At 71.6% G+C, this 56,913-nt stretch carries 50 protein-coding genes and 1 pseudogene (1 of these 51 only partly in view); 27 read left to right on the top strand and 24 right to left on the bottom strand.

Features of this window, described 5'->3' with window-relative positions; all coding sequences use genetic code 11:
• A protein-coding gene (locus ABC766_RS17210; protein WP_043350075.1) for a penicillin-binding protein 1A crosses the window boundary here: on the top strand, positions 1-892 show its 3' portion. It extends 1,541 nt beyond the left edge of the window; 892 of the gene's 2,433 nt are visible here — the last part of the coding sequence; the start codon falls outside the window, past its left edge; the stop codon is at positions 890-892.
• A gap of 475 nt (positions 893-1,367) precedes the next feature.
• Here ABC766_RS17210 and purQ read toward each other — a convergent pair whose 3' ends face one another.
• The 5 genes from purQ to ABC766_RS17185 all read right to left on the bottom strand — a co-directional run bounded on the left by purQ (position 1,368) and on the right by ABC766_RS17185 (position 4,835).
• On the bottom strand, positions 1,368-2,048 hold the full coding sequence (gene purQ / locus ABC766_RS17205) for a phosphoribosylformylglycinamidine synthase subunit PurQ (protein WP_043350073.1): 681 nt from the start codon (positions 2,046-2,048) through the stop codon (positions 1,368-1,370).
• The gene (gene purS / locus ABC766_RS17200; RefSeq protein WP_043350071.1) at positions 2,048-2,287 is read right to left on the bottom strand and encodes a phosphoribosylformylglycinamidine synthase subunit PurS; all 240 of its coding nucleotides are present in this window, start codon (positions 2,285-2,287) and stop codon (positions 2,048-2,050) included. Before purS ends, purQ begins: the two co-directional genes overlap by 1 nt.
• 178 nt (positions 2,288-2,465) lie before the next feature.
• Complete coding sequence (locus ABC766_RS17195; RefSeq protein ID WP_043350069.1) at positions 2,466-2,699, bottom strand: hypothetical protein; 234 nt, start codon at positions 2,697-2,699, stop codon at positions 2,466-2,468.
• A 104-nt stretch (positions 2,700-2,803) separates the two neighbouring features.
• The gene (locus ABC766_RS17190; protein ID WP_043350065.1) at positions 2,804-3,403 is read right to left on the bottom strand and encodes an ActR/PrrA/RegA family redox response regulator transcription factor; all 600 of its coding nucleotides are present in this window, start codon (positions 3,401-3,403) and stop codon (positions 2,804-2,806) included.
• A 46-nt stretch (positions 3,404-3,449) separates the two neighbouring features.
• Complete coding sequence (locus ABC766_RS17185; RefSeq protein ID WP_043350081.1) at positions 3,450-4,835, bottom strand: ActS/PrrB/RegB family redox-sensitive histidine kinase; 1,386 nt, start codon at positions 4,833-4,835, stop codon at positions 3,450-3,452.
• Positions 4,836-5,092: 257 nt separating this feature from the next.
• Here ABC766_RS17185 and ABC766_RS17180 point away from each other — a divergent pair, with 257 nt between their 5' ends.
• The 11 genes from ABC766_RS17180 (at position 5,093) to ABC766_RS17130 (ending at position 17,605) form a co-directional block, all read left to right on the top strand.
• Positions 5,093-6,370, top strand: coding sequence for a polyhydroxyalkanoate depolymerase (locus ABC766_RS17180; RefSeq protein ID WP_043350062.1), 1,278 nt, complete (start codon positions 5,093-5,095; stop codon positions 6,368-6,370).
• Positions 6,371-6,806: 436 nt separating this feature from the next.
• Positions 6,807-8,393, top strand: a complete 1,587-nt coding sequence (locus tag ABC766_RS17175; RefSeq protein ID WP_345819111.1) for an ABC transporter substrate-binding protein — start codon at positions 6,807-6,809, stop codon at positions 8,391-8,393.
• Positions 8,394-8,587: 194 nt separating this feature from the next.
• Positions 8,588-9,529 (top strand): ABC transporter permease, encoded by a 942-nt coding sequence (locus ABC766_RS17170; RefSeq protein ID WP_043350057.1) that lies wholly within the window; start codon positions 8,588-8,590, stop codon positions 9,527-9,529.
• Entirely contained in the window at positions 9,526-10,500 is a 975-nt protein-coding gene (locus ABC766_RS17165; protein ID WP_043350054.1) for an ABC transporter permease, read from the top strand. Before ABC766_RS17170 ends, ABC766_RS17165 begins: the two co-directional genes overlap by 4 nt.
• A complete protein-coding gene (locus ABC766_RS17160) occupies positions 10,500-11,513 on the top strand; it encodes an ABC transporter ATP-binding protein (RefSeq protein WP_043350053.1) in 1,014 nt (337 codons plus the stop codon). The genes ABC766_RS17165 and ABC766_RS17160 overlap by 1 nt, the downstream gene beginning before the upstream one ends.
• Complete coding sequence (locus ABC766_RS17155) at positions 11,510-12,526, top strand: oligopeptide/dipeptide ABC transporter ATP-binding protein (protein ID WP_345819110.1); 1,017 nt, start codon at positions 11,510-11,512, stop codon at positions 12,524-12,526. The genes ABC766_RS17160 and ABC766_RS17155 overlap by 4 nt, the downstream gene beginning before the upstream one ends.
• A 133-nt stretch (positions 12,527-12,659) precedes the next feature.
• Positions 12,660-13,799, top strand: coding sequence for an amidohydrolase/deacetylase family metallohydrolase (locus ABC766_RS17150; protein ID WP_111474328.1), 1,140 nt, complete (start codon positions 12,660-12,662; stop codon positions 13,797-13,799).
• Positions 13,800-13,956: 157 nt separating this feature from the next.
• Entirely contained in the window at positions 13,957-14,727 is a 771-nt protein-coding gene (locus tag ABC766_RS17145) for an ABC transporter ATP-binding protein (protein ID WP_279900294.1), read from the top strand.
• Complete coding sequence (locus tag ABC766_RS17140) at positions 14,720-15,643, top strand: ABC transporter permease (protein ID WP_051976149.1); 924 nt, start codon at positions 14,720-14,722, stop codon at positions 15,641-15,643. Before ABC766_RS17145 ends, ABC766_RS17140 begins: the two co-directional genes overlap by 8 nt.
• A gap of 172 nt (positions 15,644-15,815) precedes the next feature.
• Complete coding sequence (locus ABC766_RS17135) at positions 15,816-16,904, top strand: YeiH family protein (protein WP_043384759.1); 1,089 nt, start codon at positions 15,816-15,818, stop codon at positions 16,902-16,904.
• Positions 16,905-17,155: 251 nt separating this feature from the next.
• Positions 17,156-17,605 (top strand): MucR family transcriptional regulator, encoded by a 450-nt coding sequence (locus ABC766_RS17130; protein WP_043384757.1) that lies wholly within the window; start codon positions 17,156-17,158, stop codon positions 17,603-17,605.
• Here ABC766_RS17130 and ABC766_RS17125 read toward each other — a convergent pair.
• The 6 genes from ABC766_RS17125 to ABC766_RS17100 form a co-directional block, all read right to left on the bottom strand.
• On the bottom strand, positions 17,578-17,928 hold the full coding sequence (locus tag ABC766_RS17125) for a hypothetical protein (RefSeq protein ID WP_043351624.1): 351 nt from the start codon (positions 17,926-17,928) through the stop codon (positions 17,578-17,580). The genes ABC766_RS17130 and ABC766_RS17125 overlap by 28 nt on opposite strands.
• A gap of 189 nt (positions 17,929-18,117) precedes the next feature.
• Positions 18,118-19,722, bottom strand: a complete 1,605-nt coding sequence (locus tag ABC766_RS17120; RefSeq protein ID WP_043759649.1) for an ABC transporter ATP-binding protein — start codon at positions 19,720-19,722, stop codon at positions 18,118-18,120.
• A 3-nt stretch (positions 19,723-19,725) separates the two neighbouring features.
• A complete protein-coding gene (locus ABC766_RS17115; RefSeq protein ID WP_342142859.1) occupies positions 19,726-21,147 on the bottom strand; it encodes a M20 family metallopeptidase in 1,422 nt (473 codons plus the stop codon).
• A 60-nt stretch (positions 21,148-21,207) separates the two neighbouring features.
• Positions 21,208-22,143, bottom strand: a complete 936-nt coding sequence (locus ABC766_RS17110; protein ID WP_043351629.1) for an ABC transporter permease — start codon at positions 22,141-22,143, stop codon at positions 21,208-21,210.
• Between the two features lie 14 nt (positions 22,144-22,157).
• Positions 22,158-23,075, bottom strand: a complete 918-nt coding sequence (locus tag ABC766_RS17105; protein ID WP_274926540.1) for an ABC transporter permease — start codon at positions 23,073-23,075, stop codon at positions 22,158-22,160.
• A 192-nt stretch (positions 23,076-23,267) separates the two neighbouring features.
• Positions 23,268-24,800, bottom strand: coding sequence for an ABC transporter substrate-binding protein (locus ABC766_RS17100; protein ID WP_342142863.1), 1,533 nt, complete (start codon positions 24,798-24,800; stop codon positions 23,268-23,270).
• Positions 24,801-24,970: 170 nt separating this feature from the next.
• Between ABC766_RS17100 and ABC766_RS17095 the strand changes: the two genes are divergently transcribed.
• Positions 24,971-25,873, top strand: a complete 903-nt coding sequence (locus ABC766_RS17095; RefSeq protein ID WP_043351634.1) for a LysR family transcriptional regulator — start codon at positions 24,971-24,973, stop codon at positions 25,871-25,873.
• A 27-nt stretch (positions 25,874-25,900) separates the two neighbouring features.
• On the opposite strand, the gene ABC766_RS17090 is transcribed toward ABC766_RS17095, so the two are convergent.
• A complete protein-coding gene (locus tag ABC766_RS17090) occupies positions 25,901-26,668 on the bottom strand; it encodes a CDP-diacylglycerol diphosphatase (RefSeq protein ID WP_075382026.1) in 768 nt (255 codons plus the stop codon).
• Between the two features lie 166 nt (positions 26,669-26,834).
• Here ABC766_RS17090 and ABC766_RS17085 point away from each other — a divergent pair, with 166 nt between their 5' ends.
• On the top strand, positions 26,835-27,890 hold the full coding sequence (locus ABC766_RS17085) for a DUF2891 domain-containing protein (protein WP_345822784.1): 1,056 nt from the start codon (positions 26,835-26,837) through the stop codon (positions 27,888-27,890).
• A 141-nt stretch (positions 27,891-28,031) separates the two neighbouring features.
• Here ABC766_RS17085 and ABC766_RS17080 read toward each other — a convergent pair whose 3' ends face one another.
• The gene (locus ABC766_RS17080; protein WP_043387073.1) at positions 28,032-28,337 is read right to left on the bottom strand and encodes a hypothetical protein; all 306 of its coding nucleotides are present in this window, start codon (positions 28,335-28,337) and stop codon (positions 28,032-28,034) included.
• Positions 28,338-28,438: 101 nt separating this feature from the next.
• The gene (locus ABC766_RS17075; protein WP_345819108.1) at positions 28,439-31,291 is read right to left on the bottom strand and encodes a PAS domain-containing protein; all 2,853 of its coding nucleotides are present in this window, start codon (positions 31,289-31,291) and stop codon (positions 28,439-28,441) included.
• A 330-nt stretch (positions 31,292-31,621) separates the two neighbouring features.
• On the opposite strand from ABC766_RS17075, the gene ABC766_RS17070 reads away from it, so the two are divergent.
• Together ABC766_RS17070 and ABC766_RS17065 are read left to right on the top strand one after the other, a co-directional pair.
• Positions 31,622-34,915 (top strand): DEAD/DEAH box helicase, encoded by a 3,294-nt coding sequence (locus ABC766_RS17070; RefSeq protein ID WP_170867494.1) that lies wholly within the window; start codon positions 31,622-31,624, stop codon positions 34,913-34,915.
• A gap of 87 nt (positions 34,916-35,002) precedes the next feature.
• The gene (locus ABC766_RS17065) at positions 35,003-35,437 is read left to right on the top strand and encodes a GlcG/HbpS family heme-binding protein (protein WP_043355601.1); all 435 of its coding nucleotides are present in this window, start codon (positions 35,003-35,005) and stop codon (positions 35,435-35,437) included.
• 13 nt (positions 35,438-35,450) lie between these two features.
• On the opposite strand, the gene ABC766_RS17060 is transcribed toward ABC766_RS17065, so the two are convergent.
• On the bottom strand, positions 35,451-36,005 hold the full coding sequence (locus ABC766_RS17060) for a PAS domain-containing protein (protein WP_053611299.1): 555 nt from the start codon (positions 36,003-36,005) through the stop codon (positions 35,451-35,453).
• A 433-nt stretch (positions 36,006-36,438) separates the two neighbouring features.
• Here ABC766_RS17060 and ABC766_RS17055 point away from each other — a divergent pair, with 433 nt between their 5' ends.
• The 3 genes from ABC766_RS17055 to ABC766_RS17045 all read left to right on the top strand — a co-directional run bounded on the left by ABC766_RS17055 (position 36,439) and on the right by ABC766_RS17045 (position 38,614).
• Positions 36,439-37,725: a Zn-dependent hydrolase gene (locus ABC766_RS17055; protein ID WP_179697454.1), complete on the top strand. Its 1,287-nt coding sequence runs from the start codon at positions 36,439-36,441 to the stop codon at positions 37,723-37,725.
• 47 nt (positions 37,726-37,772) lie between these two features.
• Positions 37,773-38,072: a hypothetical protein gene (locus tag ABC766_RS17050; protein WP_043348759.1), complete on the top strand. Its 300-nt coding sequence runs from the start codon at positions 37,773-37,775 to the stop codon at positions 38,070-38,072.
• A gap of 86 nt (positions 38,073-38,158) precedes the next feature.
• Positions 38,159-38,614 carry an SRPBCC domain-containing protein gene (locus ABC766_RS17045; protein WP_043348757.1) on the top strand — a complete coding sequence of 152 codons (456 nt, stop codon included), beginning with the start codon at positions 38,159-38,161 and terminating at the stop codon, positions 38,612-38,614.
• Positions 38,615-38,623: 9 nt separating this feature from the next.
• On the opposite strand, the gene ABC766_RS17040 is transcribed toward ABC766_RS17045, so the two are convergent.
• On the bottom strand, positions 38,624-38,875 hold the full coding sequence (locus ABC766_RS17040) for a hypothetical protein (RefSeq protein WP_043348754.1): 252 nt from the start codon (positions 38,873-38,875) through the stop codon (positions 38,624-38,626).
• Positions 38,876-39,031: 156 nt separating this feature from the next.
• On the opposite strand from ABC766_RS17040, the gene ABC766_RS17035 reads away from it, so the two are divergent.
• The 3 genes from ABC766_RS17035 (at position 39,032) to ABC766_RS17025 (ending at position 41,172) form a co-directional block, all read left to right on the top strand.
• Positions 39,032-39,832, top strand: a complete 801-nt coding sequence (locus ABC766_RS17035; RefSeq protein ID WP_179697455.1) for a hypothetical protein — start codon at positions 39,032-39,034, stop codon at positions 39,830-39,832.
• Between the two features lie 271 nt (positions 39,833-40,103).
• Complete coding sequence (locus ABC766_RS17030) at positions 40,104-40,310, top strand: hypothetical protein (RefSeq protein WP_043348747.1); 207 nt, start codon at positions 40,104-40,106, stop codon at positions 40,308-40,310.
• Positions 40,311-40,632: 322 nt separating this feature from the next.
• Positions 40,633-41,172, top strand: coding sequence for a hypothetical protein (locus ABC766_RS17025; protein ID WP_345819107.1), 540 nt, complete (start codon positions 40,633-40,635; stop codon positions 41,170-41,172).
• Positions 41,173-41,440: 268 nt separating this feature from the next.
• Here the strand turns inward: ABC766_RS17025 and ABC766_RS17020 are convergent, their stop codons facing one another.
• Positions 41,441-42,397, bottom strand: a complete 957-nt coding sequence (locus tag ABC766_RS17020; RefSeq protein WP_043348741.1) for a LysR family transcriptional regulator — start codon at positions 42,395-42,397, stop codon at positions 41,441-41,443.
• Between the two features lie 101 nt (positions 42,398-42,498).
• Between ABC766_RS17020 and ABC766_RS17015 the strand changes: the two genes are divergently transcribed.
• Genes ABC766_RS17015 through ABC766_RS17005 form a run of 3 tightly spaced genes read left to right on the top strand, consistent with a single transcriptional unit; the run spans position 42,499 to position 44,334 of the window.
• The gene (locus ABC766_RS17015; protein ID WP_043759663.1) at positions 42,499-43,119 is read left to right on the top strand and encodes a YceI family protein; all 621 of its coding nucleotides are present in this window, start codon (positions 42,499-42,501) and stop codon (positions 43,117-43,119) included.
• A 16-nt stretch (positions 43,120-43,135) separates the two neighbouring features.
• Positions 43,136-43,741 (top strand): cytochrome b, encoded by a 606-nt coding sequence (locus tag ABC766_RS17010; RefSeq protein ID WP_345819106.1) that lies wholly within the window; start codon positions 43,136-43,138, stop codon positions 43,739-43,741.
• On the top strand, positions 43,738-44,334 hold the full coding sequence (locus ABC766_RS17005) for a YceI family protein (protein ID WP_345819105.1): 597 nt from the start codon (positions 43,738-43,740) through the stop codon (positions 44,332-44,334). Before ABC766_RS17010 ends, ABC766_RS17005 begins: the two co-directional genes overlap by 4 nt.
• 167 nt (positions 44,335-44,501) lie before the next feature.
• On the opposite strand, the gene ABC766_RS17000 is transcribed toward ABC766_RS17005, so the two are convergent.
• From ABC766_RS17000 to ABC766_RS16990, 3 genes are all read right to left on the bottom strand, one after another.
• On the bottom strand, positions 44,502-45,080 hold the full coding sequence (locus ABC766_RS17000; RefSeq protein ID WP_043348725.1) for a GNAT family N-acetyltransferase: 579 nt from the start codon (positions 45,078-45,080) through the stop codon (positions 44,502-44,504).
• The gene (locus tag ABC766_RS16995; RefSeq protein WP_345819104.1) at positions 45,080-47,425 is read right to left on the bottom strand and encodes an Orn/Lys/Arg decarboxylase N-terminal domain-containing protein; all 2,346 of its coding nucleotides are present in this window, start codon (positions 47,423-47,425) and stop codon (positions 45,080-45,082) included. The genes ABC766_RS17000 and ABC766_RS16995 overlap by 1 nt, the downstream gene beginning before the upstream one ends.
• 218 nt (positions 47,426-47,643) lie before the next feature.
• Entirely contained in the window at positions 47,644-48,624 is a 981-nt protein-coding gene (locus tag ABC766_RS16990) for a hydroxyacid dehydrogenase (protein ID WP_342141937.1), read from the bottom strand.
• A 512-nt stretch (positions 48,625-49,136) separates the two neighbouring features.
• On the opposite strand from ABC766_RS16990, the pseudogene ABC766_RS16985 reads away from it, so the two are divergent.
• Both ABC766_RS16985 and ABC766_RS16980 read left to right on the top strand, forming a co-directional pair.
• Positions 49,137-51,266, top strand: a pseudogene (locus ABC766_RS16985) (TonB-dependent receptor).
• Positions 51,267-51,419: 153 nt separating this feature from the next.
• Positions 51,420-52,175 (top strand): hypothetical protein, encoded by a 756-nt coding sequence (locus ABC766_RS16980; RefSeq protein WP_179697460.1) that lies wholly within the window; start codon positions 51,420-51,422, stop codon positions 52,173-52,175.
• Positions 52,176-52,184: 9 nt separating this feature from the next.
• Here the strand turns inward: ABC766_RS16980 and metB are convergent, their stop codons facing one another.
• The 4 genes from metB to ABC766_RS16960 form a co-directional block, all read right to left on the bottom strand.
• Positions 52,185-53,345 carry a cystathionine gamma-synthase gene (gene metB, locus ABC766_RS16975; RefSeq protein WP_342141940.1) on the bottom strand — a complete coding sequence of 387 codons (1,161 nt, stop codon included), beginning with the start codon at positions 53,343-53,345 and terminating at the stop codon, positions 52,185-52,187.
• Between the two features lie 213 nt (positions 53,346-53,558).
• Entirely contained in the window at positions 53,559-53,738 is a 180-nt protein-coding gene (locus ABC766_RS16970) for a hypothetical protein (RefSeq protein WP_342141941.1), read from the bottom strand.
• Positions 53,739-53,829: 91 nt separating this feature from the next.
• Positions 53,830-54,825, bottom strand: a complete 996-nt coding sequence (locus ABC766_RS16965; RefSeq protein WP_342141942.1) for a BLUF domain-containing protein — start codon at positions 54,823-54,825, stop codon at positions 53,830-53,832.
• Positions 54,826-54,852: 27 nt separating this feature from the next.
• Positions 54,853-56,577, bottom strand: a complete 1,725-nt coding sequence (locus tag ABC766_RS16960; RefSeq protein ID WP_345819103.1) for a putative bifunctional diguanylate cyclase/phosphodiesterase — start codon at positions 56,575-56,577, stop codon at positions 54,853-54,855.
• Positions 56,578-56,913: the final 336 nt, after the last annotated feature.

Raw genomic sequence — 56,913 nt, 5'->3', positions numbered from 1 at the left:
CGGCAAGTCCGGCGGCCCCCACACCCTGCGCTACGGCATCGAGCACTCGAAGAACCTGATGACGGTGCGGCTCGCCAAGGATGTCGGCATGCCGCTCATCGCCGAGTACGCCCGCCGCTTCGGCGTCTACGACGACATGCTGCCGGTTCTGCCGATGTCGCTGGGCGCGGGCGAGACCACGGTGATGCGCATGGTCACCGCCTACTCGATGCTGGCCAATGGCGGCCGGCGCATCCGGCCGACCCTGATCGACCGGATCCAGGACCGCATCGGCGAGACCATCTACCGCCACGACAACCGCAAATGCATCGGCTGCGACGCCGAGAAGTGGTCCGGCCAGGACGAGCCGAAGCTGGTGGACGATTCCGAGCAGGTGCTCGACCCGCTGACCGCCTACCAGATGGTCTCGATCATGGAGGGCGTGGTCCAGCGCGGGACCGCGACGATCCTGAAGCAGATCGGCAAGCCGCTCGCCGGCAAGACCGGCACGACCAACGACGCCAAGGACGCGTGGTTCGTAGGCTTCTCGCCGGATCTGGCGGTCGGCATCTATATCGGCTTCGACAAGCCGCGCTCGCTCGGCGACCGCGCCACCGGCGGCGGGCTGGCGGCACCGATCGCCCTGGAGTTCCTCAAGACCGCCCTCAAGGACAAGCCGCCGACGCCGTTCCGCGTCCCCCCGGGGATCAAGCTGATCCGCATCAATCTCGCCAGCGGCACCCGTGCGGGGTCCGGCGAGGGCGCCGGGACCATCCTGGAGGCGTTTAAGCCCGGTACCGCACCGGCGGATTCCTACGTGGCGCCGTCGTCCTCGGGCGGTGGCCAGGCCGCCGCCCCCGCGGCGGTCCCGGCCGATCCCGACCGGGCCGCGCAGGCCGGCGGATTGTACTGAAGCGACCGGTCCCGGCTCGCGTTCCGCTCAAGTCGGGTCTGCCCGAGTCGAGTCTGCCCAGGTCGGGTCCGCCCGGCCTGGGCTTTCTGTTGCGGATCCCCAGCGGGCGCAGCGCCGACGCCGGAGCGGCGTTCTGAAGCCGCGTCACGGCCTCGACGAGGGTCACGGATCCGGCCTCATCCTGTCCCCCTCCCGCGTGGGATCAGGGTGCCTGCCCTGGACGATTCAGGGTTCGTGCCGTCGTTCCGGGGCGCGGCAGCGGCCCTGCGCGGGCCGGAAGACGTGGCTCGCGCGATCCGCGCACTGGCATCCGCGCAGAAAAAAGCCGCCCCGGATGGAGCGGCTCGAAGAGTCATCAGGGAGGCATCAAAACAGAGCGGACGAACATGTCCAACTCGACATCCAGATCACTGGATGCCTCTTTATGCCCCGGAAACCTTAATCGGCAATTAATACAAATCTTCGGCCGCTGATCTCAGGCCGCCAGACTGTCGAACAGGCCGCGCCCGTCGGTTCCGCCGATCAGGTCTTCGACGAAGTTCTCCGGGTGCGGCATCATCCCGAGCACGTTCCCGGTCTCCGACAGGACGCCCGCGATGGCGTTGAGGGAGCCGTTACGGTTGGCCTCCACGGTGATGGCGCCGGTGGCGTCGCAGTACCGGAAGGCGACCCGGCCCTCGCCTTCGATCCGCGCCAGCGTCTCGGGATCGGCGAAGTAATTGCCTTCCCCGTGGGCGACGCAGACGTCGATGACCTGACCCGGGGCGTAGGCGCTGGTGAAGCGGGTGTCGGTGCGCTCGACCCGGAGCGTCTGGCGGTGGCAGATGAAACGCCGGTCGACGTTGCGCATCAGCACGCCGGGCAGAAGGCCGGATTCGCACAGGATCTGGAAGCCGTTGCAGATGCCGAGCACGAGTCCGCCGCGCGCCGCGTGGGCCCGCACCGCATCCATGGCGGCGGCCCGGCCGGCGATGGCGCCGCAGCGCAGGTAGTCGCCGTACGAGAAGCCGCCGGGTAGCACGGCGAGGTCGGTGCCGGCGGGCAGTTCGTGGTCCGCGTGCCAGACGAGGCTCACCTGCGCGCCGGATCGCCGCAGGGCCCGGACGACGTCCGATTCGCGGTTGGAACCCGGGAAGACGACGACCGCGGCGTGCATCAGAGGATCTCGATCGCGTAATTCTCGACGACGGTGTTGGCCAGGAGCTTCTCGCAGGCCGTGCGCAACGTCGCCTCCGCGGCGGCGCTGTCGACCGCAGAGACCTCGATGTCGAAGACCTTGCCCTGCCGGACGCCGTCGACGCCCTCGATGCCGAGGGATCTGAGTGCGGCCTCGATCGCCTTACCCTGCGGGTCCAGCACACCGGTCTTCAGGGTGACGATGATACGGGCTTTCATGGATCTTCGGGTCTCACGCGTGTCCGGGACGGGAGTGTGACCTGCGACATCGTCACACAGACCGCCGCGGACCGCTTCTAGCAGGAAGGCCGCCGAACTGTCGAACACCCCGCACGCATGGGGATAATTCCGGTATTCGGTGCAACTTGACGAATATTTCTAGAGCAGGCGCACTCGCTCAGCGATGCGTGGCCGGGCTCCGCAGCGGCTCGATGCTGGTGGCCCGGCGCCAGAGCTGAAGCATGACCCAGGCCGCGAACAGGCTGAACACGCCCATCAGGACGTGTCCCACCCGCTCGCCGAGATCGAAGATGCCCGCGATGGCCCAGCCCGCCGCGATGGCCACGGCGAACACCTCGGTGCCGACGAGGACCATCATGCTGATGATGGTGATGGCGTTGCGCCCGTTCACGAGATCCGCCCTCGAATCGATTTCGCGTCCCGGACGCGCCGTCCGGGACGCGCGCAGCTAGCCCGGAGCGGCCGCGTGATGCAACCGACGGGACGGATCCCGCGTCAGCGCGGCGCGCGCTTGGCCAGGATCCGCTGCAGGGTCCGCCGGTGCATGTTGAGGCGCCGGGCGGTCTCGCTCACGTTGCGGCTGCACAGCTCGTAGACGCGCTGGATGTGCTCCCAGCGGACCCGGTCCGCCGACATCGGGTTCTCCGGCGGGTCGGCCCGCTCGCCCGGCTGCGCCATCAGCGTGCCGTGGATCTCGTCGGCATCGGCGGGCTTGGCGAGGTAGTCGAAGGCGCCGAGCTTCACCGCGGTCACCGCCGTGGCGATGTTGCCGTAGCCGGTCAGGATCACGCCCCGGGCCTCGGGACGGCGCTCCTTGAGGCGGGCGATCACGTCCAGGCCGTTGCCGTCGCCCAGGCGCATGTCGATCACCGCGAAGGCGGGCGCGCGCGCCTCGACGGCCGAGACGCCGTCCGCGACGCTGTCGGCCACCTGCACGTGGTAGCCGCGGCTCTCCATGGCGCGGGCGAGGCGGGTCTGGAAGGGCTTGTCGTCGTCAACGATCAACAGGCTGCGGTCGGAGAAGGCGGCCAGCGGATCGGCATCGTCGATCACGGCGGGGTTGGTCGCCGCCACAGTCCCGGGCTGCGTGAGCATCCGACACTCCTTTTGGGTTTTCGTCGTCGGGTTCTTGGTCTGTGCCTCATATAGGTACGGCATCGCGCGGTGGCAGGGGGGCGCGGATACTGAGTTCCGGAGAATGTCGCGGCGCCGCCCCCCGCTCGAAGATGTGGCGGGCCCAGGAGACCCGCACGATCGCCCCATGGGCGTCCGGCGCGGCGACGTTCATCAGGGCGAGCTGCGCCCCCGAGCGCTCGATCAGGGTCTTGGCGATGAACAGGCCCAGGCCGAGCCCGGCCCCCACGGTCTCGCCGGATTGCGGCCGGTCGTGGCTGCGGGTCGTGACGTAGGGCTCGCCGGCCCGCAGCAGCACCTCGCTGGAGAAGCCCGGCCCGTCGTCGCGGATCTCGATCCAGACCCGGTCGGGCGTCCAGCGCCCCTCGACGGAGACGCGGGCCTCGGCGAAGTCCACGGCGTTGTCGAGGATGTTGGCGAGGCCGAACATGACGCCCGGGTTGCGGCGGCAGGCCGGCTCCGGGCCGTCGCCGGCGCTGGTGACGTCGAGGGCGGCGCCCAGCGCCCGCTGGGGCGCCACCAGCTCCTCCACGAGGTGGCTGAACGTGACCGTCTCCAGGAAGCCGACCCCGTCCCCGTCGAGGGAGGTCAGCTTGCCGAGGATGCCGCGGCAGCGGTCGACCTGCTCGCGCAGCAGGTTGAGATCCTCCGCCACCGCCGGCGAGGCGGTGGGGCCGAGCTGGCGGATCAGCTCCTTGGTCACCACCATGATGGTGCCCAGCGGCGTGCCCAATTCATGGGCAGCGGCGGCCGCCAGCCCGTCGAGCTGCGACAGGTGCTGCTCGCGGGCGAGCACGAGTTCGGTGGCGGCGAGCGCCTGGGCGAGGAGCCGCGTCTCCTCCGCCACCCGCCACGCGTAGACGCCCGTGAAGGCGGTGCCGAGCAGGATCGCGGTCCAGACGCCGGAGACGTACAGGAACGGCAGCTCGATCCGCCCGTCGGCGAACCAGGGCAGGGGCCGGTGCACCAGGGCGAGCAGGGTCGCGAGCCCCACCGCCAGGAGCCCCAGCGCCAGCGTCCGCTCGGGCGGGAGGGCGGTCGCGGAGATCAGCACGGGGGCGAGGAACAGCAGCGAGAACGGATTCTGGAGGCCGCCGGTGAGGAACAGCAGAGCCGCGAGCTGCACGATGTCGAAGGCGAGCAGCAGCGCGGCCGAATCGTCGCTGAGACGGTAGCTCGCCGGGAAGCGGATCCGCAGGGCGAGGTTCAGCCAGGACGAGGTGGCGATCACCAGGAAGCACCAGCCGAAGGGGAGCGGCAGGCCGAGGCCGAACTGCGCCCCGACCACCGCCGCGCTCTGGCCCGTGACGGCGAGCCAGCGGAGGCGGACGAAGGTGTCGAGCCGCAGGTGTCGGGCGTCGCGGCCGAGGCCGCTGAGATCGGTATCGGGCATGCTGTGTTTCGATGCGTCGCCGGACGGACCCGACCGGCCCGGCTTCTCGCGGATCCCCACCGCATGACGCGGTGGCGGGGATCCCGGCAAGCCGACCCGGACAAGTCGTCGCTGGTGAACGTGGTCACAGGCAAGTCGCCGCGGCTCCGGGATGTTCCACCGGCGTTCAGGGTGGAGCATTATCCTACCGATTCGGGTTGCAGGGGACGGGCCGTGCGGCGCAATGCCGGCGGCCGGACCGAGACCGCGAGGTGACGATGCTGCTGGCCTATTCGATGTACGAGGGCGCCCGCGCCCTGATGGCGCCCGCCCGCGTTGCCGCCGATCTGACGCGCTACGGGCTGCAGCTGCCGGGCAACCCCCTGGCCTACGGCCCCTATGCCCGCGCGGTGAGCGCCGGCTGCGAGATGTTCGAGCGCGTCACCCGCCAGTACGGCAAGCCCGCCTTCGGCTTCACCGAGACGGTCGTCGACGGCGCGCCGGTCCCGGTCACCGAGCGGGTGGTCTGGGAGCGGCCGTTCTGCCGCCTGATCGCCTTCGACCGCGCCTTCCCGACGCCCCCCGCCGAGGCGCAGCCCAAGCTGCTGATCGTCGCGCCGATGTCGGGCCACTACGCCACGCTCCTGCGCGGCACCGTCGAGGCGATGCTGCCGAACCACCGGGTGTTCGTCACCGACTGGACCGATGCCCGGATGGTGCCGCTGTTCGCGGGCCAGTTCGACCTCGACGATTACATCGACTACCTGCAGGAGATGTTCGCCGTCCTCGGGCCGGACCTGCACGTCATGGCGGTGTGCCAGCCGGCGGTGCCGGTCTTCGCCGCGGTGGCGCTGATGGAGGCGGCCGACGAGCCGGCGGTGCCGACCTCCATGACCCTGATGGGTGGCCCGATCGACACCCGCCGCTCGCCCACCGCGGTGAACTGCCTCGCGCAGGAGCGCGGCCAGGCGTGGTTCGAGCAGAACACGATCAGCCTCGTGCCGCCGATCTACCCGGGGGCGTGGCGCCGGGTCTATCCGGGCTTCCTGCAGCTGTCGGGCTTCATGGCGATGAACCTCGACCGGCACGTCACCGCCCATTCGGACATGTTCGACCACCTGGTGAAGGGCGACGGCGATTCGGCCGAGAAGCACCGCGAATTCTACGACGAGTACCTCGCCGTGATGGACCTGACGGCCGAGTACTACCTCCAGACCGTGCAGACCGTGTTCGTCGACCACGCCCTGCCCACGGGCCGGATGCGCCACCGGGACACGCCGGTCGATCTCGGAGCCATCCGCCGCTGCGCGATCCTCGCGGTCGAGGGCGAGAACGACGACATCTCCGGCGTCGGCCAGACCAAGGCGGCCCTGGACCTCACGCCGAACCTGCCCGACGCCCGCAAGGCCTACCATCTCCAGGCCGGCGTCGGCCATTACGGCGTGTTCAACGGCTCCCGCTACCGGGCGGTGATCGCCCCCCGCATCGCCGCCTTCATCCGCGCCATGCAGGCGGTGCCCGGCACGCGGGGCAGCCACCTGCGGCAGGTGGGCTGAGGCGTTACGTCCAGCCTCCGCCCGTCGCGCCCGGGACAGGCGCGACGGGCCCCGTCCCCTGCGGACGACGATGCTCACACGGCTCCGACCGCTGCGCGCCGCGCAGTGAGGCCGCACCGGCTCCGGCGAAGTCTCGCCCTGCGCCCGCGCGCGAAAAAATCCCCCGCCGATCCTGAATACATAACGCAGTGATGGCCGGACTGGCGCGGGGCTTGCGTGATGCACCCCGTGACCTGGATCCGCGCAAGCACCGCCCGCGCAAGCACCGCCTGCGCCCAGCCCGACTCCGTCCCCAGACCGGTGGTCGCGCGGGCGCTTGCCCGAGCTCCATTGTCACGCCGGGCCATTGCGCCCCTGCTTAAGAATTGTTCAAACTCGCCCGCAAGGTGTGGGCCGGCGCTTCGGGCCTGAGACCCGCACCGCCAGGGAGAAGACGATGGACCGCAGGACGTTCCTGAAGGGCTCGGCCGCGCTCGGGCTGGCGGCACCGCAGATCGCGCGGCCGGCCCTGGCGCAGGGCGCGAAGGTGCTGCGCTTCGTGCCGCAGGCGAACCTCGCCAATTTCGACCCGATCTGGGGGACCCAGTACGTGGTGCGCAACGCCGGCACCCTCGTCTGGGACATGCTCTACGGCGTCGACGCGCAGCTGAAGCCGCAGCGCCAGATGGTCGAGTCCGAGGAGGTCTCGGGCGACAAGCTGACCTGGACCTTCCGGCTGCGCCCCGGCCTCAAGTGGCATGACGGCGAGCCGGTTCTCGCCAAGGACGTGGTGGCGAGCCTCACCCGCTGGATGGCCCGGGACCCGATCGGCCTGATGATCCGCGGGATCCAGGACGACCTCGCGGCGACCGACGACAAGACCTTCCAGTGGCGCCTGAAGAAGCCCTTCCCGAAGCTGCTCTACGCGCTCGGCAAGACCAACGCGCCGATGGCCCTGATGATGCCGGAGCGGATCGCCAAGACCGACCCGTTCACGCAGATCTCCGAATATGTCGGCTCGGGCCCGATGAAGTTCGTCCGCAACGAGTGGGTGCCGGGCGCCCGGGCGGTGTTCGAGACCTTCACCGACTACAAGCCCCGCGACGAGCCGAATTCCTGGCTCGCGGGCGGCAAGCGCATGCTGGTCGACCGGGTCGAGTGGGTGATCATGCCGGACGCCGCCACCGCCTCGGCGGCCCTGCAGAACGGCGAGGTCGACTGGTGGGAGAACCCGATCTCCGACCTCGTCCCGCTGCTGCGCAAGAACAGCAACCTCAACGTCGATATCGCCGACCCGCTGGGCAATGTCGGGTCGTTCCGGATGAACCACCTGCACCCGCCCTTCGACAATCCGAAGATCCGGCAGGCGGTCATGACCGCGATGAGCCAGGAGGATTACATGCGGGCGATCGTCGGCGACGACGACGGCCTGTGGAAGAAGCTGCCGGGTTTCTTCACGCCGGGGACGCCCCTCTACAGCGAGGCGGGCGGCGGCAACGTCGGCAAGGGCGACATCAAGCTCGGCCAGAAGCTGCTCAAGGAAGCCGGCTACAAGGGCGAGCCGGTGGTCTGCATCGTGGCGCAGGACCAGGGAATCACCAAGGCGCAGGGCGACATCACCGCCGACCTCTTGAAGCAGATGGGCTTCAACGTCGACTTCGTCGCCACCGACTGGGGCACCACCGGCACCCGCCGGGCCTCCAAGGCACCGCCGTCCCAGGGCGGCTGGAACATGTTCCACACGTGGCACGCGGGCGCCGACTGCATCAACCCGGCGGGCTACCCGGCGGTGCGGGCGAGCGGCGACAAGGCGTGGTTCGGCTGGCCGAACATCCCGCCGGTGGAGACGGCCATCGCCGAATGGTTCGACGCCGCCGACCCGGCCGCCGAGAAAGCCGCCATCGACAAGGTCAACGCCGCCGCCTGCGAGGGCGTGGTCTACGTCCCGACCGGGTTCTTCCTCGGCTACCAGGCGTGGCGGAAGACCGTCTCGGGCATCGTGAAGGGGCCGATCCCGTTCACCTGGGGCGTGTCGAAGGCGTGATGGATTACGCTCTGACCCCCGCCAGCAGCGCGACATGCCCCCTCTCCCGTGCGGGAGCGGGTCGGGGTGAGGGGTGCGACCTCTCCGGCACCTTCTCGACCCTCACCCTGTCCCTCTCCCGCACGGGAGAGGGGACCCGCGCCTCGGCCGGAGACGGTTCGGCGCCCTGCAGGCCGGCACGATAGCGAGGACCCATGCTCGGCTATATCGGCAGGCGCATCCTCGCCACCATCCCGGTCATGGCGGTGGTCGGGCTGTTCGTCTTCAGCCTCCTCTACTTCGCCCCCGGCGATCCGGCGGCGATCATCGCGGGCGACCAGGCGACGCCCGACGACGTCGCCCGCATCCGCGCCACGCTCGGCCTCGACCGGCCCTTCCTGGTGCGGTTCTGGGAATGGTCCTGGCAGATCCTCCACGGGGATCTCGGCACCTCGATCTTCACCAACCTGCCGGTCACCACCATGATCGGCCAGCGGGTGCAGCCCACCGTCTCGCTGATGCTGGTCACCCTGGTCTTCGCCATCGTGGTGGCGGTGCCGCTCGGCGTCGTCGCCGCCTGGAAGGCCGGCAGCCTGATCGACCGCCTCGTGATGGGCCTCGCCGTGACGGGCTTCTCGGTCCCGGTCTTCGTGGTCGGCTACGTGCTCGCCTACGTCTTCGCCCTCGAACTCGGCTGGCTGCCCGTCCAGGGCTACACGCCGATCGAGCAGGGCCTGTGGCCCTGGCTGTCCAACCTGATCCTGCCGGCGGTGACGCTCGGCCTCGTCTACATCGCGCTGATCGCCCGGGTGACCCGGGCGACCATGCTCGACGTGCTCCAGCAGGATTACGTCCGCACCGCCCGGGCCAAGGGGCTGGGGCAGGGGCCGGTCCTGTTCGTCCACGCCCTCAAGAACGCCGCGGTGCCGATCGTAACCGTCATCGGCATCGGCATCGCCCTGCTGATCGGCGGCGCGGTGGTGACCGAGACGGTCTTCGCGATTCCCGGACTCGGGCGCCTCACCGTCGATGCGATCCTGCGGCGCGACTACCCGGTCATCCAGGGCGTCGTCCTGCTGTTCAGCTTCGTCTACGTGCTGGTGAACCTCGCCATCGACCTCTTCTACACCGTGCTCGACCCGAGGATCCGCTATTGACCGCGACCGTCGCGCCCTTCCCCAGCAGCGCCCCGCAGGCGGGGACCCCGTCCGAGGCGACCGCCCCCAAGGCGCCCCCGCCGCCGGGCCTCGCCATCGCGGCGCCGCTGCCCGACGTGTTCCCGGCCCGCAAGCGCCGGGGCCCGGTCTGGACCTATATCCGCCGCAACCCGACCATCGTGGTCGGGGGCGTGCTGCTCCTCGTCGTCTTCCTGATGGCTTTGCTGGCGCCGTATCTCGGCACCGTCGACCCGACCGCCCTGGCGCCCGCCAAGCGCACCCGGGCTCCGTCCGCGCAATACTGGTTCGGCACCGACATGCTCGGCCGCGACGTCTACTCGCGGGTGGTCTACGGCGCCCGGGTCTCGCTGCTGGTCGGCTTCTCGGTGGCGTTCCTCGCCTCGATCGCCGGGCTCGCGGTCGGCCTTGTCTCCGGCATGGTGCGCTGGCTCGACGGGATCGTCATGCGGATCGTCGACGGCATGATGTCGATCCCGCCGATCCTGCTCGCGGTGGCGCTGATGGCGCTCACCCGCGGCTCGGTCCAGAACGTCATCGTGGCGATCACCATCGCGGAGATCCCGCGCGTCGCCCGCCTCGTGCGCGGCGTGGTCCTGTCCCTGCGCGAGCAGCCCTATGTCGAGGCGGCGGTGACCACGGGCACGCGGATGCCGGCGATCATCTGGCGCCACATCCTGCCCAACACGCTGGCGCCCATGACCGTGCAGGCGACCTACATCTGCGCCTCCGCGATGATCACCGAGGCGATCCTGTCGTTCATCGGCGCGGGCGTGCCGCCCTCGACGCCGTCCTGGGGCAACATCATGGCCGAGGGCCGGGCCCTCTGGCAGGTAAAGTTCTACATCATCCTGTTCCCGGCGATCTTCCTCTCGATGACGGTGCTGGCCGTGAACCTCGTCGGCGACGGCCTGCGCGACGCCCTCGATCCCCGCATGGCGAAAGACGTCTGATGAGGACCGGCAGCATGAGCGGCGCACCCCTCCTGTCGATCGAGAACCTGCAGGTCCATTTCCGCACCCCCGACGGGGTGAACCGGGCGGTGGACGGGGTCTCGTTCGCGATCCAGTCGGGGGAGACCCTGGCGATCGTCGGCGAATCCGGCTGCGGCAAGTCCGTGACGTCCATGTCGATCCTGCGGCTCCTGCCCGAGCCGCCGGCCCGCATCGCCGGCGCCATCAAGTTCGAGGGGACCAACCTCCTCGACCTGCCCAACAGCGCCATGCGCAAGATCCGCGGCAACGACATCAGCGTGATCTTCCAGGAGCCGATGACCTCGCTGAACCCGGTCCTGACGGTCGGCCGCCAGATCGGCGAGACCCTGCGCCTGCACCAGGGCCTCGGCCGCCGGGAGGCCGAGGAGCGGGCAATCGAGATGCTGACGCTGGTCGGTATCCCCGAGCCCCGGCGCCGGGTGCGGGAATACCCGCACCAGCTCTCCGGCGGCATGCGCCAGCGGGTGATGATCGCCATCGCGCTCGCCTGCTCGCCCAAGCTCCTGATCGCCGACGAGCCGACCACGGCGCTCGACGTGACCATCCAGGCCCAGATCCTCGACCTGATGCGCGACCTGAAGGCCCGGGTCGGGGCCGCGATCATGCTGATCACGCACGATCTCGGGGTGGTGGCCGAGGTCGCCGACCGGGTGGTGGTGATGTATGCCGGCCGCAAGGTCGAGGAGGCGCCGGTCCGCGACCTGTTCCGGGCGCCGCGCCATCCCTACACGCGGGGCCTGATGGGGGCGGTGCCGAAGCTCGGCGCCGTCGAGCACGGGGCCGACGCGCGGCTCGCCGAGATCCCCGGCATGGTCCCGAGCCTGAAGGGCCGGATCGAGGGCTGCGTCTTCGCCGGGCGCTGCCCGGACGTGACCGACCTGTGCCGCGCCTACGCGCCGGCCCTGGAGCCGAAGGCGCCCGGCCACCTCGCCGCCTGCCACTACGCGCCGAAGGACGCCCTCGCGGCATGAGCGCCACGCCCGCACCCGCCGCCCGCACCCTGCTGGAGGTCAACGACCTCAAGAAGCACTTTTCCCTCGGCGGCGGCCTGTTCGGCCGGTCGACCCGCGTGCTGAAGGCCGTGGACGGCCTGTCCTTCACGGTCGCCCGGGGCGAGACCCTGTCGCTCGTCGGCGAATCCGGTTGCGGCAAGTCCACCGTCGCCAAGGCGCTGATGCGTCTCTACGCGCCCACCGCCGGACAGGTGGTGCTCGACGGGCGGCGCATCGACGACCTCTCGGCCGGAGCGCTCCGGCCCCTGCGGCGCCACATCCAGATGGTGTTCCAGGACCCGTTCTCGTCCCTCAACCCGCGGATGCGGGTGCGGGCGATCCTGGCCGAGCCGATCCGCAATTTCGGCCTCGCCCGCAATGCCGCCGACCTCGAGGCGAAGCTCGCCAGCCTGATGGAGCGGGTCGGCCTGCCCCGCGAGGCGCTGGGCCGGTTCCCACACGAGTTCTCGGGGGGCCAGCGCCAGCGCATCGGCATCGCCCGGGCGCTCGCCGCCGAGCCGGACCTGATCATCTGCGACGAGGCGGTCTCGGCGCTCGACGTCTCCGTGAAGGCGCAGATCGTCAACCTGCTGCGGGATCTTCAGCGCGAGCTCGACCTCGCCATGCTGTTCATCTCCCACGACCTCGCCATCGTCGAGCACATGACCCACCGGGTGGCGGTGATGTATCTCGGCAAGATCGTCGAGATCGGGCCCCGCCGCGATCTGTTCCTGGCCCCGAAGCACCCCTACACGCAGGCCCTGCTCTCGGCGGTGCCGATCCCCGAGCCCGGGGCCGGGCGCACCCGCATCGTGCTCAAGGGCGACGTGCCGAGCCCGATCAACCCGCCCTCCGGCTGCCGCTTCCACACCCGCTGCCCGCACGCCTTCGACCGCTGCCGGACCGAGGTGCCCGGCCTCGACCCCGTGGGCGCCGGCCATTTCGCCGCCTGCCACCTCAACGACGCGGCCGCGCCGGCCCAGGCGGCCTGACGGAGCCGTCTTTGCGAGCGCAGCGAAGCAACCCGGTGCGGCGCGCGATCCCCGAGCGTGGCGGATCCCTGGGTCGCTTCGCTGCGCGCGCGATGACGGATCGGATCCCTGCAGACGGCTTTTGGAGACAACCGTGCAGCACGACCTCATCCTGAAGGGCGCGCGGGTCATCGACCCGTCGCAGAACCACGACGGGATCTGCGACGTCGCCTTCGCGGACGGACGGGTCTCGGGCTTCGGCCGCGACCTGCCGGCCGGCCCGGGCACGCAGGTCCGCGACATGGAAGGCGCCATCGTCACGCCGGGCCTGATCGACCTGCACACCCATGTCTATTGGGGCGGCACGTCGCTGGGCATCGACGCCGACGAATTCTGCCGCACCTCCGGGGTGACCACCTCGGTGGATACCGGCAGCGCGGGACCCGGCAACTTCGCGGGCTTCCGCAGCCACGTGATCGAGCGGTCGCAGGCGCGGATCCTCGCCTACCTGCACGTCTCCTTCGCGGGCATCTTCGGGTTCTCGAAGACCATCATGGTCGGCGAGAGCGAGGATCCGCGGCTGATGGCGCCCCGGGAGGCCGTGGAGGTCGCCGAGGCCAACCGGGACGTGATCGTGGGCATCAAGGTCCGGGTCGGGCGCCACGCCTCCGGCGACCAGGGCACCGCGCCGCTGGACATCGCCCTGCAGGTCGCCGAGGAGACCGGCCTGCCGCTGATGGCCCATATCGACGAGCCGCCGCCGAGCTACGAGGCCGTGCTCGCCATGCTCCGCCCCGGCGACGTGCTGACCCACGCCTTCCGGCCCTTCCCGAACTCGCCCGTGACCGCGCAGGGGGCCGTGAAGCCGGCGCTGCGCGAGGCCCGGGCGCGGGGGGTGCTGTTCGACATCGGCCACGGCAAGGGCTCCTTCGCCTTCCGGACGGCGCGGGCCATGCTGGCGGGGGGCTTCCTGCCGGACACGATCTCGTCGGACGTGCACCAGCTCTGCATCGAGGGGCCGGCCTTCGACCAGGTCACCACCATGTCGAAGATGCTCTGCCTCGGCATGAGCCTCACCGACGTCATCGCCGCCTCCACGGTGAACGCCGCCGTGGCGCTGAAGCGCATGGAATACGGGACCTTGAAGGTCGGGGCGCTGGGCGACGCCACCGTGCTGGCGGTGCGGGACGGGGCCTTCGACTACGTCGACACGCGGGGGGAGACCATGACCGGCGCCCAGCGGATCACCGCCGAGGGCGTGGTGCTGAAGGGCCGGTGGTGGCATCCGGCCTGACCGCGCCGGGGCCGGACCTGCAGGTCCTCGGTCCGATCGCATACAGAATATCGACCTTTACAGCCTCTTCGGCGGCCCGATACACTTTCCCGTGAGGGGCGGGCCATCGCCGGCCCTCTGCGACACGCGGTCGAAGCTGCGGCGCCAGGGAGGATGGATGGACACGGGTCAGCCTCTGCTGGAGGTCGACGGCGTCACACTCCGCTACAAGACGCCCGAGCACCTCGTCACCGCCACCTACCGGGTGAGCTTCCGGGTCTGGCCCGGGGACCGGTTCGTCCTGCTCGGGCCCTCCGGCTGCGGGAAGTCGACCCTGCTCAAGGCGGTGGGCGGCTACATGGCCCCCACCGAGGGCGAGATCCGCCTGAAGGGCCGCCCGGTCACCGAGCCCGGCCCCGACCGGATGATGGTGTTCCAGGAATTCGACCAGCTCCTGCCCTGGAAGACCGTGCGGCAGAACGTGGTCTTCGCGCTGGAAGCCTCGGGCCGGCTCAAGGGCCGGGACGCCCTGGACCGGGCCAACCTCTACATCGACAAGGTCAACCTCACGAAGTTCGCCGACAGCTATCCCCACACCCTGTCGGGCGGGATGAAGCAGCGCGTCGCCATCGCCCGCGGCATGGCCATGGAGCCCGACATCCTGCTGATGGACGAGCCCTTCGCGGCGCTCGACGCGCTCACCCGGCGGCGCATGCAGGACGAGCTGCTGATGCTGTGGGAGGGCACGCGCTTCACCGTGCTGTTCGTCACCCACTCGATCCCGGAGGCGATCAAGGTCGGCTCCCGCATCCTGCTGCTCTCGCCCCATCCCGGCGAGGTGAAGGCCGAACTCAACAGCGCCGAATCCCCGGAGGCGGCGCTGCAGCTGGAGAGCCGGATCCAGCACATGCTGTTCTCGGAAGAGATCGAGGAGGCCGAGAATGTCTAGCGCGCAAGCCCTGACCGGCGCCCCGCTGACCGGCGTCGCGCCGCGCCTGACGCCCGTGGAATCCGGCCGCCCCGAGATCGTGCGCGAGACCGGCCACGCCCATGGCGCCACGGTGGTGGAGAAGCCCCTGTCGCTCGCCGAGCGGCTCTACAACCAAGCCTGGCTGCGCAAGATCGTGATCCTCGTCCTCCTGGCCGGGATCTGGGAGGCCTACGGGCGCTACCTCGACAACGACCTGCTGTTCCCGACCTTCTCGGCCACCGTGGAGGCCTTCTTTCGGGGTATCGCGGACGGCACGCTGCCGGCCCGCGCCTGGTCGTCGCTCAAGGTGCTGCTCATGGGTTACGCCGCCGGCATCGCCCTGGCGACCGTGCTCACGGGCCTCGCCATCGCGTCGCGGATCGGGACCGATCTGCTCGAGACCCTGACGTCGATGTTCAACCCGCTGCCGGCCATCGCACTGCTGCCCCTGGCGCTGATCTGGTTCGGCCTGGGCAACGGCAGCCTGATCTTCGTGCTGGTCCACTCGGTGACCTGGGCGATCGCGCTGAACACCCATTCCGGCTTCCTGTCGGTGAGCCGGACGCTGAAGATGGTCGGGCGCAATTACGGGCTGTCGGGACCGCGGCTGATCGGCAAGATCCTGATCCCGGCGGCCTTTCCCGCGATCCTCACCGGGCTGAAGGTCGGCTGGGCCTTCGCGTGGCGCACCCTGATCGCCGCCGAGCTGGTCTTCGGCGTGTCGTCCGGGGCGGGCGGGCTCGGCTGGTTCATCTTCGAGAACAAGAACATGCTCGACATCCCGAACGTGTTCGCCGGTCTGCTCACCGTCATCCTGATCGGCCTCGTGGTCGAGAACCTGATCTTCCAGACGATCGAGCGGCGCACCGTCCAGCGCTGGGGCATGCAGGCCTGAGGCGCCGCGGCGCCCGACGACCGGGAGCGTCCCGGCGCGCGGTCGGGTCCACCGTGTCCTTAGATGCGTCTTCTCGAACGATGCCTGAATAGAGAAGTAACTTCTCTTTTGCGTGGGTGCGACGAACGTTTTCTTCCTATAAGCTCCGTCGACGACCGCGGAGTCCGATCCTGTGAGCCTCGAATCCTCTTCCCAGGCAGCCCCGACGCCGGCGCTTCCCGAGCGGGGCGGCCGGTCGGATACGGCCGCCTCGGTCCTGCCCGGCATCGGCCTGTGCGCGGCGATCACCGCGGTGGCGATGGCCGCGCAGGCGCTGGAGGAGCGGGTCGCCGGCCATCCCTATATCGAGGCCCTGGTCCTGGCGATCCTGGTCGGCATCGCGGTGCGCACCGCCTGGACGCCCCCGGCCCGGTTCCGAACCGGCATCGCCTTCTCGGCCAAGCAGCTCCTCGAAGTCGCCGTCGTGCTGCTCGGCGCCTCCCTGAGCCTCGGGGCGATCCTCGCCTCCGGCCCGGCGCTGCTGGCCGGCATCGTCGGGACCGTGGTCCTCGGCATCGCCGCCAGCGTGGCGATCTGCCGGGTGCTGGGCCTGCCGGCCCGGATGGCGATCCTCGTCGCCTGCGGCAACGCCATCTGCGGCAACTCGGCCATCGCCGCGGTGGCGCCGGTGATCGGAGCGGAGCCGAAGGACATCGCCGCCGCCATCGCCTTCACGGCGGTGCTCGGGGTGCTGATGGTGCTCGGCCTGCCGCTGTTCGTGCCGCTCGCCGGCATGACCGACAACCAGTACGGCGTGCTGGCGGGGCTCACCGTCTACGCGGTGCCGCAGGTGCTGGCCGCGACCGTGCCGGTGAGCCTGCTGTCGACCCAGGTCGGAACCCTGGTGAAGCTCGTCCGCGTGCTGATGCTCGGCCCGGTCGTGGTGGCGTTCTCGCTGATCGCGCCCCGGCTGCCGCAGGCGGCGGGGGCGCCGGGCGCGCCGGCCCGTCCCGGCCTCACCAAGCTCGTGCCCTGGTTCATTGTCGGCTTCCTGGCCCTGGCCACCCTGCGCTCCCTGGGCCTCGTCCCGGATGCCGCGGTGAAGCCGCTGACCCAGCTCGCCGGCGTGCTCACGGTCCTGTCCATGGCCGCCCTGGGGCTCGGGGTCGACGTGCGGGTTCTCGCCCGGGTCGGCGGCCGGGTCACCCTCGCGGTCATCGCCTCCCTCGCCGTCCTGATCGTCCTCAGCCTCACGCTGATCCGCGTCCTCGGGATCGGCTGACGCCGCGCCGTCCTGCGCTCCGGCCGGATGTGGCGCGGTATTTCCCGGCCTGTGCGCGTCCGGCGGCTGTAACCGGGGCGGGATCGGCATCTTTGTGCAGGTGACGGATCCTTTTCGCGGGCGATCGCGCCCGTTCGGATCGAAAAGCCCTTTCGGTGATCGACTGTCTTTCAAGACCGTCTTGACACATCCGCGATTTTTGCTTTGGAACCACGTCCATCGTCGTCGAAAGCTTCGGATGGACTCGCGCAGTGCCTGAACAGAATCCCGAGAGCCGCCTCCGGTTGGTCACGTTGGTCGGCGAGATCGTCGCCGCCTACGTCTCGAACAATTCCGTTCCGCCGACGGCGCTGCCGGAGCTGATGGCGAGCGTGCATGGAGCGCTGGCGGCCCTCGACGGGCAACCGGCTGCCCCGGCGGAACCGGCCGTGGAGCGGCCGACGCCGGCACAGATCCGGAAGTCGGTCCAAGAGGACGGCATCGTCAGCTTCATCGACGGCCGGACCTACAAGACCCTGAAGCGCCATCTCACCGCCCACGGCCTCACGCCGGAGCGGTATCGCGAGCGCTACGGCCTGCCGGAGGATTACCCGATGACCGCGCCCGGCTACGCCGCGCAGCGCTCCGCGCTCGCCAAGGCGATCGGCCTCGGCGTGCCCGGCGGGCGCAGCGATCAGCGCAGGACCGGCACCGGCGGCTGATCGGCGGCGCGGCGGGAGCCCGGTGGCGGCGCGCTCTCGGCCTTGCGGCTCTGGAACGGAAGCACCTGCGCGGGGCCCGGGACGGACCTGCCGAGCGCGGCGCGGTCCGGACGCCCGAACGTGTCGGCCCAGCTCAGCTTGATCACATGGCAATCCGGAGCCGCGGACGTGGTCTCCTCCGCGGGGGGCGGTGCCTTGCGGTTGCCGGCGCTGATCCAGCGCACGATCCGGTGCTCGCGCCCGCGGCGCAGCGCCGGCGGTCCATCCGGCGCGCTGCGCCGGCGGATCGCTTGCCTGTCGTCGGTCCTGTCTGAGATCGACACGCTGAATCACCCCGTCCGCAGTCGGGGCGGGAGCGAGGACGGATAGCGGGTGCAGCCGTGGATCCGTCGGGGTGCTCCACCCGCGACAACGGCGCTATCCTACTGAACTTGCAGGGGCCGGACAGGGCGGTCCCGTCCAAAAAACTTGTCTCTGCGTCCCAGATTGGCCCGGTTCCGGCCCCGGCGGGCTCAGGAGGCGTGCGCGCCCGGCACCGCCGCGAGGAGGCTGCGGGTGTAGGCGTGCTCCGGCGCGGCGAACAGCTCCGCGGTGCCCCGCATCTCCACGATGGCGCCGCGGTGCATCACGGCGATCCGGTCGCAGATCGTGGCGGCCACCCGCAGGTCGTGGGTGATGAACAGCATCGCCAGGGACAGGCGCTGCTTCAGATCCTCCAGCAGGTCCAGCACCTGCCGCTGGACGGAGACGTCGAGCGCCGAGACCGCCTCGTCGGCCACCAGCACGTCCGGCTCCATGGCGAGCGCCCGGGCGATGCCGATGCGCTGGCGCTGCCCGCCCGAGAAGGCGTTCGGGTAGCGGGCGGCGGCCTTCGGATCGAGGCCGACGAGGTCGAGGAGGTTTCGGGCCCGCTCCCGGGCCTCGGCGGCCGGGACCCCGTGGGCGATCGGCCCCGCCGTGATGATCTGCTCCACGGTGCGCCGCGGGTTCAGCGACGCGAACGGGTCTTGGAAGATCATCTGGATGCGGCTGCGCTTGTCGCGCAGGGCCGTCTTGCCGAGGGCCGTGTAGTCGAGGTCCCCCAGCCGGACCGTGCCGCCGTCGGGCTCGATCAGCCGGATCGCGAGCCGCGCCGTGGTCGACTTGCCCGACCCGGATTCGCCCACGATCCCCAGGGTCTCGCCGCGGCGAACGTCGAACGAGACCTCCTTCACGGCGGCCACGACCCGCGGCTTGCCGAACAGGCCGGAGCGCCCGGAATAGGTCTTGGACAGCCCGGTCACCGAGAGGGCGACCGGGGCCGCCGCGAGGGGCGCGCGCGGCGGCGGCGTGAGGCTCGGGACGGCGGCGAGCAGCGCCTTGGTGTAGGGCGCCTGCGGATTGCGCAGCACCGCCTCGGCCGTGCCGGATTCCACGAGCCGGCCGCGCTGGAGCACCGCCACGTGGTCGGCGATCTCCGCGACCACGCCGAAATCATGGGTGATGAACAGGACGCTCATCCCGCGCTTCCGCTGCAGGTCGCGGATCAGCCGGAGGATCTGGGCCTGGGTGGTGACGTCGAGGGCCGTGGTCGGCTCGTCGGCCACCAGCACCGAGGGCTCCAGCGCCAGCGCCATGGCGATCATCGCCCGCTGCCGCTGGCCGCCGGAGAGCTGGTGCGGATAGGCCCGCACCGCCTCTTCCGGGTTCGGCAGGCCGACCTCGGTGGCGAGCGCCACCGCCCGGGCCCAGCGCTCGCTCCGGCTGAGCAGGTTGTGCGCCTCGAACATCTCGGCGATCTGGTCGCCGACCCGCATCACCGGGTTCAGCGCCGTCATCGGCTCCTGGAACACCATGGCGATGCGCCGGCCCCGCAGCGACCGCCACGCGGGCTCATCGAGGGTCAGGAGATCCCGGCCCTCGAACAGGATCGTGCCGGCCGTCGGCTTCAGCGCCCGGGGCAGGAGGCCGGTCAGCGCGTAGGCGCTCATCGACTTGCCCGAGCCCGATTCCCCGACCACGCACAGGATCTTCCCGGCCTCGAGGTCGAGGTTCAGGCCCTCGACCGCGTGCGGGCGGTCGGCGCCCTTGGGGAGCGCGATCGTCAGATCGCGGATGCGGACGACCGGCGCGCTCATGGTTCAGGCCCTCGCTTTGCGGCGGCGGAGGATGTCGGGTCCGGCCTCACCGAGATCCCAGAACAGGCCGGCCATGATCGCCAGGCCCTCGCGGGTGCCGGAGGCGAGCATGTGCTCGTCGGGCCCGTGCTGGCGGCAGGCCGGGTAGGAATGCGGCACCCAGAGGGTCGGCAGGCCCAAAATCTCCGAGAAGGCGTCGTTCGGCAGAGAGCCGCCGAGATTGGGCAGCAGCGCCGGTTTTTTGCCCGAGCTCGCCTCGATCGACTGGAGCGCCCACTCGACCCAGGGATCCTCGACCGGGAGCCGCGTCGCCTGGAACACCTCCGCGGCGCGGGCCGGCCGGACCTCGATCATCGGGAAGCCGTGCGCGTCGAGATGGGCGCGGACGTTCGGGATCAGGTTCTGCCAATCGGTGCCGACCACGAAGCGCAGCTGCAGGGTCGCCTTGGCGTGGGGCGGGACGGCGTTGAGCGGGCCGTCCGGATCGCCGGTCTTGAAGGCCAGCACCTCCAGAGTGTTCCAGGCGAAGACCCGCTCGGCCGGACTCAGGCCCGGTTCGCCCCAGTCGGCATCGATCGTGGGCGCGGTCGGGTCCTCGCCGACGCGGATGTCGGCGAGCGCCGCGCGCACGCCCTCGGGAATCGGCGGCGGCCGCAGGGCGTCCACCCGGATGCTGCCCCGCGCGTCGACCATCGAGGCGATCGCCGAGGCCAGCACCGTGCCGGGATTGCGCAGCAGGCCGCCCCAGTTGCCGGAATGGTGCGGGCCCTCGCGCAGGTTGAGGCTCAGCTCGAAATTGTAGGCGCCGCGGGAGCCCAGGAAGAGGGTCGGGCGCTCGCCGTTGAGGCGGGGTCCGTCCGAGGCGATCAGCACGTCCGAGCGGAGGGAATCGGCCTGTTCCCGGCAGAACGGCCGCAGGCCCGGGGAGCCCGATTCCTCGCCCATCTCGATCAGGAGCTTCACGTTGAAGCCGAGATGGCCCTCGCGGGCCGCGATCACCTGCTCCAGGGCGGCGAGGTTGAGGACGTGCTGGCCCTTGTTGTCGGCGGTGCCGCGCCCGTACCAGCGGTCACCCTCGACCACGATCTCCCAGGGGCCGAGGCCCGCGCGCCACTGCTCGGGATAGCCCCGCACCGTGTCGCCGTGGCCGTAGATCAGCACGGTCGGCAGCTCCGCGCCCTCGCGCCGCTCGGCGATCAGGAACGGTCCGTGCACCCCGTCCGGGTTCGGAAAGATCTTCGGCGTCTCGAAGCCGAGCCGGGCGACGAGCGGCACGATGAAGGCGTCGAGATAGGCGCGGAGCGCCGCCTCCTGGCCGGGGGCCTGGCTCTCGGTGGGCATCGCCACCGCCTCCCGCAGGAGGGCGAGGAACGCGCCCGAATCGAAAGCCTCCGTGGCGCGCGCGATGGCGGCGTCTCGCGTCATGGTGTGTTTCCCGTGAAACATTTTGGTAACCTGTCGACGGGCCCTGGCCCGGCGAAGCCGTCAGTTGCGCGCCTCGGGGGCGGTGATGTCGCGCAGGCCGTCCCCCAGGAGGTTGATCGCCAGCACGAGGAGGAGGAGCGCCACGCCCGGGATGGTGATCACCCAGGGCTGGAAGAACATGTACTGCTTGCCCTCGGCGATCATCAGGCCCCAGGAGGGCAGGGGCGGCTGGACGCCGAGGCCGAGGAACGACAGGGCGGCCTCCAGCAGGATCGCGTGGGCCATCTCCAGGGTCGCCACGACGATCAGGGCGTTCATGATGTTGGGCAGGATCTCCTGGCGGAGGATCCGCAGATCGGTCAGCCCCGCGGCGCGGGCGGCCGAGACGAAATCCTGGTTGCGGATCTGCTGGGTCGCGGCCCGCGTCACGACGGCGAAGCGGTCCCAGAGCAGGAAGCCCAGCACCAGCACCACCACCTTCAGGGAGCCGCCGACCAGGGCCGCCATGGCGAGCGCCACCAGCACCACCGGCATGGCGAGCCGCGTGGTCACCACGTAGCTGACCACCGAATCGACCCAGCCGCCGAAATAGCCGGCGCACAGGCCGAGCACCGTGCCGATCAGCCCCGAGATCAGCGCCGCCGAGATCCCGATCAGGAGGGAGATCTGGCCGCCGTAGAGCAGGCGGCTCAGGTAGTCGCGGCCGAGCTTGTCGGTGCCGAGCACGTGGTCCCAGGTGCCCTTGGCCTGCCAGACCGGCGGGATCAGGCGGCGGGACACGTCCTGCGCGTAGGGGTCGTGCGGCGCGATGAGCGGGGCGGCGAGCGCCGCCAGCACGATCAGCCCGAGGATTCCGGCCCCGATCAGGAAGCCGGTGTGGCGCAGGCCCCGCCGCAGGATCAGGCGGGTGGGGGAGGGCACCGCCGCCAGCGCGACCGGCGCGTCCGGGGGCAAAGCGGGGGCGGCGAGCGCCGCCGTGTCGGGGGGGAGGCTCATGGCGATCTCCGTCCTCAGGCCTGGCGCAGGCGCGGATCGAGGAAGGCGTTCAGGAGGTCGGCGGCCAGCGTCAGGCCGATGTAGATCATGGCCAGAACCAGCACGATCGCCTGGACGACCGGGAAGTCGTTGCGGGCGATGGATTCCCAGGCGAGCTGGCCGAGGCCCTGGAGCGAGAACACCGCCTCGATCACGATCGAGCCGCCGAGCATGAAGCCGAACTGCACCGCCGACAGGGCGATCACCGGGATCACGGCGTTGCGCAGCGCGTGCCGCACCAGGATTTTTCTGGGCGGCAACCCCTTGGCGCGGGCGGTGCGGACGTAGTCGGAGGCCAGCACCTCCAGCATGCCGTTGCGGGTGAGGCGCATCACGGCGGGCATCGCGTAGTAGCCGAGCGCCACCGCGGGCAGGACGAAGTTCTTCCACGTGGCGTTGCCCGAGACCGGCAGCCAGCGGAGGTTGACGGAGAAGATCAGGATCAGCGTCAGGCCGAACCAGAAGCTCGGCATCGCCTGGCCGAGCACCGAGACGGCGAGCGCCGTCCGGTCGATCCAGGTGTCCCGCTTCACGGCGGCGACGACGCCCAGCGGGATCGCCACGAACAGGGCCACGCCGAGTGCGATGATGCCGAGATAGAGGGTGATCGGCAGGCGGGCGGCCAGCAGGTCGATCACGCTCTCGCGGAAATAGAAGGAGTTGCCGAAGTCGAGGTGCAAAGCCCGCCAGCCCCAGGTGAGGAACTGGGTGAGCAACGGCTGGTCAAGGCCGTAATCCTGGCGGATCTGGGCGATCTGCGGCCCGGTGGCCTCCGGGCCGGCGATGGCGGTCGCGAGGTCGCCCGAGAGGTGGAGGAGCAGGAAGCTCGCCACCGAGACCGTGAAGGCCACCGCCAGGGCGACCAGCACGCGCCGGAACGTGAAGGCCAGCATGGGCTCAGGCTCCCTTTCGGCGATACGGACCGGATCGGCTCCCGCCGTCGGAACCGGGGCGGATCGCGGGTCCCCTCTCCCGTGCGGGAGAGGGACAGGGTGAGGGGTGCGACCTCTCCGGGAAGACCTGATCCCTCACCCCAACCCTCTCCCGCACGGGAGAGGGAGCCGGTCGCGCCACGACCACCATCCTCACTTCCACGACGCCGCGTAGAAGCGCGGCACCTCGTCGGGCTGGGCGGTGAAGTTCAGGTCCGACGTGAAGGCGTAGTTGGTCGAGTAGGAGAACATCGGCAGGGCATAGGCCTCTCCGGCGATCCGCTGCAGCGCCTTGGCGTAGGCGGCCTTGCGGGTCTCCGGATCGGTGGAGCCGTCGCCCTTCTGGAGATCGGCGATCACCTGCGGATCCTTGGTCAGATCCTCCTCGCCGCCGCGGAAATACACCCCGTCGAAGGCCGAGACGTCGTTGACCGAGAACGACCCCCAGGTCTGGTAGCCGATCGAGGTCTTGCCGGCCCGCAGCGCGTCGCGGAAGGCGGCGTAGCGCAGGTAGTTCAGCCGTGCCTTGATGCCGACGGCGCCGAGATAGCCGATCACCGCCTCGGCGTAGTCGCGCTCGCGATAGGCGCCGAGGTCGATCTCGAACCCGTTCGGGTAGCCGGCGTCCTTGAGCAGCGCCTTGGCCTTGGCGGGGTCGTAGGCGTAGCGCGGCACGCCCTGGTCGGTGCAGCCGAACTGGTCGACGAAGCACAGCGCGTTCATCACCCGCGAGGCGCCGCGCACGAGGTTGTCGACCATCGCCTTGCGGTCGATGGCGTAGGAGATCGCCTGCCGGACGCGCACGTCCTTGAGCGGCGAGTTCTCCTTGGCGCGGCCCAGCGTGTCGAATTGCAGGAAGCCGACCCGCATCGTCTCGGAGTTGAGCACCGTGATGTTCGGCGCGGCGCGCAGCTGCTCGGCCTGGTCGCTCGGCACCCGCCAGATCCAGTCGACGCCGCCGGTCATCAGCTCGGCCATCCGGCTCTCGCCGTCCGGGATGACGCGGAACTGCAGCTTGCCGATCTTCGGCTTACCCAGCGGACTGCCGGCCCAGTACCTGTCGAACCGCTCCATGGAGACGCCGCGGCCGCTGTCGACCTTGGTGATCCGGTACGGACCGCTGCCGATCGGCGCCTTGGCGAAGCCGTCGAGCCCGACCTTCTTGAAGTAATTGGCCGGGAAGATCGGGGTCGGGCCGGCGAGGTATTCCAGCGCCGCCGGGAACGGCGCCTTGAGGTGGATGCGGACCGTATGCGGGCCCGTGACCTCCACCGACTTCATCCAGTCGACGTTCTGGCGGGTGACCGTGCGCGCCTCGGGCGTCAGCACGTAGTTGAACGTGAAGGCCACGTCCTCCGGCCCGAGCGGGTCGCCGTTGTGGAAGACCACGCCCTCGCGGATCGTGAGATCCAGGGTCGTGTCGTCCGCCCAGGTCCAGGCGGTCGCCAGCATCGGCTTGTAGGTGCCGTCCTTCTGGTCGCGGTACAGCAGGGTGTCCCAGCAGTTCCGGGCCAGGATCACGCCCTCGCGGGCGCTGTTGTGATACGGGCTGACGTTCTCCGGCTCGCTGTCCGAGGCGTAGACCAGGGTGTCGTCGGCCTTCCCGGCCAGTGCCGGATGCGCGGCGATCAGGGTCGCGAACGAGGCGGCGAGGGTCGCGGCCCGGGTGAGAATCCGTAGCGGCATGCGGTCTCCGACGGCGCGGCGGACAGGTCCGGCGGATCGATCCGCGGCTGCCGCGTTTTTCACCCTGCCATGGTGTTGTGCATCTGGGATCGCAACAAGTAGAATTTGGCGAGTGCTGCGTTGCCGTATTGGCAATGTGCATGGCAGCATACAGCGTATCGAGCACGATAATGCAGACGACGGGCCTGCGCTACTTCCTGGCCGTGGCCCGCACCGGCTCGATTGCTGCGGCCTCGGCCCAGCTCAACGTGGCGGCCTCGGCGATCAGCCGGCAGATCGCCAACCTGGAGGCCGAGCTCGACTGCGTGCTGTTCGAGCGGCGCCCGCGCGGCATGGTGCCGAGCCCGGCCGGGGAGCTGCTGGCGCAGCACGCCCATCAGGTGCTGATCCGCTCCGAGCAGGTGGTCACCGAGATCCGGGAGCTGGAAGGGCTCGCCCGCGGGCTGATCCGGGTCGCCTGCTCCGAGGGCTTCTCCCTCGACATCGTGCCGAACGCGATCGCGGCCTTCCACGCGGCCCATCCCGGCATCCGCTTCGAGGTCACGGTCCAGCCCCCGGCCCAGGTCACCCAGACGGTGGCAGTGGGGGATGCCGATCTCGGGATCACCTTCGCGCTGACACCCACCGCGCAGGTCGAGGTGCTCTACGACGGGCAGGTCGACATGCTGGCGCTGGCCGCGCCCGACCATCCCCTCGCGCGGGCGCCCGCCCTGCGCCTCGCCGACCTGCTGGACTATCCCGTCGCCCTGCCGACCCGGGACACGACCCTGCGGCAGGTCTTCGACGCCGCCTGCGCGCACGAGGGCATCGCGGTGGAGCCGGTGCTGACCTCCAACAATCTCTCGGCGCTGCTGCCCTTCGTGCGGCGCTCCCGCGGCATCGCCCTGATGTCGGCGCTGTCGGTGCAGACGCCCCTGCGGCTCAACGAGCTTGTCAGCCTGCCGATCCAGTCCCGGACGAGCCTCGCCCGGGGCGTGAAGATCCAGGCGATGCGCGACCGGCGGCTGCCGAAGGCGGTGCGGGCATTCCTGCGCCAGCTGCTCGACGCGCTGCCGCCGCCGCGATCGCCGTGACCCTCGGCGCGCTCGGCCGGCGACCGCTCAGGCGCCGCTCCGGTCAGCCGCGAGCCGACAGCTGTGGTCCATGACGTCCTCGGCGCTGGCACTCGGCGCCCGGTAGGCCAGCAGGATGTAGCCCGGCTCGGGATCGCCCGGGGGCGTGGCGAGCGCCGCGAAGCTCGTCCGGTGCAGGTCCGGCCGGGCGCCCGGCAGGGTGTGCAGGGCCGCGAACGGGTTGAACTGCGCGGCCTCCGCCTCCGGCACGCGCAGGGCGTAGTAGCGGTCGCCGGCCAGTGGCACCGGGAAGCGGCTCCAGGTGTGGCGCACCTGCCGGCCGTGCGCCCGGACCGCCTTGAGCACGCTCGGCTTCAGGCAGTCGAGATGGATGTGCAGCTGGTCCTGGCTGCGGCCCCGGGCCGAGTTGACCGCGAGCCCGACCTCCGCGGGGGACAGCTTCCCTTTCAGCACGTCCGACACGAGCGGCCGCGCCGCCAGGGCCGCCCGCCAGTAGGCGGCGCCCCGCGGCCCGCGCAGGACCGGTGCCTCCAGGCCTGCCACGGTGTCGGTGGGCATGACGACGCTGTGGGTCGGCTCGCCGGGGGCGCGCAGCACTGCCGAGCCCGGACGATCCGCGTCGCCCAGGTCGACCGAGAGGCACGGGAAGGTCCGGTTGGCGAGCCGCTTGGCGAGCACGCAGGTCTTCAGTGCCGCCCACAGGACGTCGCGGCTCGGATCGGGGGCGGCCGCGGCCGGGACCGCGGCCATCGCGGAGAGCGCCACGAGGAGGGCGGCGAACGGCGCGCGGCGCATGAGGGCTCCCCGATCGAGCCGGCGCGGCGCGTCGGCTTGGCCGTCCCGCAATAGCCGATCCGGGGCCCTGCCGGCAAAGGATCCGGAGACGCTGACGCCGCACCGGAAAACCCGCTATGCCGGCCGCTCCGCCGCCCCGGAGGCCCGCGATGACGCCATGCCCGCGATGACGACCGCGCTCACCCCCGACATCGCCGCGCGCTTCGCCGCGGTCGCCCTGGGCCACGTCGCCCGCGAATATCCGAACAAGCCCGGGCACGTCCTGGCCGGTCCGGCGGATGCCCGCACCCCCGCGGCCCTGCACCCGGCCTTCCACGGCAGCTACGACTGGCATTCCTGCGTCCACGGCACCTGGCTGCTGGCGCGCGTGCTGCGCCTGTACCCGGATGGCCCCCAGGCCCCGGCGATCCGCGCCCGGCTCGACGCGCAGCTGACCCCCGAGACGGTGGCGGGGGAATGCGCCTACTTCGCCGCCCCGACCGCCCGGGGCTTCGAGCGGCCCTACGGCTGGGGCTGGCTCCTGAAGCTCGCCGACGAACTCTCCGCTCTCCCCGAGCGCCGCTGGTCCGAGGCCCTGGCGCCGCTGGCCGGGATGATCGCGCAGCGGTTCCGGGACTTCCTGCCGGTCGCCGTCTATCCGGTACGGGTCGGGACCCATTTCAACACCGCCTTCGCGCTGCGCCTGGCGGCCGATTACGCGGAGGGCGCGGGGGATGCCGGGCTGACCGCCCTGCTGCGCGACACCGCCGAGCGCTGGTACGGGGCGGACACGGACTGCCCGGCCTGGGGCGAGCCCGGCGGCGACGACTTCCTGTCCTCCGCGCTGATCGAGGCCGAATGCATGCGCCGGCTGCTGCCCCCCGCGCGTTTCGCGCCCTGGTTCGACCGGTTCCTGCCCGATCTCCCGGCGTCCCGGCCCGCGACCCTGTTCCGCCCGGCCAGCGTGACCGACCGCTCGGACGGCAAGATCGCGCATCTCGACGGGCTGAACCTCAGCCGCGCATGGTGCTTCCGCGCGCTGGCCGCGGCCCTCGGTGCGGACGATCCCCGCCGGCCGCTCCTGGGCGCGGCCGCGGAGGATCACCTCGCGGCGGGGCTCCCGCACGTCACCGGCGACTACATGGGCGAGCACTGGCTCGCGACCTTCGCGGTTCTGGCCCTGGAGGCGGGGCCGGACGGCGACCCGGGCGGCGGTCCGGATGATATTCTAAGAGAAACTTGAGAACTCTTCGCCCCGGGCCGGGTTGGGGAAGGGGACCGACAATAAAAAAGGACCGCCCTCAAGAGAACGGTCCGAAAGTCTAGGGAGGAAACGCCCGAGCGGGGCGGCCGGACAACGCGGTCGGCACCGTCTGGCCCGGCATCAACTCGACACAGGTGGTCTTGTTCCTGGATCCGGAACGCCGCGTCGCAACGGCAATGCGCCCGTCACCGGAGCGATTCCGACCGGCCGGCGCAGGTCTCCGGGTCCAAACTCGGCGCGGTAGGTCCGCTCCAGCGTCATCAGGTTCCGAAGGGGCGCTTCGGCGAGGTCGAGGAGCCGCGCATCGCGCCAGCGCAGCTTGCGGCCGAGGTGGCGACGGAACCAGCGCCCGCGCTCCTCCTCGACGAGCAGGATCAGCTTGCCGGTCCAGGTCCGGCGGAACCAGAAGCGTCCGGTCAGCGGCATGGCGGTATCGCGCCCCGATTGTCGAGGCGAATACAATACATCCAGTCCGGTGTGGCCCAAAATGCTTAGGTTAGAACGCGGACGAATTCGGGCGAAGGCGGTTAAGGATCGCGCGCCCCGTCAGCGCCGCCCGGCTGCGGCGCCGGGGCGGCCGGCTGCCCGCCGCGCTTCGCCGTCTCGTAGAGGACCTGGGCGAGCTGCTCGGCGGAGTAGGGCTTGCGCACGAGGGTGAAGCCGTGGGCGTCGTCCGTGGCCAGGATGTGGCTGTAGCCCGAGGTCAGCACCACCGGCAGGTCGGGACGGTCGGCCTGGAGCTGCCGGGCGAGGGCGAAGCCGCCCATCCCCGGCATGACCACGTCGGAGAAGACCACGTCGAAGCGGTCGGGCGTCCGCCCGAGTTCGCCCAGCGCCTCCTCGGCGGATTTCGTCCAGACCGGGGCATGGCCCAGATCCTCCAGGATCTGGGTGCAGAACCGGCCGACCCCGAGATTGTCCTCCACGACGAGGATGCACAGGCCCCGCCGCGGTTCCGCCGCCCGGCGGCGGTCGCGGTCGGCCTCGGCGACCTCTGCGGGCGCCTCGACCTGGGGCAGGTAGAGCGAGAAGGTCGTGCCGCGCCCGAGCGCGCTCGCCACGTCGATGTCGCCGCCCGACTGCTTGGCGAAGCCGATGACTTGGCTGAGGCCGAGCCCGGTGCCCTTGCCGATCTCCTTGGTGGTGAAGAACGGCTCGAAGATCCGCCCCAGATCGGCGTCCGGGATGCCGTCGCCGGTATCGGAAACCCGCACGGCCACGAACGGCCCCGGCGCGCCGGCATGCCCGCGGATCGGCGGCATCGGGCACTCGCCCTCCAGGCGCAGGGTCAGGCTGCCTTCCCCACGCATGGCGTCGCGGGCGTTGACCGCCATGTTGATCAGCGCGGTCTCGAACTGGCTCTCGTCGGCGCGCACGAAGCGGGGCGTCTCCGGCAGCTCGATGATGACGCGGATGCGCGCGCCGGTGACCGAGTCGAGCATGTCGGCGATGCTGCGCAGGCGCGCGCCGATGTCGAAGACCTGGGGCTTCAGCGCCTGGCGCCGGGCGAAGGCGAGGAGCTGGCCGGTGAGCTTGGCCGCGCGGTCCACGGTGTCGGAGACCGCGTCGACGTAGCGGCGGCGGCGCTCCTCGGCGAGGTCGGGCCGGCGCAGGAATTCCATGGAGGACCGGATGATGGTCAGGAGGTTGTTGAAGTCGTGGGCCACCCCGCCGGTGAGCTGGCCGATGGCCTCCAGCTTCTGCGATTGCCGCAGGGCCTCCTCGGCCTGCCGCTGCTCGGTGATGTCGCGCCCGAAGCCGTAGAACAGCCCGTCCTCCGGCACGACGGTCCAGAGCACCCGGCGCCGGTCGCCGGCGCGGGTCAGACAGGAGAGTTCGACATCCTCGACCCGGCTCTCGTCGCAGAGCGGCCGCAGCGCCGCCTGCGCGGCCGCCCGCTCCGGGGCGGCCACGAAGTCGAGGGCGGCCCGGCCCAGGGTCTCGGCCTCCGACCAGCCGAGCGCCCGGCTCCAGGACGGGTTCGCCGACTGGACCCGCCCGTCCCGGTCCGCGACGAGCTTCAGCACCGGCGACAGCGTCCAGACCCGGTCGCGGTCGCGGGTCTGGGCGGCGACCTGCGCTTCGAGGCGCTCCGCCCGGGACTGGAGCAGCGCCTCGATCCGCTTCCGCTCCGAGACGTCGTGGGCGAAGACGTAGAACCCGTCGACCCCTCCGTCCGCTCCCCGGCGCGGCAGGTAGCGGGTGTCGGCGACGCGGGTCTCGCCGTTCGGGAGCGTCCAGGTCCATTCCCGGCGGATCTCCTGCCCGGCCAGCACCCGCTCGAAGGCGGCCTGCCGCATCGCGAAGGCCTCGGGGCCGATGAGCATCCGCACGGTCTGCCCGACGACCTCGGAGGACCTGCAGCCGGTCCAGGACTCGTAGGCGGCGTTGGCGAACCGATAGGTGAGGCTGCGGTCGATGAAGGCGATCAGGACCGGCATCGCGTCCGCGACTAGCCGGAGTTCCGCCTCCCGGGCGCGGAGTGCGATCTCGCTCCGGCGGCGCTCGGTGATGTCGTTGAACAGGATCGCGACGCGGTTCCGGCCCGGCCCGTCGACCCGGTAGGCGTGCACGTCGTACCAGCGGCCGAGGGCCTTGGCGGCCTGCTCGACGCGGACCGGCTCGCCGGTCAGGGCGACGCGGCCGTAGAGGTCGAACCAGCATTGCTCGTGATCGGGGGCGATGTCCCGCATCCACCGCCCCACCACGTCCGTCAGGCCGGTCTGCCGCTCGAAGGCGGGATTGGCCTCCAGGAAGCGGTAATCGACCGCCCGGCCGTCTTCGAACGTCAGCTCGACCAGGCAGAAGCCGGCATCGATGAAGGTGAACAGCGAGCGGTAGCGCTCCTCGTTCCGGCGCAGGGCGGCCTCGGCATTCCGGGTATCCAGCTGCGTCATCACCGTCCGGGCGAGCGCCTTGAGGATGAAGATCTGCTGGTCGGTCAGGGTGCGCGGGACGCGGTCGAGGACGCAGAGCGTACCGATGGCCCAGCCGTCCGGCGTTACCAGGGGCACGCCGGCGTAGAAGCGCAGGTGCGGCTCGCCGGCCACGAGCGGATTGGCGGCGCGGTCCGGCAGCGCGGCCAGATCGGGCAGCACGAGGACGCCGTCCTCGCGCATGGCCTCGGTGCAGAAGCCGAAATCGAGCGGCATCGCCCGCGCGGGGTGGCCGAACGCGGCCTTGATCCACTGCCGGTCGGCATCGACGAAATTGATGTGGGCCATCGGCGTGCCGCAGGCCTGGGCGGCCATCTCGGCGATCTCGTCGAACGCGCGCTCCGGCGGCGTGTCGAGGATGGCGTAGGCGCGCAAGGCGGCGAGCCGCTGGGGATGCTCGGGCTCGAAACCCGACGGGCGGGATATTGTCTCGGTCTGCGACACGGGACTGTCATAGCGTAAGCGCCCGCGCCTCCCTAATGAAACTCTGCCTCACGGGCCCGGCGGCGCGACCAGCCCAAGCATTCCGCGACAGTCCATTAGTCGACATTCGCATCGGATCGTCGGCGACAACATGGTTTCACAGGCGCCGGCCAAGTCTTGTCCGGGCCGGCGATCCCGTCCGGGCGCCCGCTGCGGTGTCTTCGTGATCTGTGCCGGCGCGGACCGCACCGGAGGCCGCGCGGTCACGGCTGTGGATCGGATCGCCGCGGCCGGGAGCCCGCGGGGGCGGTGCGGCGTTGCCGGCTCAAGAGGGACGGGTTCGGATCAGGCATGGCCAAGCGCAGGACGAAGGCGGGCGCCCATCAGGGCTTGGAGGACGCGCCGCTGATGCCCACCGGCGCCCTGGCGGTGGCGCTCCTGGCCTATGCCGAGGGCCCGGGTCCGGTGGTGCATGTCGCCCGGGATGCCCGCCGCCTCGAGGACCTCGCCGCGACCCTCCGGGCGCTGGATCCCGACGCGCAGGTCGCGATCTATCCCGAATGGGACTGCCTGCCCTTCGACCACGCCTCGCCGTCGCGGGCCATGATGGGCGCCCGGGCCGCGGTGCTGCGCTGGCTGACCGACCGGGAGGCGCTGCCGGATTTCGTGCTGACCACCGCCCCCGCCCTCGTGCAGCGCGTGCCGCCGCCGGAGACCTGGGCCTCGGCCCGGGTGACCCTGCGGGTCGGCGACCCCCTCGACGTCGCCGCCGCGACCGCCGACCTGAAGCGCCTCGGCTACATCCTCGACGAACGGGTCGACGAGCCCGGCGAGATCGCCGTCCGCGGCCGCACCGTCGAGGTGTTCCCCGCCGCCGCGCCGCGGCCCTGCCGGATCGAGCACGCGGAGGGGCGCGTCACGGCGATCCGCTCCTACGACCCGATCTCGCAGCGCTCGGTGGCCGAGGCGGACGAACTCGTGATCGATCCCGCCACCGAGATCATCCTGGAGCCCGGATCCGGCCAGAGCTTCGAGCCCTTCACCGGCCAGGAGCATCGCCTGGACCGCTATTACCCCCGCCTCGTCACCCTCTTGGACTACGTGCCCGGCGCGCGCCTCGCGGTCGAGGACGGCACGCAGGCCCGGGTCGACGCCTTCTTCGAGCAGATGGACGAGGCGCGGGGCCGGCTGACCGCCCGCGACGCGCAGGGGCAGCCCGGCGCCGCCCTCTATCTGACGCCGGAGGCGTGGCGCGCCATCGTGGCGGCGCACGGCCGGCTTGCCGTCACCGAGGCGGCCGGGGAGCCCCGGGCCATGCCGACCTTCGCCGGCGAGCGCCGGCCGGGAACGGCCTTCGCCAAGGTCCTGCGCGAGCGGCTGAAGGCCGGCGACGTCGTCGTGCTCGCCGGTTCGGTCCGGCCGCTCCGGCGCCTCGTGCGCCAGGCGGGCAAGATCGCCGAGCGCCCGATCCGGCTGATCGACGCCTGGGCCGACGTCGCCGAGGCGGCACCCGGCGACGTCCTCGCCCTGGAGGCGCCGCTGGCGGCCGGCTTCCGGGTGCCCGAGCAGGGCGCGACCGTGATCGCCGCCGCCGACCTGTTCGGCCCGGAGGCCGCCGTCACGGGGGGCGCCCGGGCGATCCTGCCCATGGGCGAGGTCGACCTGCGCCCCGGCGACGTGGCCGTCGACCGGGATCACGGCCTGTGCGTGTTCGAGGGGCTGGAGGCGGTGACGACCCGGGGCGAGGAGCCCTCCGAGGCCCTGCGCCTGCGCTTTTCCGGCGACGCGATCCTGATGGTGCCGGTGACCCAGGCCGACCGGATCTGGCGCTACGGTCCGGAGCCCGACGCCGTCACCCTCGACAAGCTCGACGGCGGCACGTGGCCCCGGCGCCGCCTGGAGGCCGAGGCCACCATGGCGCGGACCGCCCGCCTGATGCTGGAGGCCGCCCGCGCCCGCCGGGAGACGGAGGCGCCGGTCCTGTCGCCCCCGGCCCGGGACATGGAGCGGTTCGCCGCGGGCTTCGGCTTCGCGCCGACGCCCGATCAGGCGGCTGCGGTCGATGCGCTGATGGCCGACCTCGCCTCCGGCCGGCCGATGGACCGGCTGGTCTGCGGCGATGTCGGCTTCGGCAAGACCGAGGTGGCGCTCCGGGCGCTCGCGGCCGCGATCTTCTCCGGCCGGCAGGCGGCGCTGATCGCCCCGACCACCGTGCTGGCCCGCCAGCATGCCGAGACCCTGCGCCGCCGCTTCGGGCGGTTCGGCGTGGAGGTGGCGCAGCTCTCGCGCCTCGTGGCGCCGGCCGAGGCCAAGCGCGTCAAGGCGGGGCTCGCCGACGGCACGATCCGGCTCGTGGTCGGCACCCACGCGCTCGCCGGCAGCGGGGTGTCCTTCGCGGATCTCGGCCTGACCGTGATCGACGAGGAGCAGCGCTTCGGCGCGAAGATGAAGGCCGACCTGCGCCGCCTCGCGGATGGCGGCCACGTCCTGACGCTCACCGCGACCCCGATCCCGCGCACGCTCCAGGCGGCGCTCGTCGGCCTCCAGAGCCTCAGCGTGCTGGCCACGCCGCCGGCGTTGCGCCAGCCGGTCCGGACCGTGGTGGCGCCCTTCGACGCCGAGGCGGTCCGCGAGGCGCTCATCCGCGAGCACCGCCGGGGCGGCCAGAGCTTCGTGGTCTGCCCGCGGATCGAGGATATCGGCCCCATGGCCGAGCGGCTGCGCGCCCTCGTGCCGGGCCTCGACATCCTGGTGGCGCACGGGGATCTCAAGCCCTCCGCCATGGACGAGGTCATGGTCCGCTTCGCGGATGGCGACGGCGACGTCCTGCTCGCCACCGCCATCGTGGAGAGCGGTCTCGACGTGCCCCGGGCCAACACCATGCTGGTCTGGGAGGCCGCCCGGTTCGGGCTGGCGCAGCTCCACCAGCTCCGGGGCCGCGTCGGCCGCGGCCAGCGGCGCGGAACCGTCCATCTGCTGAGCGACCCGGCAGCGCCGCCCCCGGCGGCGGCGCTCCAGCGCCTGCGGGCCCTGGAGGCCCTGGACCGCCTCGGCGCCGGCTTCGCGGTCAGCGCCCGGGACCTCGATCTGCGCGGCGCCGGCGACCTCGTCGGCGAGGATCAGGCGGGTCACGCCAAGCTCGTCGGGCTCGGCCTCTACCAGCACCTGCTGCAGCTGGCGCTCACCGCCGCCAAGGGCGAGCGCGCCGAGGATTGGAGCCCCGAGATCGAACTCGGTCTGCCGAGCCGCATTCCCGAAGATTACGTCCCCGAGCCCGAGATCCGCCTCAGCCTCTACACGCGCCTCCTGCGCTTGCAGGATCCCGAGGCGATCGAAGCGTTGGCCGGCGAGGTCGAGGACCGGTTCGGCGCGGCCCCCGCGCCGGTGCTCGCCCTGTTCGACCTCGCGCGGCTGCGCGCATCCTGCTGCGCGCTGGGCGTCGCCCGGCTCCGGGGCGGCCCGCAGGGCGTCGCGGCCGATCTGCGGCCGGACCGGCCGCTGCCCGCGATGGCCGCCGAGGCGGACGTCATCCTGCGCGAGGGACGGGTGGTGTGGAAGCGGCCCTGCCCGGATTCCGCCGGGTGCGCGGCGTTGGCGGCCGACCTCCTGGAGCGCATCCGCGCCGCCCGGGAGCGCGCCGGCTGAGTGCGCCGCCGATCTGCGGTCGATCTTGCGCCGGGCGCTTCAAACCGTCACAGCCTGTCGCGCAGACAACGCGAACGGGAGTGTCCCATGCACGTGACGATCGAGCAGGCCGAGACGGCGATCGCGGCCGCGCGGGCGAAGGCCGTCGAGCTCGGCACCCAGATGTGCATCGCCGTGGTGGATTCCGGCGGCAACCTCAAGGCGTTCCACCGCATGGACGATGCCTGGGTCGGGTCTATCGACATCGCCCAGAAGAAGGCCAAGACGTCGGTGTTCTTCGGCATGATGACCGGCCAGATCGGCCAGCTGTCCCAGCCGGGTGGTCCGCTTTACGGGATCGAGCACTCCAACGACGGGCTGATCACCTTCCCGGGCGGGATCCCGATCGTCGACGCCGACGGCGTGATGTCGGGCGCCATCGGGGTCAGCGGCTCGACGGTGGAGAACGACCACACCGTCGCGGAAGCCGGCGCCAAGGCCATTGGCCAGACCGAATTGCCGGCCCATCCCTGGCGCACCTGAGCCTGCGGATTCCTCAGGGCTCGCGCCGCGCCAGCGCACGGCCGATCCCGAGGAGCAGCATCTCCGAGACCGTCTTCAGATAAGGGTCCCCGTGGCGCTCCAGCGCCGCGTGGACCGCGATGCCGTGGTCGGCCGCGACGTTCAGGTCGGCCCCCTGCGCGGCGCCGCTGCCCTCCGCGGCCCGCACCGACGGCGGATGGAGATCCGTCACGTCGATATAGGCGCCGCGCCCCCGCAGCGCGCCGTCCGCGTCGGGCGTCAGGCAGCCGCGGTTGAGGATCCAGCGGGTCTCGCCCGCCCCGGTCAGGATGCGGAACTCCAGCGAAACCGGGCCCCCGGTCCGACGGACATGGTGGATCCGGCCGAACACCCAGTCCCGGTCCGCCGGGTGGATGCGGCCGAGGGCGGCGTCCAGCGGCAGCGGCGTCCCGGCGAGCCGCGGGTCCCCCGCCAGAAGGGACGCCGCGCCCGTATCGAGCACCGACCGGCCGGCCCGGACGTCCGTATCCCAGAGTCCGATCAGTCCGGCGGCCTGCAGGGCAGAGGCTGCCGTAGAAGCCAGCATCATGGAATCCTCTCCGAACTGGCTAGTATCGATGATTGTACGATGATGGACAGATTGATCCGCGCCACATGCGCGCGGCAAGCCGGATGTCCAGTATCGTCCCGGTCGACAGCTTCACACGCGGCGTCGCGGCCGCCGAGTTTCGGGTCGCATTGCGGCCGAGGAAGACATCGATGCGGCGCAGGGCGAATCTCGGCGTTCCTCGACAGGTCTCGGTCGTCCCATCACGGCACAAAGACCGGATCCACATCGCTGCGGCAGAGAAAGTTCGATCACAAATGATGGGTAGACCGCGCGATCGGAGAGAATTCCGCACTCCGCCCCGGGCTCCGGGACGGCCGCTGCCCGGCCGCCGGAACGCGCGTCGCCCGACCCTGGTGCGGGTTGCCGGTGCGCCGTAACCTGCACCGTCCGGTCGGCATTCGGCAGAGGCACCATGGAGCGCACGGTGGACCGCATCAACCTCCCGCTCTCGCAGGTCCGGCTCTGGGACAGCCTGATGGACCTCGCCCGGATCGGCGCGCTCCCCAACGGCGGCAACGACCGGCAGGCCCTGACCGACCGTGACGCCGAGGGACGCGCCCTGTTCCAACGCTGGGGCGAGGCGGCGGGGCTGACGCTCACCGTGGACCGGGTCGGCACCATGATCTTCCGCCGCCCCGGGCGCGATCCGAGCCGCAAGCCCGTGGCCATCGGCAGCCATCTCGACACCCAGCCCACCGGGGGCAAGTTCGACGGACCCCTCGGCGTGCTGGCCGGGCTCGAGATCATGCGCGCCCTGCACGAGGCCGGGATCGAGACCGAGGCGCCGCTCCTGCTGATCAACTGGTGCAACGAGGAGGGCGCCCGCTTCGCCCCGCCGATGAGCGGCAGCGGCGTCGCCATGGGCATCGTCCCGGAGGCCGACATCCTGGCGACCCGGGACCTCGCGGGCCACGTCTTCGGCGACGCGCTGCGGCGCATCGGCTGGCAGGGCACGGCGGATCCGGCCGCCCTGCGGGAGATCGGCGCCTATTTCGAGCTCCACATCGAGCAGGGCAAGCGCTTGGAGGAGGCCGGCCTCACCATCGGGGTGGTCGACCGGGCGCTCGCCCAGATCTGGTACGAGATCACCGTGCTGGGCGAGGAGGCCCATGCCGGCAGCCCCATGGCGGGCCGGCGGGACGCGATGATGGCCGCGGCGGCGCTGATCGCCTCGCTGGAGGACATCGCCGAGACGGCGGTCGGCGAGGGGGGCGAGCGCGGCCGCGCCACCGTCGGCGTGCTGAAGGCGGAGCCGGCGAGCCGCAACATCACGCCCGGCCGGGTCTGGTTCAGCCTCGACACCCGCCACGGCGACACCGCGCAGCTGGAGGCGATGGGGACGCGGATCCGCGCCCGGGCCGACGCGCTGGCGGCCGGGCGCGGCGTCACGATCCAGGTCTCGGAGTTCTGGCGGGCGCCCCCGACCCCGTTCGATCCGGTTCTGGTGGATCGCGTCCAGGCGGCGGCGGAGGCGCGGGGCCATGCCTGGACGCGGATGCCGACCGCGATCTACCACGACGCCGTCTACTGCGCCCGTGCGGTGCCGGCGGCCCTGGTGTTCTGCCCCTGCCACGGCGGGATCAGCCACAACGAGGCCGAGAGCATCACGCCGGCCTGGGCCGGGGCCGGCCTGGAGGTGCTGGCCGACGCGGTGCTCGCGACGGCGGGTCTCGCCGCCCCCCGGACCGGGCCGGCCTGAGCCCCGCCCGCACCGGCACCCGCGTACGAACGGAGACTGGGTTCCGCATGTCCGACGACAACGTCATCCGCCCCGCCTTCGGCGTCCCCCGCACCCCCGCGCCGGAACCGGAGCCCGATCCCGCCCAGGCGCCCCTGCGCGTCTTCGGCACGGGGGCCGGCCATCGGGTCGGCCTGATCCGGGACCCGTCGGCGGTCGAGGGCGACGTGATCCGGGTCGTGGTCGGTCCGGAGGACGAGCGGGGGGTCGAGACCGTGGCGCTGCTCCCCGCCGACGCGGAGACCGAGGCCGAGCGGATCGGGTTCGCCATCCTGCGGGCGCTGGAAGTGGTCGAGGGCGCGGTCTGAACCGCCGGGCGGGCGGCGCGCGGTCTCGGAGAGCGGGAGCGGCCGGGGCGAACGGGCGCCGGCGGGAGGGCGGCGGGAGGGAAGGCATGACGGGCGTTCGGATCAGCAGCACGGAGATCGCGATCCCCGCGCGGGCCGGACTGGTCTGGTCCGTGCTGACGGATCTGGATTCCTACCCGGCGTGGAACCCGTATATCCGCAAGGCGGCGGGCCGCCTGCGCGAGGGCGCGCGCTGGCGCCTGGAGCGGACCCTGAACGGCCGCGCCTACCGGACGCGCCAGGTGACGGTGACCGGCTGGGAGCCCGGCCGGCGCCTCGCGTGGCGCGGCGGCCTCACGATGCCGCCCCTGCTCGTCGGCGAGCACGAGGTCCGGATCCTCGAGACCGCCGACGGGGTCCGCCTCGTCCAGGCGGTGGCCGTCGCAGGCCTGCTCGCCCCCGCCCTGGTCCCGTGGCTGCGGACGCGCCTGCAGGCCCGGTTCGCGGCGATGAACGAGGCCCTGCGCGACGAGGTCCTGCGCCGGCTGGCCGAGAGCGCCTGACCGCTCCGGTCAGACGACCGGCTTCGGCTTGACGACGGGCGAGCGCGTCAGGCTCTCGATCGCGCGGCCCGGCCGTCCGGCCTTGCGGGCGATCTCTTCCTCCTGCTCGGCGATGAGCTGCCGGGCCGGCTCGTCGCCGTCCAGGCCGCCGAGGATCTCGGCCGGCACACGCCGGTTCGAGGCCCGTGAACCGTCCGTGAAGACGATATCGAACAGAACGGAGCCCCGCTCCTGAGGTCTCGACTTGATGCGTTTGGCCATAGGTGCTGATACGCCGCCGGAATCGGTCGCGGCAAGGTGCGTCGCCGGGCAGGGGGTTGCGCGACGCGCACTGCCGGGTCCGGGCGCCGCCTTGCTCCTGCCGCGATCCCTCCGCCGCCCGTACGGGACGGGCGCCGGCAAGCCGAGGACGTGTGCGTGATACCCTGGGTTCATCTCGATACCGGATCCGTGCCCGGGGGCGGCACCGACCTGCGCCTGATGCGGCGCGGAGACGAATTCGCCATCATGGCCGACACGATCGAGCTCATGAACAACCGGCGCAGCGGTTCCGAGGTGGCGCTCGCCGCGATGACCTGCGCGCGGCTCCAGGACCGGCCCCGGGCCCGGATCCTGATCGGCGGCCTCGGCATGGGCTTCACCCTGCGGGCGGCGCTCGAAGGCCTCGGGCCGGAGGCGCAGGTGGTGGTGGCCGAACTGGTGCCCGCCGTGGTCGCCTGGGCCCGGGGGCCGCTCGCCCACGTCTTCGCCGGCTGCCTGGACGATCCGCGGGTCGACCTGCAGGAGGCCGACGTCAACCGCCTGATCCAGGCCGGCCCGGCGCGCTACGACGCGATCCTGCTCGACGTCGACAACGGCCCGGAGGGGCTGATGCGCAAGGCGAACGACCGGCTCTACGACAATTGGGGCCTGAAGCGCGCCCGCTGGGCCCTGCGGCCGGGCGGCATCCTGGGCGTCTGGTCGGGCGCCCCGGACCGGAAGTTCAAGAGCCGCCTGCAGCGCTCCGGCTTCGCGGTCGACGAGCAGCGCGTCCACGCGAGCGGCCGGGGCAGCGGCCCGAAGCACGTTGTCTGGCTCGGGACCCGGACCGAGGGGCAGGCCGAGGCTCGGGACGAGGCTCGGGGCGACGCTCGGGGTGAGGGCCGGAGCGAGGGCCGGCCGGCGGGCGGCGCCGGACCGCGCGGACCGGCCCAGGGCCGGCGGCGGCCGGCGCGCTAGGGCCGTTCCCGCACGGGGTGCAGCCTGGTTCTGTGATTCCCGACCGCGGAGTGACGGGACCGACGATGCGGCCTCTGCGGCGTTCCGATCCACCCCTCTCCGCCTGAGGGGCCCGCGCTCCGGCCCCTCAGGCGGACGGGGGCGGGTCGGACGGCCGGCCCTGGTCCGGAGCGCGCCATAGCAACGCGGGGAGAACGGCTCTCGCGACCGGGGCTGACGCCCAGGGTCGCACCCCCTGTCCCGATGCGGGACGCTTCCGCACATTCCCAGCATGGGTGCGACGGGCGGGCATCTCTACACGGTCGAGGTCAGGCCGAGCCGGCATGATCCCGGCCGCTTCACCTGGGCGATCCGCGACCGCGGCAAGCTGGTCCGGGGGTCGTTCCGCCCGTACACCTCCGAGCACGCGGCACGCGCCGTCGCGGAGGCGGAGATCGAGCGGCTCATCGGCCAGGATGGTCGGTCTGGGGGGGCCTAGATCCCGTTCTCGTCCACCCGCCACCGCCAGATCCGCGTGCAGGGCGCCCTGCGCGTCGCGCGGTCCGTCCGCGATCCCGCGCGATGATATGCTTCAGGCGCATGGCTGAGCGGCCCGACAGGGGAGCATATGCATATCTCCCCGGCGTCCGATCCGTTGCATGCCGCACTGCGGTATCCTATCTTTGCATTGCGGGATGGCGATGGCGTCGCGATCCCGCTGCCCTTCTTGGGCGTTTCCTCCCTAGACTTCGGGCCGCTCCTTCGGGAGTGGCCTTTTTTGTTTGCGCCGACGCACGGTTCGTTGGCGCGGAACCGGGAGCTTGGCGGTACGTTTTTCCGCCATGGAACACTACCGCTCCACCCTCGGTACCACTGCCGTTGCCGTATTCGGGCTGGTGGCAGCCGCGCATATTCTGCATCCGGGCAATTACGAGGTGCAGACACGCCCTGCACGCCCGGTCGTGACGGCTGCGGCACCGGTCGCGCCGGCCGCCTGGGTGAATCCCCCGGCCCACGCATCCGCACCGGAGACCACCGGGGCGCTGGCAGCTGGCCCGACGCCGCGGATCGCCGCCGCGGTTCCCTCCACGGCGATGCCGACCGCGCCGCTTCCGGCCGAGATGGCACGTCCGGCCGAACCGCTGCGGAAGGCCGTGGCGACGCATCGGCCGAAGGGGGCGGAGCGTGGGTCGCGCCGGACTGCCCGGCTTCGCCACGCCGCACTCGAGCGCACCGCGCAATCCGATCGGCCCGCCGTCGTCGTCGCGGCCCCCCAGACGGCCCCGGTGGCCGCCCCGTCCCCGAAGATCGATCCGATCGGCGACATCATCCGCGGTCTCGGGCTCGGTCGCGACGGCTGAGCCGCACCGCGATGTCCCGACTCCGACGCGGCGGAAGGGTGCGTCGCGCACAGGGTGGCGAGATCCGCCGGCTGGTCCCGGGGCAGGTGCGCATCGCCGGTGCGCAGGGCGATGCTGTCGCCACGGCGCAGATATAAGTCGGTCGTGATGGACCGGCCCGCCGACGGCAGAACGAACCGGGTGGCGGTGGGTCGCTCGGCTTAGGCGGTCGCCCGGGCGATGCCCATTCCGATCGCAGCCCCTGTCATCTCCGGCGCAAGAGAGGGCGTCATCTGTTTGGGTCGTCGCCGTCCAGGGTGGCGCCGGGGCAGTCGCGCGCCGCCAGGGCGCTGCGGACATGCTCGCGGAAGACCTGGACGCGGGCGGGCAATTCGCGCCCCGCGAGGGTGACGGCGCGCAGGTGCGCGCCGCGGGTCGCCCAGGGGCTGAGCACCCGCAGGATCTCCCCCGCCTCCACGGCGCGGGCGGCGACGAGGCTCGGGAGATGGCCGATCCCGGCGCCCGCCAGGGTCAGCCGGTGCGCGGTGGCGAAGTCGCTGACCCGGATGGCCGGGCTCAAGGCCAGCGGCTCGGTACGGCCCTGCCCGTCGGTCAGCACCAGTCCCGCCGTGCCGATCCGCTCCCGGGCGAGGATCAGGTCGTGGTCGCGCAGGCCCGCGAGGTCCGTCGGGGCCGGGCGGCGCAGCAGATAGGCGGGGGCGGCGTAGAGGCCCAGAGCCAGGGTCGCGAGGACCATCGCGCGGTAGCCGGTCTCCTCCGCGCCGCCGAGACGCAGGGCGAGGTCGATCCGGTTGGCCGCGAGGTCGAGGCGCGCGTCGGTGTTCAGCATCTCCACGGTGATCTGCGGGTAGGCGGTCCGGAAGCTCGCGACGATCTCGGGCATCACCTCGATCCCGAAATCGATCGAGGTCGTGATCCGCAGATGCCCGGTCGGCACCGTGCGGGCGTCGCGGGCGGTCTCGGCCGCCTCGTCGAGGAGGGTCAGGCTCTCCTGCGCCTTGGCGTAGAAGGCCAGCCCCTCGGCCGTCGGCGAGACCGCCCGTGAGGTGCGCGCCATCAGCCGGGCGCCCAGCGCCTGTTCCAGGCGGGAGATCCGTCGGCTGACGCTGCCCTTGGTCTCCTGCAGGCTCGCGGCCGCGGCCGTCACCGTGCCGAGGTCGACGACGGCGCAGAAGGCCCGAACATCCTCGAGTCCGCCCCGGAAGGTTTCCGTTCTCGCAACCATGGGGTTCCGGATAGCAGGCTCAACCGGTGCCGTGAACGGGTCTACAGGGCTGCTGCGGCGCAGCGAATCGCGCTCGACCGTCTGCTCTGCAGGAGACACCCTTGAAGTCGATTCTCGCCTCCGGCCTGCTGGCCCTGCTGGTCGCCACCCCGGTCGCCACCTCGGCGCTGGCCCAGACCCCGCCGACCCGCGATCCGGCGCAGATCCAGGCCGGCACCTACGCGGTCGATCCCGGCCACACCCAGGTCGGCTGGCGCGTGTCCCATATGGGCTTCTCGAACTATGCCGGCGGCTTCTCGGACGTGTCCGGCACGCTGGAGCTGCAGCCGAAGAACCCGGCGGCGGCCAAGCTCTCGGTGAAGATCCCGGTCGCCTCGGTGACGACCACCAGCGCCAAGCTCACCGACGAGCTCAAGGGCGACCAGTGGCTCGACGCCGCCAAGTTCCCCGACATGACCTTCGTGTCCACCAAGGTCACGCCGGCCGGCAAGGACCACGCGAAGGTGACGGGCGACCTGACGCTCCACGGCGTGACCAAGCCGGTGACGCTGGACGTCACCCTGGTCGGCGCCGGCGTGAACCCGCTGAGCAAGAAGTATACGGTCGGCTTCGAGGCCACCGGCACGCTCAAGCGCTCGGAGTTCGGGGTGAAGACCTACGTGCCGCTGATCGGCGACGAGCTGCACCTCACCATCGCGGGCGCCTTCGAGAAGCAGGACTGACACCGGGGGATCGGCCATGGCGAACGGGGTTTCCGCGCGGCGGTACTCCGCCGTGGCGATCCTGCTGCACTGGGCGAGCGCGCTCTCCGTGCTCGTCCTGATCGGCCTCGGGCTGACCATGACGCACGCGGCCCTGGCGCCGCTGCGCCAGTTCCAGCTCTACCAGTGGCACAAGTCGGTCGGCGTCACGGTGCTGGCGCTGACGGTCCTGCGCCTCCTCTGGCGCCTGACCCACCGGCCGCCACCGCACCCGGCCGGGATGCCGGCGCGGGAGCGGCGGGCGGCCGCGGCGGCGCATCACCTGCTCTATCTGCTCCTCGTCGGGCTGCCCCTGACCGGCTGGGCCGTGGTCTCGCTGTCGCCGTTCAACATCCCGACGGTGCTCTACGGCCTCGTCCCCTGGCCGCACCTGCCGCTGGCGGCCCACGTCCCCGACCCCGCCGCCGCCGAGGGCCTCCTCAAGCAGGTCCATGCCCTGGGGGCGTGGTTCCTGGCGGCGCTCCTCGCCGTCCACGTGGCGGCCGCCCTGCGCCACCATTTCCTCCTGCGCGACAACGTGCTGCGCCGCATGCTGCCGGGGCGCCGGCCGTCGACCGCCCCGATCGTGGAGCCCACCCGATGAACGCGCGTCACCTCTGCCTGCTCGCGGCGCTGCAGGGCGCGTTCTTGTGCGCGTTCCTGGGCGGGGCCCTGCCGGCCGCCGCCGCCGAGTGGGCGGTGGATCCGGCCCGGAGCGCGATCCGGTTCTCGGGCGTGCAGGTCGGCGTCCCGTTCACCGGGCGGTTCGAGCGGTTCACGGCCAGCGTGGATTTCGACCCCGCCAAGCCCGAGGCGGGGCACGCGCTCGTGCTGGTCGACCTCGCCAGCGCGCGGACCGGGGACGTCCAGCGCGACGAGGCCCTGCCGCAGAAGGACTGGTTCGACGACAAGGCGTCGAGCGAGGCGCGCTTCGAGGCGACCCGCTTCGTCGACAAGGGGCAGGGCGACTACGCGGCGGTGGGGACGCTGACGATCCGCGGCACGAGCCGGCCGGTGACGCTGCCGTTCCACCTGACCTTCGACGGCGGCGCGGCGCATGCCGTGGGGCGCGTCGGCCTCGTCCGCACCGAGTTCGGCGTCGGGCAGGGGGCCTGGGCCTCGGGCCAATGGGTGGCGCTCGATGTCGGCGTCGAGGTCGACATCGTCGCGACGGCGCAGCCGGCCTCCGGCCACTGATCCCGGCCCCGGTCGAATCCTTCGGCGGGTGTCACGCGCTCCGTCATCGCGAGCGCAGCGAAGCGACCCAGGGTAGCGCGCCCTCCGTAAGTGTGGCGCTCCTGGATCGCTTCGCTGCGCTCGCAATGACGGCGGCCGGGCGTCGGACGCCGCCCCGTCCCGGCCCGCTACCCCGGCCGGTCCTCCGACCCGGTGCCCAGCGCCCGCTGGACCATGACGCTGTCCGACCAGTGGCCGTACTTGAAGCCCACCGCCCGCAGGTAGCCGACCCGCTCGAACCCGCAGGCCTCGTGGAGCCGCAGGGACGCCGCGTTCTCGGCGTCGATGTAGCCGATCATCTGGCGGTAGCCGCCGGCCGCGCAGGCTTCGATCAGGGCCGGCAGCAGCCGGCGGCCGATCCCGGCATGCAGGTGGTCGGGATGCACGTAGATCGAGTGCTTCAGCGTGTAGCGGTAGGCCGGGCGTTTCCGGAACGGCACCGCGTAGGCGTAGCCCGCCACCGCGCCGTCCCGGTCGGCCACGAGGTGGGGCAGGCGCTTCTTGCGCATGGTCTTGCGCCGCCGCTTCAGGTCGTCGGGAAGCAGACGGTCCTCCTCGGCGACGCCGACATCGCTCACGCCCCTGCTGATGTGGTGCTCGTAGATCGCCACCATCGCCTCGACATCCGCATCCGAGGAGGCGCGGATGACGATGTCGGGGCAGGTGCGGGCCGGGACCAGGCCGGGCGTCTCGACCTCGATCTCCATCAGGCCCCCTCGCGTGCCACGTAGGTGTGGAAGCGGATCCGCCCGTCCGGATCGACCTCGCGGTAGACACCCTGGATCTCGGCCTCGAAGCCCGGGAACAGGTTGGCGGAGGCCTCGAACATCTTGAAATAGTCGAGCATGGGCTTGGCCCGGTCGTCCAGGCGCTCGCCCGGCAGCACCGTGCCGATGCCCGGGGGATAGACCAGCATCAGCGTGGTGGCGATCCGCCCCTCGGCCTCGGCGATCGGCACGTAATCGACCTTGTTGCGGGTCAGCAGCTGGGCGGCCTTCTTGGGCGGCATCACCATCTCGGGCAGGTGCTCCGGGGCGAACTGGCGCCGCTGGAGCGTGGAGGTGCCGGCCTCCCGGTGGAAGGCGTGGAATTCGGCGCAGAGGTCGCGCAGGCGCACACCGCGGTAGCGGTTCGGCCGGCGGTTGACGAATTCCGGCATGGCCTCCTCCAGCGGGACGTTGTCGTCGTGGAGCCGCTTGAAGGCGACGAGGCCCGAGATCAGCGTGCCGGCCTTGGAGGATTCGACCCCCGGGGTCAGCAGGAAGAGCAGCGAGTTCAGGTCGTTCTTCTCGGCGACGATCCGGTTCTCACGCAGGTATTGCGCCACGATCGGCGCCGGCACGCCGTGCTGGGCGTAGGCCCCCGTGTGCCGGTCGAAGCCGGGGGTGAGCACGGTGAGCTTGTTCGGGTCGGTGATCGCATAGCCCGGCGCCACGTGGGTGAAGCCGTGCCAGCGGGCGCCCGGCTTCAGCTCCCAGTGGCGCGGCGTGGCGGCGAGCTCGTCGGTCGGCACGCTCTCCCACGGCACCTCGGCCCCGTCGGCATTCACCGTCACGTCCGGCACGAAGGGGTCGAAGAACCAGCGCCGGGCCGGATCGCCCTCGCGCTCCTCGAACTCCCGCCGGATCGCCCGGACCTTCTTGCGCCACTCGATCCCGAGCCGGATCGTGTCGTCCCACAGGATCATGCCGGAGCGGCCCTTCATCATCTGGGCGCCGACGTCGAGCGAGGCGAAGAGCGGGTAGAAGGGCGACGTGGAGGCGTGGACGAGGAAGCTCTCGTTGAGCCGCTTGTGCTCGACCCGCCGGGTCTGGCCGCGGATATGCCCGTCGCGGGTGTGGATCTGCGAGGCCTGGGAGAAGCTCGCGAGCTGCTTGTGGGTCGATTGCGTGGCGACGATGCCGGGCGAGGTCTCGTCGAGGCCGGTCAGCCCCATGGCGAAGCGGCGGGCGTAGAGCGGGTGGAACTTCATGAAGCCCGCCCAGGCCTCGTCGAACAGGATGTAGTCGCAGAGGTGGCCGATCTTCTCCAGGATCTCCTGGGCGTCGTAGATCGTGCCGTCGTAGGTGCACTGCTCGATCACCGCGACGCGGAACGGCCGCTCCCGGCGCCACGCCTCGGGATCGGTCACCAGCGGGTTCCGGCGGATCTTCTCCCGGATCCGGGTCTCGTCGAGGGCCTCATGATACATGGGGCCGATCAGGCCGTAGGCGTTCCGGTCCGTTTCCAGAAAGATCGGGATGCCGCCGCCCAGGAACAGGGCGCCGTGATGCGCCGCCTTGTGGTTGTTGCGGTCGAACAGGACGAGGTCGTCCTCCGCGATCAGCGAGGACAGGACGATCTTGTTGGAGGCCGAGGTGCCGTTGAGGACGAAGTAGGTCTTCTCGGCCCCGAAGATCTTCGCGGCCTCCTTCTGGGCCTTCAGCGCCGGGCCCTCGTGGGTCAGCAGGTCGCCGAGGTCGAGGACCGAGTTGTCGAGGTCGTCGCGGAAGATCGCTTCCCCCAGGTGCTCCACGAAGATCCGGCCGATCGGCGACCGGTTGTAGAAGATGCCGCCGTTGTGGCCCGGGCAGGTCCAGAGCTGGTTGCCCTTCTCGGCGTAGTCGACGAGCGCGCCGAAGAACGGCGTCTTGAGGGTCTGGGCGTATTGCGTGACCCGGCTGACGAGGCCGCGGGCGATGAATTCCGGCGTCTCCTCCGCCAGGAAGATGTAGCCGTCGATGAAATCGAGCAGTTCGACCGGGATGTGCTCCAGCCGCTTGCGGCGGACCATGATGACGATCGGCATCTCCAGGCCGCGCTTGCGCATCATGTCGATGAGGGCGGCGGCCTTGCCGTCGAGGCCGCGCTTGCCCCAATCGACCACGAGACAGCCCACCGCGGCGTCGGTCTGCACGGCGATGGCCGCGTCCTCGACCCGCCGGGCGCGCACCACCTCGAAGCCGCGCTGCTCCACGGCTGCCACGATCTGATTGACGCGCGCGCCTTCGAGATCGTCCGGATCGAAGGCGGGGGCGCACATCAGGACCGTGAAGCGACGGTGGAAGTCCATGGAGCCCTCTCTGGCCTCGGATGCAGCGCGTGGCTTTCCGGCCCGTCTGCGACGATTGCATGACAACGTGCGCGGCGGGCGGTCGTGGTGCGGACGAAAGGGCGTGATCCGGGCGCGGTCGGAGCCGTTGGACCGCGGCCTTCCCATCCGCGCCCTCGTCCTGAGGTGCCGGTCGGAGATCGGTCGCGCGGCCCGCGGCAGCAACCCGTCTCAGGGTATCACAGGGCGCGCCGCCGCGCCCAGACATCCGGATTGACCAGTCCGCCCGGCCGCCGGCCTGCCAGCACGTCGACCACGCGGCCGGCGGCGGTTTCGGCGGTGCGGATCAGGGCCGACCCGGTGGAACCGCCGACATGGGGCGTCAGGATCGCCCGCGCCTGACGGGCGAGGGGGTGGTCGGCCGGCAGGGGCTCCTGGGCGAAGACGTCGAGCCCGGCGCCCGCGATCGTGCCGGATTCCAGCGCCTCCACCAGGGCCGCCTCGTCGATCAGACCACCGCGGCTGGTGTTGATCAGGAAGGCGTCCCGCTTCATCCGGGCGAGCTGGTCCCGGCCGATCAGGCCGCGGGTGGCCGGGGTCAGGGGCACGTGCAGGGAGACGATGTCGGCCTCCGCGAGGAGCGCGTCCACCGAAGGAGCCCGCAGGGCGCCGGCATTGGCGAAGTCGGCGTCCGGCCGGCTCGGGCCGTAGGCCAGCACCCGCAGGCCGAGGGCCGTGCCGAGCCGGGCCGTCGCCTGCCCGATCGCCCCGAAGCCGACGAGGCCCAGCGTCAGGCCGGCCAGCTCGATCAGGCGGGCGGTGAACTTGAAGCTGTCGTCCCCGCGCCGGACCGAGCGGTCGGCCTCCGGCAGGGCCTTGGCCAGGGCGAAGATCAGCGCCAGCGTCTGCTCGGCCACCGAGACGGCGTTGGCGCCGGGCGTGTTGACCACCACGATCCCGGCCTCGGTCGCCTCGGCGGTGGCGACGTGGTCGGTGCCGGTGCCGTGCACGCCGATCACCCGCAGGGCCGGGGCCGCCGCGATGGCGCGGGCCGGGAAGCCGGTGTTGCGGGTGATGACGGCGACGCAGTCGGCGGCCTCGCGGGCCAGGGTCTCGGGATCGGTGCCGCTCGCCGGACGCGGCTCCAGCCCGGCCGCCCGCAGCCGGTCGAGGCCCGCCGCGTGGATCGGCTGGACGATGAGGCACGGACCGGTGATCACGGGAAAACCTCTGCACTAGAGGAGGGGTGACAGGCACGTTTCGCGCCGGGCCCGTCTAGGCGGGGTGGGCAACCCTGGCAACCGGGCGCCCCGGTCTCCGCCGCGGCAACCCGATCGGACGCGCGCGATCCACACCCGATCGCGGCCGTGTCGGGCCCCGCACGCCCCGCCCGGCCCGACGATCCCGGCCGCGCGCCTCAGCCGAGCTCCGGCCCGGCCTTCCGCGAAATCGCCTGCTCGACCGTGCGATGATGAGTGAGGCACTGATAATGATGTCGTTCGGCAATGGAAGCCAGTATAGAACGCACTCAATATCGATCACGTAGATCGACCCTGCGCGCGCTGAATATAATTATAATTAATCCAAATGTATTTTTGACACACGTAGAGATATTTGCTGCCTTGCTCCGTGATTCGGAGCTTTCGTCACGACAATGCGGTCTCAAGATTTCTCGGTGCCGGTTTCCGCGCGGAACCGGCGCCGGCGGCGCGCGGCCCGGCCGGTTCTCCCGATGGCTGTCCTGCTGGGCTTCGTCGGTTCCGGGCTGCACGCGGCCCGCGCGGAGGAGGCCGGGGCCGGCCGGGAGGTCCAGCTCGACGAGATCTCGGTCGCGAGCGCGGCCGCGCCGCGCGGACCGGTGCCGGCCTATGCCGGCGGTCAGGTGGCGCGGGGCGGTCGCCTCGGCCTGCTGGGCGATACCGAGATCCAGGAGGCGCCCTTCAGCATCGCCAGCTACACCGACACGCTCATCCGGGACCGGCAGGCGCGGACGGTGTCCGAGACCCTGGTCCTCGACCCGTCGGTGCGCGCCACCCAGACCACGGGGGCGCCGTTCGACTCCTTCTCTATCCGGGGCTTCCCGTCCAACGAGAACACCAGCGGCGAGGTCGCCTTCGACGGGCTCTACGGCATTGCCCCGAGCTTCCGCATCTTCACCGACTACGTGGAGCGCATCGAGGTCCTGAAGGGGCCGTCCGCCGCCCTCACGGGGGTGTCGCCGAACGGCGCGGTCGGCGGCGTGGTCAATATCGTCCCGAAGCGCGCCGGCGCGGACCTGACCCGCGTCACCCTGGATTACGGCTCGACCGCCTGGGGCGGCAGCCAGGTCGACGTCGCCCGCCGCTGGGGGCCGGGACGGGAATGGGGCGCCCGCGTCGTCGGCAGCCTGCACGGCGGCGCCACGCCCTTCGACCGCCAGACCGAGACGACCGGCGTCGCGGCCCTGGCCCTCGACTACCAGGGTGACCGGTTCCGCGCGTGGCTCTACCTGCTGGCGCAGACGGACCGCTTCAACGCGCCGCTGCGCCCGTTCCTCCTGCGGGCCGGCGTGCCCGTACCGCGGGCGCCCGACGGTCGCCTGAACCTGACCCAGCCCTGGGAATACTCGGACGTCGACGATCGCGGCGGCCTGCTGCGCACCGAGTACGACCTGACCGATCAGGTCACGCTGTTCGCGGATGTCGGCGGCGGGCAGACCGGAGTGGAGCGGTACTTCCAATCGGCGCCGACGATCCTCAACGGCCGCGGCGACACGACCAGCACGCCGCAATTCTACGCCCTCGGCGTCGACCGGCTCACCTACGACGCCGGCGTCCGGGCCCGGTTCGAGACCGGATTCATCCGCCACGCCCTCACGCTTCAGGGCTCCGTGTACGACGAGGCGACGGGACGGCGGTTCTCGCCCGGCCGGGGCGCTTACCTGTCGAACCTCTACGTGCCGGCCCTCGTCCCGTACATCGCGCCGATCTACGGCATCGGCCGGCCCCGCCTGTCCGACAGCACCCTGTCGGGGATCGCGGTGGCCGACACGCTGTCGGCCCTCGACGAGCGCGTCCTGCTGACCCTGGGTGTGCGCCGCCAGCGCGTGGAGGCGCACAATTACCTGTCGAATGTCGGCACGCTGGCCTCGTCGTACGACAAGAGCGCCACGACCCCGATGGTCGGTCTCGTGGTGCGGCCCTGGGACTCGGTCTCGCTCTACGGCAACTACATCGAGGGCCTGAGCCGCGGCGACGTGGCTCCGGCGGTGGCGACCAATTCCGGCACGATCCTCGCTCCCTACGTGGCCCGACAGGTCGAGGCGGGTGTGAAGCTCGATCTCGGCCGGTTCGGCGCCACGCTTGGCGCCTTCCGGATCACGAAGCCCGCGGGCGAACTCGGCCCGCAGGGGCGCTTCGCGGCGACCGGCGAGCAGCGCGTCGGCGGCCTCGAGCTGAGCCTGTTTGGCGAGATCACGCCGCAGGTGCGCGTGGTCGGCGGCGTGACCCTGCTGGACGGACGCCTCGTCCGGACGGCGCTCGCCGCCAATCGCGGGCACCGGCCGATCGGCGTGCCGGAGGCCCAGGCGAGCCTGGGCGCCGAGTGGGACCTGCCCGGGTTGCCCGGCCTGACGCTCAACGGCGCCGTCATCTCCACCGGGCGGCAGTTCGTCGACCTCGCGAACACCCAGGCCCTGCCGGCCTGGGCCCGCCTCGACCTTGGCCTGCGCTACACGACCCTCGTCGCCGAGCGGCCGACGACCTTCCGGGCCAGCGTCCTCAACGTAACCGACGCGCGGTACTGGACCGGAGTCGCGTAGTTCGGCACCTTCTTTCAGGGCGCGCCGCGCACCTACCTGCTGTCGATGGCGGTGGATCTCTGAGCCGGACCGGAGCGGCCATGCTGCTTCTGACGGGCCGCGCGATGTTTCACGGGAAACATTTTCTTAACCCTGAAGGTCGGGCGTGCGGGGGCCGCCCGCTGTTGCAGCGGCGCCGTCGCGGCGCGGCGCCGGCCGGGTTACCACCGGTCCACCATGACCACATCGAGCTGGCGCACCCTCCGCAACGAGCAGGCCCGGGCGCGACTGGAGAAAGCCCTGCCGGCCATCTTCCCGGCACCGGTCCTCCAGCACGCCTTGGCGCGCCCGCTGATCCCGCCGACGCCGCGGCTCGCAGTCGAGAGCTACTGGCGCAACCATATCCTCCGCGCCGACCGGCTGGCCCGGGCGCTGGCGGCCCGCTCCGGGACGCCCGAGGGCTGGACCTGGCAGCTCGGGGCCGAGGGCCGGGCCGGAAGCTTCCGCATGCCGCCGGCGCCCTACCGCGATCCGGCCTTCGCCCGCGGCCGGGGCGTCTGCTGCATTTGCGGTCAGCCGGTCTACCGGTTCGGCTGGCACCGGGATCTCTGGGCGCGCGGCGCCCCCAACACCAATGCCGGCTGGCACGCGGCCTGTGTCGCGGCCTGGAAGTTCTGGATCGCGCCGCATGCCCAGGTCCGGGCGCTGAAGCTCCGCCAGCGGCATCGCTGCACCACCACCGGCAAACGCCTGCTGAAGACGGCCGAGGTCGATCACACCCTGCCGCTCTACCGGGTCTGGCGGGAACACCGCGACGCGCCCTGGCCGGTGCTGCTCGGCTATTGGGGGGCGCCGAACCTGCAGGTGGTCAACCGCGCCGCCCATGTCGACAAGTGCCGCGACGAGGCGGCCGAGCGCTCCCGGACCGTGCAGCGCGCCCGTTTCCGGGTGGTCGAGGACGAGTCCGGGTTCAGCGTGGTCGAGGAGGAGTGACCGGCCGGCTCAGCCGTCCAGGGCCTCGAAGGCCCGCGACAGGTCGGCCAGCAGGTCGGCTTCCGCCTCCAGGCCGACGGAGAGACGCAGCAGCCCGTCGGTGATGCCCGCGATGGCGCGCGCTTCCGGGTCCATGGCCGCATGCGTCATGGTCGGCGGATGGGCGATCAGGCTCTCGACGCCGCCCAGGGATTCGGCCAGCGTGAACACCCGCAGGGCCTCCACGAAGGTCTTCACCGCCGCACGGCCCCCGGCGAGCTCGAAGCTCAGCATGGCGCCGAAGCCCGCCTGCTGCGTCTTCGCCAGGGCATGTCCCGGATCGGTGGGCAGACCCGGGTAATGCACGCGGGCCACCGCCGGATGCGTCTCCAGGAAGGCCGCCAGGACGGCGGCGTTGCGCTGCTGCTGCTCCACCCGCACGAACAGGGTGCGCAGGCCCCGGAGTGTCAGATAAGCGTCGAGGGGCGAGCCCGTGACCCCGATCGTGTTCGCCCAGGCGGCGAGTTCATCCCCAACGGCCTTGTCGGCGGCGACCACGACCCCGCCGATGACGTCGGAATGGCCGTTCAGGAACTTGGTGGTGGAATGGACGACCAGATCCGCCCCGAGGGCGATCGGCTGCTGCAGGGCGGGCGACAGGAAGGTGTTGTCCACCACGGCCAGCGCGCCGGCCGCCTTCGCGCCCGCGGTGATGCGTCGGATATCCACCACGCGCATCAGTGGGTTGCTGGGCGTTTCGATCAGCACGACCTTCGGCCCCTCGGCCAGGGCCGCCGCCCGCGCGTCCGGATCGGTCTGGTCGACGAAGGCCACGCGGTAATGCCCGCGGGCGGCGCGGAAGCTCAACAGCCGGTGAGTCCCGCCGTAACAATCGTGCGGTGCGACCAGGAGATCGCCCGGCCGCAGGCTCGACAGCGCGAGATCGAGGGCCGCCATGCCGCTCGCCACCATGACGGCGCGGGCGCCGCCCTCGAGCTTGGCGATCGTGTCGGCGAGGGCGTCCCGCGTGGGGTTGCCGAGACGCGAGTAGTCATAGGGTCCGGCCTGCTCGAAGGCCGGGAACTTGAAGGTCGTCGACAGGTGGATCGGCGCGATCACCGCGCCGAAGGCCGCGTCCTGGGCCACGCCGTTGGCCGCCGCAACGGTACGGGCCGCAAATCCCTCTGACATCGCCTCGTCCTCCACGCAGAGATCGTCCGCACCGTCCAACCGGAGCGAACGGGCGTTCTTTATGCAGAACGTATCAGACTTTCAAGAGAACGATCCCGCGTTCATGCTGGGACCGTCAGCGCCCGGCGACGCCACGGCCACGGCGCCATGCCGGCGAAGACCTATCCCGTCGGATCCGCGCGCGCAGCAGGGCCGCCGCCCGATAGCCGAGCATCACGGTGGACAGTCCGTAGCGCAGGACTGTGTCGCCCCGGCGGTCGGTTCGCCGCCTTGGCCGAGCATGACGACCGCGTGCCAGTGCCGCAGGCCTTGTGCGCGCTGCGGGGTGAACGCGTCGAACAGGGTGGTCCTGTCGATGGCGGACAGGCGCAGGCCCAGGACGCCACCGGTCATGCCCGGGGGCTCCGGAGGTCGTGCGGCCGCGTCATCGGGTCCTTCGAGATCGGCCACGATGACACCCTTTCGCCCGCCCGCCGCGGTGGAGTCAGGCGGTGCGGGTGTCGCGCACCGCCGCCGGTGGCGTCTCGTCCGCCACGGCCGGTGCGGCGGCCCGCACGCCCTCGGCCTCCTGCGCCAGGGCGCGGGCCAGGAGGCCGGCCCGTCCGGCCCACAAGTCCCGTTCGTCGCGCAGGACCTCAAGCCGGTCCGCGGAGGCGGCCAGTGCGACGCGCAGGCCGTCGATCTCCGCCCGCAGGTCGGTCGTACGCTGCCGCTCGCTCGCCAGGGCCGCCTTGAGCACGCTGAGGGCGGCTTCGGCCGCGCCGCGCGTCCCGGCGGGGCGACGCAGGACCGGTGCGGCCCGCGGCGCCCGATCCGACCCGGCAGGAGCCGGCGCCGGGGCCTGGGATGCGGGCTCCGGACGCAGCCGCGCGATCTCGGCCCGCACCTGCGCGACGTCGAGCCCGGCAGCCGCCCGCGGCTCGGGCCCGGCCGCCAACGGCGCCCTCTCCACGGGGGCGCTCTCCAAGGGAGCGGCCTGCACGGGGGCAGCCTCCACGGGGGCAGCCTCCAAGAAGGCTGTCGCCACGGGATTGGCCCCCACGACCGGGAATCCCTCTTCCTCGAGAACGAGCCCGTGCAGCATGGCGAAGACCCGGTCGCCGTCGAGGCGCGCGAGGTCGAAGCCGCTCTCGGCCGAGAGGCTGCTGAAGCGGGCCTGCCCGCTGGACGACTGGCCCACGAACGCCATCGACCAGTTGGCGAAGGCGCGGCTCTCCGCCGGGCCGCATTGCAGGACCGTGACGTCGTCGTGCCGCAGGTCGCGCTGGATCCGCTCGAAGGTCGTCTCGACCCCCCGACGCGGACCTTCGAGCACCTGCGCGAAGGCGCCCGCGTTGAACATCAGGGCGCCGGTTACCGCGAGGGCCGCGTTGTTCCGCTGGGACGCGTCCAGGATCTGGCGGACCGCGGCCATCACCTCCGGCTCCGAGCCCTGCAGCAGGTTTTTGCTGGCATAGACGAGACGGTAGAGGTCGCTCATGGCAAGGCGTCCCGAAGGGGAGAGTGATCAGGTCTGCGGAAAGCCGGCGAAGACCTGGCGCAGGTCCTCGGCGGGTACGGGCTTGCTGATGAGGTAGCCCTGCACGTCGGTGCAGCCCTCCAGGCGGATGCGCTGCATCTGCTCGGCCGTCTCGACGCCCTCGGCGACGGTGGTCATGCCCAGGCTCTTGCCCAGGCCGGCGATCGCCCGGATGATCGCCTCCCCGTCGGGCTTGCTGGTCAGATCCTTCACGAAGGAACGGTCGATCTTGATCTTGTCGAAGGGGAACGAGCGCAGGTAGCTCAGCGACGAGTAGCCGGTGCCGAAATCGTCCATGGAGACGCGCACGCCGAGTTCCCGCAGCCGGTGCAGGGTCTGGAGCGTCCTGTCGTTCTCCTGCAGCAGAACGCCCTCGGTGATCTCCACCTCCAGCCGCCGGGCGGGCAGCCCCGAGCCGGCCAGGGCCGAGATGATCGTCTCCACCAGCCGGTCGCTCTTGAACTGCGCCGGCGAGACGTTGACCGCCACCGACATGTGCTCCGGCCAGGTCATGGCGTCGCGGCAGGCCTGGCGAACGACCCACTCGCCGATCGGGACGATGAGGCCGATCTCCTCGGCGAGCGGGATGAAGTCGAGGGGCGAGACCAGCCCGCGTTCGGGATGGCGCCACCGGATCAGGGCCTCGCAGCCGATCAGCGTGCCGCTCGCGAGCTGCAATTGCGGCTGGAAGTGCAACTGGAATTCCCGCCGGGCGAGCGCCTGCCGCAGGTCGAGTTCGAGCTTGCGGCGCGCCTGCATGCGCGCATCCATCTCCGGCTCGAAGAACCGGTAGGTGCCGCGGCCGTCGAGCTTGGCCCGGTAGAGGGCGAGGTCGGCGTTCTTCAGGAGCCGGTCGGCGTCGGTCCCGTCCTCGGGGGCGAGCGCCACGCCGACGCTGGCGCCGATCGTCAGGAGATGGCCCTCCACCATGTAGGTCCGGCCGATCAGGTCGACGACGCGGCGGGCGAGGGCCTGCGTGCCCGCCGCGTCGCGGATCCCGGCCTGGAGGATAACGAACTCGTCGCCGCCGATCCGCGCCACCGTGTCGGTGGGCCGCACCGTCGAGCGCAGGCGGTCGGCGACCGTCTCCAGCAGCGCGTCGCCGATCGGATGACCGAGCGTGTCGTTGACCGGCTTGAACCGATCGAGGTCGATCAGCAGCAAGGCGCAGCACTCGCCCGTGCGCGCGAGACGCGCGAGCGCCTCGGCGAGACGCTCGCGCAGGAGCAGGCGGTTCGGCAGACCGGTGAGGGGATCGCGCCGCGCCATCGCGTCGGCCCGGGCTTCCGTGGCCTTCCGGGTGCTAACATCCTCCAGCGAGACGACCCAGCCGCCCGTCGCGAGGGGATGGAGTTCCACCTGGACCGTGTGGTCCCGGTGCCGCAACTCGAACACGACCGGCTGCCGCCGGGCCAGCGCGCGGCGGAGGCTGCGCAGCAGGGCGCCCCGCGGCGGGGCGGTCCCGGCCCGCAGGGCCCGCAGCAACGGGATCGCCGAAGCCTGCACCCGCAGCGCGACATTGAGGCCGGCCAGGAGCTGCCGGGCCGGGGCGTTCGCCGCGATGACCGTCCCGGTGGGGTCGATCATCAGCAGACCCTGCCGGACCGCGTCGAGAAAGGGGAGCAGGGGATCGCGCCCGACGCCCCGCTCCGGCAGGGGCGGACGCGCCGCCTCCCGGCGCGACAGGTCGGCAGGCTGGGGATCCGCGCGCATGCCAAGGGGCCTCGGAGTGAGCCGCCGGGCAAGCTGCGGCTGGAAACAGGAATTCCTTAGATGCGAAGATGCTAATTCCATCTTTAAGCACCAGAAGATCGCGGGCCTGATCTGCGTTTAAGACTGCGAATGCGATCATGCCGCTCGCCGCCGCCCGGTCCGCTGCGCTCAAGCCATGAGCCGGGTGCTCTTCAGGGAGCCGCAGGCGGGGGCGGGCGTCGGCGATCGCGGCGATCCGCAGGTTCCCGGCCGGAGCGCCCGGCCTGTCGGCCGCGCGAGGGGGATCGCTTCGGGCACCCGGACAGGACGCTTGCGAAACCGCCGGTCCGCGGAGGA

Source organism: Methylobacterium fujisawaense, assembly GCF_039619325.1.
In the GTDB taxonomy this organism is placed as follows: domain Bacteria; phylum Pseudomonadota; class Alphaproteobacteria; order Rhizobiales; family Beijerinckiaceae; genus Methylobacterium; species Methylobacterium fujisawaense.
This window is presented reverse-complemented; position numbering and strand designations above follow the sequence as displayed.

Coding starts and splice junctions, on each gene's coding strand:
- purQ (WP_043350073.1), bottom strand. CDS start 2,048: ATGCACGCCGCGGTCGTCGTCTTCCCGGGTTCCAACCGCGAATCGGAC.
- purS (WP_043350071.1), bottom strand. CDS start 2,287: ATGAAAGCCCGTATCATCGTCACCCTGAAGACCGGTGTGCTGGACCCG.
- ABC766_RS17190 (WP_043350065.1), bottom strand. CDS start 3,403: ATGCTCACGCAGCCCGGGACTGTGGCGGCGACCAACCCCGCCGTGATC.
- ABC766_RS17185 (WP_043350081.1), bottom strand. CDS start 4,835: ATGCCCGATACCGATCTCAGCGGCCTCGGCCGCGACGCCCGACACCTG.
- ABC766_RS17180 (WP_043350062.1), top strand. CDS start 5,093: ATGCTGCTGGCCTATTCGATGTACGAGGGCGCCCGCGCCCTGATGGCG.
- ABC766_RS17175 (WP_345819111.1), top strand. CDS start 6,807: ATGGACCGCAGGACGTTCCTGAAGGGCTCGGCCGCGCTCGGGCTGGCG.
- ABC766_RS17170 (WP_043350057.1), top strand. CDS start 8,588: ATGCTCGGCTATATCGGCAGGCGCATCCTCGCCACCATCCCGGTCATG.
- ABC766_RS17160 (WP_043350053.1), top strand. CDS start 10,500: ATGAGGACCGGCAGCATGAGCGGCGCACCCCTCCTGTCGATCGAGAAC.
- ABC766_RS17155 (WP_345819110.1), top strand. CDS start 11,510: ATGAGCGCCACGCCCGCACCCGCCGCCCGCACCCTGCTGGAGGTCAAC.
- ABC766_RS17145 (WP_279900294.1), top strand. CDS start 13,957: ATGGACACGGGTCAGCCTCTGCTGGAGGTCGACGGCGTCACACTCCGC.
- ABC766_RS17140 (WP_051976149.1), top strand. CDS start 14,720: ATGTCTAGCGCGCAAGCCCTGACCGGCGCCCCGCTGACCGGCGTCGCG.
- ABC766_RS17120 (WP_043759649.1), bottom strand. CDS start 19,722: ATGAGCGCGCCGGTCGTCCGCATCCGCGATCTGACGATCGCGCTCCCC.
- ABC766_RS17115 (WP_342142859.1), bottom strand. CDS start 21,147: ATGACGCGAGACGCCGCCATCGCGCGCGCCACGGAGGCTTTCGATTCG.
- ABC766_RS17110 (WP_043351629.1), bottom strand. CDS start 22,143: ATGAGCCTCCCCCCCGACACGGCGGCGCTCGCCGCCCCCGCTTTGCCC.
- ABC766_RS17105 (WP_274926540.1), bottom strand. CDS start 23,075: ATGCTGGCCTTCACGTTCCGGCGCGTGCTGGTCGCCCTGGCGGTGGCC.
- ABC766_RS17100 (WP_342142863.1), bottom strand. CDS start 24,800: ATGCCGCTACGGATTCTCACCCGGGCCGCGACCCTCGCCGCCTCGTTC.
- ABC766_RS17095 (WP_043351634.1), top strand. CDS start 24,971: ATGCAGACGACGGGCCTGCGCTACTTCCTGGCCGTGGCCCGCACCGGC.
- ABC766_RS17090 (WP_075382026.1), bottom strand. CDS start 26,668: ATGCGCCGCGCGCCGTTCGCCGCCCTCCTCGTGGCGCTCTCCGCGATG.
- ABC766_RS17085 (WP_345822784.1), top strand. CDS start 26,835: ATGACGACCGCGCTCACCCCCGACATCGCCGCGCGCTTCGCCGCGGTC.
- ABC766_RS17080 (WP_043387073.1), bottom strand. CDS start 28,337: ATGCCGCTGACCGGACGCTTCTGGTTCCGCCGGACCTGGACCGGCAAG.
- ABC766_RS17070 (WP_170867494.1), top strand. CDS start 31,622: ATGGCCAAGCGCAGGACGAAGGCGGGCGCCCATCAGGGCTTGGAGGAC.
- ABC766_RS17065 (WP_043355601.1), top strand. CDS start 35,003: ATGCACGTGACGATCGAGCAGGCCGAGACGGCGATCGCGGCCGCGCGG.
- ABC766_RS17060 (WP_053611299.1), bottom strand. CDS start 36,005: ATGATGCTGGCTTCTACGGCAGCCTCTGCCCTGCAGGCCGCCGGACTG.
- ABC766_RS17055 (WP_179697454.1), top strand. CDS start 36,439: ATGGAGCGCACGGTGGACCGCATCAACCTCCCGCTCTCGCAGGTCCGG.
- ABC766_RS17050 (WP_043348759.1), top strand. CDS start 37,773: ATGTCCGACGACAACGTCATCCGCCCCGCCTTCGGCGTCCCCCGCACC.
- ABC766_RS17045 (WP_043348757.1), top strand. CDS start 38,159: ATGACGGGCGTTCGGATCAGCAGCACGGAGATCGCGATCCCCGCGCGG.
- ABC766_RS17040 (WP_043348754.1), bottom strand. CDS start 38,875: ATGGCCAAACGCATCAAGTCGAGACCTCAGGAGCGGGGCTCCGTTCTG.
- ABC766_RS17030 (WP_043348747.1), top strand. CDS start 40,104: ATGGGTGCGACGGGCGGGCATCTCTACACGGTCGAGGTCAGGCCGAGC.
- ABC766_RS17020 (WP_043348741.1), bottom strand. CDS start 42,397: ATGGTTGCGAGAACGGAAACCTTCCGGGGCGGACTCGAGGATGTTCGG.
- ABC766_RS17010 (WP_345819106.1), top strand. CDS start 43,136: ATGGCGAACGGGGTTTCCGCGCGGCGGTACTCCGCCGTGGCGATCCTG.
- ABC766_RS17005 (WP_345819105.1), top strand. CDS start 43,738: ATGAACGCGCGTCACCTCTGCCTGCTCGCGGCGCTGCAGGGCGCGTTC.
- ABC766_RS17000 (WP_043348725.1), bottom strand. CDS start 45,080: ATGGAGATCGAGGTCGAGACGCCCGGCCTGGTCCCGGCCCGCACCTGC.
- ABC766_RS16995 (WP_345819104.1), bottom strand. CDS start 47,425: ATGGACTTCCACCGTCGCTTCACGGTCCTGATGTGCGCCCCCGCCTTC.
- ABC766_RS16980 (WP_179697460.1), top strand. CDS start 51,420: ATGACCACATCGAGCTGGCGCACCCTCCGCAACGAGCAGGCCCGGGCG.
- metB (WP_342141940.1), bottom strand. CDS start 53,345: ATGTCAGAGGGATTTGCGGCCCGTACCGTTGCGGCGGCCAACGGCGTG.
- ABC766_RS16970 (WP_342141941.1), bottom strand. CDS start 53,738: ATGACCGGTGGCGTCCTGGGCCTGCGCCTGTCCGCCATCGACAGGACC.
- ABC766_RS16965 (WP_342141942.1), bottom strand. CDS start 54,825: ATGAGCGACCTCTACCGTCTCGTCTATGCCAGCAAAAACCTGCTGCAG.
- ABC766_RS16960 (WP_345819103.1), bottom strand. CDS start 56,577: ATGCGCGCGGATCCCCAGCCTGCCGACCTGTCGCGCCGGGAGGCGGCG.